The organism is Glutamicibacter sp. FR1, assembly GCF_047300825.1.
Lineage (GTDB): Bacteria > Actinomycetota > Actinomycetes > Actinomycetales > Micrococcaceae > Glutamicibacter > Glutamicibacter nicotianae.
The window spans coordinates 1247026-1298329 of sequence record NZ_CP178602.1 but is presented as its reverse complement, the minus strand read 5'-3'; the positions used below and the strand labels follow the sequence as shown (position 1 = coordinate 1298329).

Genomic DNA, 51304 nt, shown 5'->3' with positions numbered 1-51304 from the left:
CTCTGCCCACGGTGATCTGTGGCGCTTTGGCTACCTGGTGCGGCATTGCCCTCGCGGCGAGGCGTGCGGCCCGAACAGCGGGAGGAGCCCGGTAGTGCTCTCCCCCGGCTTGTTTTTCACAGTTGCGCTCTGCGGCGGCCTTGGCGCCTGCCTGCGTTTCGTGCTTGATGCCCTGATCAGGCGGTGGCTTCCCGCCCCTCTGCCTTGGGGGACGATCCTGGTCAACCTTTCAGGCTCCTTCGCCCTTGGCGTGCTGACCGGGCTGCTGGCCCAGCAGCTGCTGTCTGCGCAATGGCTGGCGGCCATCGGTACGGGACTGCTCGGCGGCTACACGACGTTTTCCACGGCCAGCTTCGAAACGGTCCGGCTGCTGCAGTCAGGCCGCATCGCGGCGAGCCTGGCCAACGCCCTGGGCACGCTGGTTGGAGCCGTGCTTGCCGCATGGCTCGGCTTCCAGCTGGCTGGGCTCTTCTAGCCGGAAACAGCACATGCCAAGCCGGAAGGCTTGGCATGTGCTGTTCGCTAGCGTGCTGCGCGGCGTCCCTTGGGGGCGCCGGTTCGTGCTCGGTTCGGAAGCGGCTTCTCCGGCTTCTTGGTCCGGTCGTGCGGGACCACGTAGCCGCCGGTAGCGAGCACCAGGATGGCGCTGATGCCGGTCAGTGAGAGCATGCCGATCGCCCAGATCTGGGACTGGTCATAGAAGGAATGGTCGACGCTCAGCCAAAGCACGTAGGCGCCGATGAGGTAGATGATATGGATCAAGAGCAGGCGCGTCCGCAGCCGCAGCTTGATGACTGCCTTCGGTGAGAAGAAGATCGACCACAGGATAAGCAGCGGAATGACCACGACGAGGATTGCTGGAATGGTCGGCCATGGGATGAAAGCGATAGCGGCGAGTGCCGCTGCGAAGAGCAATCCTACTTCCAAGAGGAATGCCACTGCTGCATAGGTTGCTGAGAGGAAAGGCGATACCCGTTGGGAACTTTTTTTACCCATCGACTTCAATCTCACTCCGTTTCTGCGCACGTGGCCATTCAAAGCCTTCGACTTTCATCTCAAGTCTATGTGCAAATTCTCCATCCCGCGAACAGGCTCGCGATGCGGCAGCTGACTTCAAGGCAAGCAAAAAGCTCCGGATCCAATCTTGTGGGCTTGGATCCGGAGCTGGAATTTGTGGAGATGGGGAGAATTGAACTCCCGTCCGATGTGGTGTTGCCAGGTCTTCTCCGGGCGCAGTTTGCTGTGGATTTTCTCTGCCCCAACCATCACGCAAACATGTGGTTGATCCGGGCACAGTTGCCTGAATGTGTATCCGGCAGCGGCAACAACTGCTGAATACATTGGCTATCTAAATGACGTTAGGAACAGGGGCGATAGCGTCCCCTGGCTAACGGACCGTCTGGCTGCTTAGGCAGCGAGAGCGAAGTCAGTGCGCTTTGATTCGGCACTTATTGGTTTGCAAAGAGCGTTTACGAGATAACTTTGCGTCCTCGGCCCGCTTCATCTGTCGCGACTCACACCGTCGAAACCGATCATCCCCGTATTTTGTTGTCAGTCCCGGCTTCCCGGATACAACCACACCCTAGGGCGTGTTCATCAATCATAGCGCATCACGCCGGGTTGCCCCAATGCGAAATGCGCCACAACCTCTGCTTACGCGTTGCCGCGGTTGCGTTCGCGCATGGCACGCAATGCTTCGCGGTTATCCTGCTTTTCACGCAGGGTCTGCCGCTTGTCGTACTCGCGCTTACCGCGGGCGACACCGATTTCCAGCTTCGCCCGACCGGATTTGAAGTACAAGCTCAGCGGCACGACAGTCAGGCCGGCTTCACCGATCTTGCGCTCGATCTTCAGAAGTTCCTGGCGGTGCAGCAAGAGCTTTCGCCGACGACGAGCGGCATGATTAGTCCACGATCCATTGAGGTACTCGGGGATGTAGATGTTCTCGATGTACAGCTCATCGCGGTAGAACTGGCCGAAACCGTCAACGAGCGAGGCTTTGCCTTCGCGCAGCGACTTCACTTCGGTACCGGTGAGCACCATGCCAGCTTCGAAGGTGTCGAGGATTTCAAAATCGTGGCGCGCCTTGCGGTTGCTCGCGATGACTCGATCTTCTTGGTTCTTCTTAGCCACTTTACTCCTTGCATGTCGCGGGCGGATTCCCGCGCACAGACTACAAGTCTAGCGCTAGAGAAGTCCCAATGGGTTCACCTGTGATCCATTGATGATCGTTTCGAAGTGCAGATGGCAGCCGGTCGAATTGCCGGTGGTACCAACGTAGCCGATGACCTGGCCCTGCTTCACATACTGGCCGACACTGACCGCGATGCGGGACATATGGTGGTAGTTGGTGGCCAAGGCCTTGCCCTTGATGACTCCATGCGAGAGGGTGACCTTGTTGCCCGCGGATCCACCCCAGCCGGCCATCCAGACTTCGCCGGATGCTGCCGCCATGACTGGCGAGCCGCACTGGCCGCCGAAGCCCCAGTCGATACCCGCGTGGACATAGCCGCCGCGGCCACCGTAATCGATGGTTCCGGCTGGCGTTGGGCGCCATCCGAAGGTCGAGGTCATACGGTTGCTGGTGGTCGGCTTAATTAATCCCCAGCTGCTTGGCTCGGCGTAGTCCGAAGACTTCGGCTCGGACTTCGGTGCAACGTAGGACTTCTTCTTGTAGGTCTTTTTCTCCGCACGGGCTTCGGCAGCCTTGCGTTCCTGCTCAGCCTCGTAGGCGGCCTTTTCCTTGGCAATGCGCTTTCGCTCGGCCGCTGCTTCGCGACGCGCCTTTTCTTCTGCCTTGCGCTTGCGCTCGGCGGCCTCCCGGATCAGGCGCTCCTGGCGTTCCTTGATCTCCTGATTGACCGCAGCGTATTCCTTCTGCTGCGATTCCAGCTTCGCCTGGATGCGCGGCTTCTGCGCTTCGAGTTCGGCGCTGAGCGCTTCGGTGCTGGCTACCAGTGCATCCAGCTCGTTCTTGGCGTTCTGCGCAGCATCTCGCGCTGCCTGTTCCTGCGCCAAGGCTTCCTCCGCCTGGGCTTTTAGGGAGGAGATTTCCTTCTCCACGGCAACCAGGCGAAGCTTGTTGCTTTCGTTGTTGGCCTGTTCCTGGGCCAAATCGTTGTATGCGGCATTCTGGGATTCCATGGCACGATTGGCCATGTCCAGGCCGTCGGCCATCTTGGTTGCCGAATCCATGTTGAGGATCATGTCCAGCCCGCCCGAGACACCGCCGCGCTTATAGGCTTCCGAGGCAATCTGCGCCATCGCGTCTTCTGCTTCGGACAACTTCGCAGTGTTCTCTTCGATCTGCTGGGCCACTTCATCCCGAGTCGCCTGCGCGCTGATCAAGCGGTTGTTCAGATCGGAGAGGGTTGCCTGCGCATTGGCTACGCGGCTTTGCGCGTCAGCCAATGCCTGCTGGGCAATGGGTACCTGCGCCTGCTGGTCACGCAATTTCTTGTCGGTTTCCTGGATGTCGGCATCCAGGAATTCCATGTCGGTCTCGAGGTTTTCGATGTTCTTCTCGACCTGAGCTTTCCTGTCGTCCAGCTCGTCAGCGACCACAAGGCCCGCTGGCAGAGTGAGCGCAAGAGCCATAGCTCCACCGATAGAGGCGCGTAAGAATTTACGTCGCACGGCGTTCGACAGCATAAAGCTCCTTTAAGAAATTGCGTACTTCAGTTCAAGCCTAGATAACGTTTCGGCTAAACCTTAAGGTAACGCTTCAACGTTACCACTGATGAAATTGTGGCCAAAACGATACCAATAATCAAGAGTATCGGAGCAACTAGCCATATTTCGGTGGTGGAGATGAACGCGACACCGACGTTTTCGTTGGCCAACTTGTCCTCAACGAGGAACTTCAGCAGCAACCACAGCGTGCCCGAAGCCAGCAGGCCGCCAATCAGCGACGCGATCACGCCTTCGATGATGAATGGCAATTGAATCGTTGCTTTCGAAGCGCCGACCAGCCGCATGATGGTCGTTTCGAGCCGACGGTGCATGGCCGAGAGCTGAATGGTCGTCCCGGTGAGCAACACCGCGCAAACAATCATCACGATTGCCACGACGGCGGCGGCAGCGGAAGCCACGCGCACCAACTGGAATACCTTTTCAAGCAGTTCGCGTTGGTCAATTACCGAGTCAACGCCCTCAACGGTGGAGAACGCTTCGTTGATCACCGGATACTTTTCCGGATCAACCAGTGCGACGCGGAAGGATTCGGGAAGTTGTTCTGCAGTAACCTGGTCGACCAACGCGGAGTTCTCATATTGGTCAAGGAAGTTCTCGTACGCCTGTTCTTTGGATTCGTAGGCGAATTCCTTGATGTATGGGGCGAGCTGCTCGGACTTGAGCATCTCCTCGATGTTCTGCCGCTGTTCCTCGGTAACCGCACTGCCGGCACAGTTCGGCGAGGTGCTCGTGTCATCGCAGAGGTACACCGCGACTTCCATGCGGTCGTACCAGTAGCCCTTCATCTGGTTGATCTGGAGCTGAAGCAACACCGAAGCGCCAACGAAGGTCAACGATACGAAGGTCACCAGCACCACGGAAACAACCATGACGACGTTTTGCCGCAGGCCCTTCGCCGCTTCGCGGAGAATAAATCCTAGTCTCACTGGTCCTCGTCTTTCTTATCCTCGGCAACCTGCGATTCTTCGTCGTACTCCACGGCCGAATTGCCGACGAGCAGTTCGCGCGAGCCGTCCTGGTTCACCACAGTGGTCATCGGCGTGTACTGGCCATCAATTTCATCGCGGATGACTCGTCCGCGTTTCAGTTCAATAACGCGGTGGCGGTATTCGCTCACCAGCTCGTGCGCGTGCGTAGCCATCAGGACGGTCGTGCCGTTCTGGTTGATGCGATTGAGCACGTTCATCACTTCGATGCTGTTCTTGCGGTCAAGGTTGCCAGTAGGCTCATCGGCCAGCAGAATCGACGGCCTGTTCACAATGGCGCGGGCAATGCCAACGCGTTGCTGCTCGCCACCGGAAAGCTCGGTTGGCTTGCGGCGTGCTTTGTCTTCAAGGCCGACCATTTTCAATGCGTCCGGCACTCGCTCGCGGATCTGGGCACGGGAAGCACCGATGACTTCCATGGCGAACGCGACGTTGTCGAAGACCGTACGCTCACGCAAGAGGCGGAAGTCCTGGAAAACGAACCCGATGTCGCGGCGCAGCTTGGGCACACGACGGCTCGGTATGCGGTTGAGGTTCTGTCCGGCTACGTAGACGGATCCGTCGGTGGAGCGCTTTTCGCGCAGCACCAAGCTGAGGAAGGTCGACTTACCCGAACCGGATTCACCAACCAGGAAGGCGAATTCGCCACGGTCTATCTCGATGCTTACCTCGTCCAAAGCCGCATTCTGCTGCTTCGGCTCGTAAACCATCGAGACGTTTTCGAATTTAATCATGTCTTCAATCGCTAGTCTTCGTCGGGGCGCGACCCACGAACACCAATCTCGAGATCAAACGTCTATTGATGCGCCAGTCTTCCAAAGACTATCGGTGCAAAGTTGCGAACCAGCCGAAATATAAGGCGTGTTGCAAGATTCGTGCCGTACGTCCAGCTAACGCGAAGTGCGCTGCTTCGGCATGACTAGCTGTAATTGGCGCAGCAGGCTCCGCAACGGTGATGATACTTACACCTTACATGACAGAAGAATCCACCGCGGTCAGTGTTAGCGAGACCGCCTACTTGCTTGGTCGACGTTGTCCTGCACGCCAGCGAATGCCTGCATCGATGAAATCGTCGATTTCACCGTCAAGCACCGCCTGGGTATTGCCCACTTCATGTTCCGTTCGCAGGTCCTTGACCATTTGATACGGGTTAAGCACGTAGGAGCGCATTTGGTCACCCCAGGATGCCTTCACATCGCCGGCAAGTTCCTTCTTCTGCGCGTCCTCCTGCTCCTTCTTCAAGAGCAGCAAGCGCGACTGCAGAACTCGAAGCGCGGCAGCACGGTTCTGGATCTGCGATTTCTCGTTCTGCATCGAGACGACGACGCCGGTAGGAATATGCGTCATGCGTACCGCGGAGTCGGTGGTGTTGACGCTCTGGCCACCAGGCCCCGAGGAGCGGAACACGTCCACGCGGATTTCAGATTCCGGGATTTCGATAGTGTCGGTCTGCTCAATCAGCGGCACGACTTCCACGGCCGCAAACGAAGTCTGGCGACGACCCTGATTATCGAATGGCGAGATGCGCACCAGGCGGTGGGTACCGGCTTCTACAGAGAGCGTGCCGAAGGCATACGGGGCATCAATTTCAAAGGTTGCCGATTTGAGGCCGGCTTCTTCGGCGTACGAGGTGTCCATGACAGTGGCCTTGTATCCACGGCGTTCAGCCCAACGTAGGTACATGCGCAGGAGCATCTCCGCGAAGTCCGCGGCGTCAACACCACCGGCACCAGAGCGAATCGTGACAACTGCACCTCGGGCATCGAATTCGCCGTTGAGGAGGGTAACTATCTCGAGTTCAGCAAGGGCCTTTTGGATGCTGGTGAGCTCCTTGTCCGCTTCATCCAGCGTATCGTCGTCTTCTTCGAGCTCGGCAAGCTCAACCAGGACTTCCAAATCATCGATTCGCGTCTGCAGCCGAGTCAGCCGTTCCAGCTCGGACTGGCGATGAGATAGCTTGCTGGTGACGATTTGCGCAGCGGCCGGATCATCCCAGAGGTTGGGAGCGCCCGCTTCTTCCGAGAGGACTGCGATGTCAGCTTTGATCTGCTCGACATCGCTCACGTCTTCAATTGCGGCGAATGTAGAACGCAGTGAGCGGATTTCAGCGGAGAAGTCAGTTTTTGCCATGGTCTTCTAAGACTACGTCATTTGGCCTCTGATCATTGAGTCCGGCGGCCGACGCGGTGATTACCTGCTCAATACGGTTCGAGCGGATGATTCGACTGATATCGGCACTCCATCGGGAACAAGCCACCCTACTATCGGCGGTTGCACCGAACCGCTCAACTGGAGATTGGCACCTTGGCCATCGGCTATGATCTGAACCCGGCCGATTCGCAGATCCTCGACCCGGCCGGCCGCACCAACATCTGAAAGGTACTGCTGCACTGCTTGCTGCACGCGTTGCTGGTTCAGCTGGATCCTTGGGTTGCCGTTGTCCGCAACGAACTCGAATTCATCTACGGCAGCCACGACCGCTCCGTCGGCAATTGACAACAGCTGGCGCGCTTTGAGGTTGACGGCGCTGGCTGCCAGCACCACGGAAATGGTCAGCAATGTGATGGCGCACAGGCCGATTGCCATCACCAAGGATTGCCCATCCTCATTCCGCAGATTCCGGACGACACGCTGCGGCCTAGCCAAATCGATCAGTCCTTTGCGACGCGGAGGAATCCACGGTGAATGCGGACGCCTCGACCCATTCGGATACGAAAGGAAGCGGGACATCCAAGGCTACAGTCACGGTGACGACACTGCCCGGGCTCAAGCATTCCTTTTCGCAACGAATTGAAGTGCGGGCGTTGCGATACCCAAAATTGTTCATGGTTCTTCGCACCACAGCGTGTGCTTCGTTCCTCGCCTGCGCAGGGTCTTCGGCGGCGGCAAAGACCTTGGCGGCATGATCTGCAGCACCAACCACGGCATAGCTGCCTCCTTGAAGCTGGCCGGCGGCCAGTATCAGGTACACCAGGGGAATCAGCAAGACGGTTGAAGCGAAAACGAACTCCACTACCGCACTTCCACGATCTTCATTCCGGATTCTGCGATGCATGGCGGTAGCCAGATTCTTGGCTCTACCCATAACGCACTGCTTCTCCTTTCACGTGCAAGTCCCACCCATTGGGCAAGAGTCCGATCAATGGCACTCGGGTGCTGACCGATACGGTAACCAACTGGCTGTCCCCTACTGGAGTGGTGCTCACGGCAATGTCACGGGCGAATCCACCATGCAGGCTTTCGGTGATCAATGTCCGCGTTCTGCCTTGGGCGTCTGCCGCTGAACGATTGGCCAGGGCACCGTAGTGGGCGCCGTTGGAAGCCGCGTCAATCAGCGTATTGCGCACATGCAGAACCAGCGCGAGCTGGACAAGCGTCATCGCGATCACCACAAGCAACGTTGTCACCATGACAAATTCCGCTACAGCAGACCCGCGCTCGCTGCGCGTGGACTCCGACGAACTCGGAGATCCAGATAACCGCGCGCCGGAGCTCATGAACGGTTATCCCAATCCGGAAACTCGATCGATGGCCTGGTTGAACAGGTCCTGCAGCCTAGGTCCTGCGATGGCCAGCAACGCGGCGACCAGCAAAGCAGACATGAGTATGAGTCGTGCCTAATTGCTACTTATGCACGATTTATTGCTGACGATTCCCGTTATCAGTGTATTGCCTGTAAATTTGCTCTCAATAGGTAGCGCGCACTCGGAGGGTTCGTTGGAAGTGGTTTCGCATAACAGGCAATGGCGCTGGTACACGCCGCTTCATGACCAACAGCCCATCACGAAAAAGGAACTTGCAAGCCTTCCCAAGGATGCTCAAGGTCACTTGCTGCTCGCGATGAAGAAATACGCAACGAACACCCACCAGCGCAGACACTTGAAACACGTTGACGGTCCAATCTATGAAATCCGCACTAGCTTGGGCAACAACCAGTATCGAGTCCTATTTTATAACCCCACTCCAGTGCACTCCATCGTCTTGCGGGTCTTCTACAAAGATACAAACAGAATCCCGAAGCAAGACATTGATATCGCCAAGGATCGAATGGCCGAGTGGGACCTACATAACAAGAATCACGGCAAGCACAACAAGTGAACCAGCCTGCCACGTTACATAAGCGTGGTCACAAAATACTTGCATCGCGCGATATTTCAGATACATTATCAATATCGGTTGTAACCGATAAATGATTGTTCGCACTCAAACGCGACATGAATTGGAGCCACAACATGAGCAACCAGGCACAGCAGTCGTTGGACACCCCAGTCGATTTCAACGAACTTCTTTCTGATCCCAGAATCGCCGACGCCGTAGAAGACGCTGAACTCCGCGAAGACTTGATCGATGCGTTGATCGCATTGCGCAAGAAAGCAAAACTGCGCCAGTCGGATATCGCCAAGCATATGGAATGCACGCAGTCGACCATTTCGGATTTCGAGAACGAATCCACGGATCCGCATCTGTCGACTCTTCAGCGTTACGCCCGCGCCACCGGTCACAAATTGCATGTCTCTGTCGAAGACGTCCAAGAGGCGACCATCGCGCATTATTCCAAGTCGTCGATCAAGGTCACGCAGGCCTCGATCGTTGACGTCGTATTGAACAACGCCAGCGCCTTCGCAGAAAACTACGCAGCCTATGAATCCCGCCGTTCGGATTTCGCAAAAGCCGCCTAGGTAAATGCAAATACACTAATTAGAATATGGAACATCAATGACAGATGAACGCCAAGTCGCCGCAAGACTTGCCGCGCATGCCGAAATGATAGATGTTCGGATGGTCAAGTCGTCATTTGAACATCAAGGATTCCCCGAGCCGGGGACTATCGATTACGACCTGCACATTTCCCCCGAAGCAAGGCTGGACGAGGCGTCCTCAGCGCTCGTTACTTCCGCAAAGTTCATAGTCGATATGAATCAGGATTCTGACGGCGAGACCATAAACATCGCACATATCGAGTTTGTATTTGCCGGGATGTACAAGATAGTCGACGAGGTCCGTTTTGAAGAAGAAGAAGTAAAAGCGTTTGCCAATACCACTGGCATTTTCGCCCTGTACCCCTATGCCAGGGAGTACGTCCAAGACGTCACTAGTCGCCTTGGCTTGCCATCGCTGACTCTCGGGCTGTACAAGATCCCAACTGATGGGCAGGAGTAACGGCCTCCCGTTACTTCGACAATCAGGTTGGCAATCAATTGCGCTTCCTTAAATTACCAGCGAAAATCGCCCCACCCTCACGACGAGGATGGGGCGATTTTTTGCCTAAAATGCTCCAGCCTAGTCTCCATCATGTTTCGCCATAGTTCCTATTTCATTCGTTCTGGTCGCTCAATAGTCTAAAAATATCTACCCGCTCCACTTGCATATTGCAGACTGAGCGGGTATTATTATTTATAGAAAGGAAGTGATCATGGAAGAAGTTGGAAAACTGATTGACAGCATCTCAGGGCTGATAACATCAATCACCGCGTTACTGATAGCAATCCACGTGATGCGGAAGAAAAAGAAGAAGAAACGCAAAAAATAAAGAGTGTCCCGCCTATCCCTACTAGGCGGGGCACTCCCCCTCCAACTTACTCCATGAAAACCAGATGAAAAAGACACCAATAGCACTACTGATCGCATGCCTAGCCACCGCCATCATCCCAATACCATGGTGGATACGCTTCCCGATCAGCCTGATCCTGCTGACCACAGCCATCGCCTACATCGTCACCGACAACAAGAAGGAGCGCAAACAATGACCGTCCACTATCTTTCGTTGAACGGTGTTGCGAACCACCTCGGCATTTCCCCGCACACCGCGAAGAAATATGCCGACGAAGGACGCTTACCGCTGCACGATGCCGAAGTTGGCGACCCACCCCGCAACATTCGTGGCTGGCTTCCAGAAACCATCGATACCTGGAACGCCTCACGTCCTGGGCGCGGTGGACGTCCGAAGAAAACCAGTTCATAATGCCACCGGTTGAGGTTAGACTCGTATCAAACATCACTTGGAGGAATTGTGTCGCGCTCAGCTAAGCGAATTCTAGGGAACATCTCCGTGCTAGTCGTCCTAATCGCGCTCGTGGCCGTTCTCGTCGTTTCAGCGACCAGCCCAACTCTCCTAAAGAACGATGCAAAACTAACGGCTGAAGCCAACGCCGGAACGCCAATTGTTCAAGCTATAAGCACTCCGAGTCCAACCCCTGAAGTCACGGCATATACGCAAAGCACTCCAAAGACGATGAGTGAACGAAACCAGGAGTGGGCAGACGAAAAGATACGTCAGTATCTCAGTGGGAATGGCGCTCATAGTTTCAACGCTTTCCCAGAAAGCGTCCACGGTGACACTTTACGCTGGAGCTCGCCGGTGGATGGTGAGCTTGTAATTACCGTGAAGAACGGTTGGTCTTCGGCCGACTTGGACGCCTACGCAAACTTAGTCCTCGTTACCGTCGGGCACGAATCCCCTGAGCTAACCAGCGTCACCGTCAAGACTGAAGACAGTTCAGTGACGGAAACCGAAACCGACAAGACCCCTTGGGAATAAATTTTGAAAAAAACACTTATGCTTCTCCCCGTGCTGGCCGCCCTCGCTCTCACAGGCTGCTCTGCAGGCAATCAGTCATCCGACACCACGCCGAGCGGCGCAGCAACGCCCGGCGCTACCGTATCGACAGAAATCTCCGATACCGAAGCGGCGAAAGCTGCCGCTATTGAGTCGGGGCGTCCTGAGTCGGCTTGGGATAAGAAATGTATCGCCTGGGAAACGCCCTCAGGAAATGGCGACAATCAAGATTGGGCTAATGAGCTTGGTAGCAAATGGCTCGATTCGCATAATGGCGCCGGGTGTCCAGATGCGATTGCTTGGCCTAGTTATTACGTAGAGTCTTGGGGAAGCTCTCAGGACGGTGAACTGATTTTCTATGCTGAAGACACCGAGTCAACTGAATGGGTAAGTATCGCTCAGGATGCCATGTGCAAACTGTCCGACGAAGAGAGCCTGGAAAGCGTTCGTGTGCTGACTTTGAGTGGAGAAGCTAAGGCGCACTGGGGCCGAAGTGAGATGGAGAAAACATCTGTCTGTTAAATGCGAAGAGTCCCGGTAGTCACGTAGATTGACTACCGGGATTCTTCGCTTATGAGCTACAGGTAAATCCTGCCACTCCATTTAGTGTCAGGCATTCTTATCTAGAGCACCTTGCCGCCGTATACGGCAGTCTTGTAGAACCAGGCGCCGTCGCTGTAACGATAGCCGATGCGCGACCAGTTCAGGAACTTCTGCATTGCTTGGTAGCGGCCTGCGGTCACAGGCAGTGCTGGCACTGGCGTGATCTTCGCTTCACGGGCAATAACTTTCATGGCTTCAGACCATGTTGAGCTACCAGCATCTCCATCAATTACGAACTTAGAAGCCGGGTAAAACCCGCGATCACGAATCCAATACTGCATGGCAGTTTGCGATTGCTTGCCCCAATCTCCGTCGATGACGCCCTTGTACCGCCCTACAAGTTTCAGATAGCGCTGAAACTGCTTTTTGGTTTCACGTCCAAATGCTCCATCGTTCGAGAGGATAATGCCGTCATATGTCCAGATAAGAGTACGAGCCATTTTCATGCTCACTTTCTGCCCGATTTTGGGCATTGAAAAAGCCCCGCGCCGATTGACGCGAGGCATGGGATAGCCCGCCAGAATCGTTTTTGGCGGGCTAAATCTATGAGGGGTTACTTGTCGCCGTCGTAGCGAGCAGGATCGTCCACGGTAGGCTCGTGGGGATCCGAAATCGGGTAAGCGGTCTTGGCCTTGCGGACACGCTCGTAAAGCCCCTGGCTGATCTTGCTGACATCCGAGTCAGTCATCATCACGTTCAGCTCGCGCACGCCGACCGGCTTCGAAACGTCCGTGTTGCCGGCGGCCACGAAACCGAACGCGGCGCCGATGACACCAAGCACCGCGCCACCACCTACAGCCCAGACAGGCGCGGGGGCCTGCACGGCTGCGCTGTAGGCGAGGATCGAGGACTGCGCCAGCGACAGCACGCCAAAGCCGATGTACAGCGCGTTGCGGATCTGCGCAGGAATGAGTTGAGTCCAGTTCTTCATTGGGAAATCCAATCTGTTTGTGGGTATGGAAACGCCGCCCGTGAATGGCCACGGGCGGCGGAGGAAGGGCAGAGCGACCTACTGGCCGTTCTGCTGGTTCAAATAGCGCTGGAACGCTTCGACCGTGGCCGGTCCAAACTTGCCGTCAATCAGCCACTTCGAAGCCGGGTAAAGCCCCTTCTTGCGGAGGAACTGCTGCAGGGCAAGATAGGTGTAGTAACCCGGCTTGCCGTCGATGGCACGCTTGTAATAGCCATGACCGTGGAGCCAGGTCTGCACGGCCTTCCAGGTCATTGGACCGGCCTTGCCGTCCACGATGCCGGGGTAGGTGCCAATGGCGCGCATGACGATTTGCACGGCTTCAATGGTTCGCTTGCCCATGACGCCATCCAGTGCCAAGTCTTTGTAATCGGTTGGCTGCTTGGTGTGCACTGGCTTGGAATTCGAGCCGGTAGGCTTCACGTCGCCGTAGCCCCACGCGTGGCCGGATTCGGCTGCGTTGGTGTGCTTGATAGAAACGTGAATATGATGCCGGTGCATGTTCGAACCGGTGTACTTGCGCCAGCGGGTGCCGCCCCAGATCTGGCCTTCGTAGATCACATAGGAAACGCGGGGGTCCTTGGTGACGATGGCCAGCAGTACCGCGGTGTCGATGCCGTCTTCGTCAATGTCGATAGCGCGGACCACTCCCCCATCTGCATAATCGGGGTTGTGGTCGGACACGCGGGCGTTGTGCGCGGCATCGCCGATCCAGCCATCGCTGGACTTGTCGCGATTCGGGTAAGCATCGTTGATTTCATCGCGCAGCTGCTTTAAAGATGGTGCCAAGTAATACGACACTTTGAACTCGCTTTCCGCCCAGTTTTGGGCATAGAAAAAGCCCCGGCGCGATTGCGTCAGGGCATGAAAAAACCGCCTCGCGGGCGGTCTAGTTATTCTTGGTTTTGGTTCCCCAAGTTTGGCCTAGCTGCTCAACTATGGGTTGAATTGCGTTGACCTTGTCGGAAAGCGTTGCGACCCGGTAGGCGGTTTCATCGCCTTCTTTGTCCTTGGCTTTTGAAATGGCCACATGATCTTTGAAGTCATTCGTCAATTGCTCGACGCTCGCAACGAGTTTGTCCTGGGTGGCGATCATTTTGTCTTGCTCTTCGCGCATGTTTGTGGTGTGGTCGTTCTCCACCTGGTGCCGGACTCGTTCCAACACCTTGGCTTGTCCGTCCAGCACCATGGCTTGACCGTCCAGCTTTTTCGTTTGCTCCTCCTGCCACCTTTTCAAGCCGGGTTTCTCATCGGTGCCAACCAAGGTATTCACCAACGAAACGAACTTGCTGATAAATGGAAAGATCTTGAAGCACGCCAGGATGATCAGCCAGAAGATGAAGAGAATTATGGCTACGGGTAGCAAGATCGCCGGTTGCGCTAGTTGTTCAATCCATCCAGGCATCATGCCGCCTATCAATTTTCCGTAGATTCTGCATTGGATACCTTTCATATTTGTGGAAATCATTCATCGAGCCGCCTGGTAGACGCCGGCAGATGGCCACCCTCGAACGCTTCCCAAATCCTCAGGTCCTCCTGGCCAAGCGACCACATGGCGATCCCTGCCAGGTTCCAATCGAAGTGCGCCCTGGATCTCCAATGCGTGATCGTCGTTGCATCCGTCAGGTAAACGATCGAAGCGCCGTCGCGGTCCAGGACATGGACGCGGCCGAGCCACAAGTCGTGATCCAGGATCCTCACGCGCACCGGCGTTTCAACTCCCGAATTGACCGGGATGTCTATCCAGTGGGTGTAGACCCAGTCCAAGCTGATACCCGTTTCCCGGGTCTCTGGTTCGTCCACATCAGCGTTGGGCCGGAATTGGTTCTTGTCGTTCCAGGTAACTCCCGTGCGTTCGATGCGGCCGAATATTTCGGTCTGCCCGTTGATTTCCACTTCGAGGGCTTCGCGAGGCATGTACCACCAGGCGTCGCCAAGGTAGACGTGATCAACCCAGGCTGTTCCCGTACTGCCATACTCTGTGGGCCCACCCGGTGGAGTAGTGAGCGCTTCTAGCTGCAGCGGGACCGTGGTCTCCGCATTGGAGAAGTAGACCCTGGCAGATCCGTCCCGGACGCGCAGCGCGAGCACACAGCGTCCGACCTGGGGCGCTCCCCCCACTCGCTGCGCCCCGACTTGCTTGCTGGCTAGCACGGTGCTTCCACGCATGAGCCGCAGCTGCCCGGTGTTAGTCAAGTCCGCGGTAATTCCCTGCGAAGTTATACTGAACCGGCCGGCCGTGGCGAATTGGAATCTGGCCATGGCATACAGGCGTTGGGTCCCGAAGTCGTGGTTGAACCGCAACGTTCCGTTTCCGCGGTACTGCTTGTATGATTCGGTAATCTGTGAGAACTGCCAGGCCCCCGACGGTTGGGTGTAGATCGCATTCAGCTGCTGCTGACTGGTGGCATAGTCATCGATGATGGTTGCAGCCACGGGATCGCGTTGAATCACTTCCATGGTCAGCGAGTAGCCTCGCTTCGGCGAAACAAGCTCGCCGTTAGAGGCGGTTACCGGATCTGGTCGCATCAGATATTCGGCATAGGTGGATCCGACCGAGTTATCCGCGATGCTCCACTGAGGAGTGCCGGCGGGCTGGCCGTAGCGGACCGCGTAGTTGCGGTTGGCGAAGACTCCGGAGAAGACGCCCTGGGATGCATCCCACTGCGTCGGTTCTTTCCAGTCGTAAACGTCGAGAAATCCCCAGAGCGTTTGGCTTGATTCGTCTCGGTAGCAGATCCAGCCGATGGGATGATGGGTGCCGGTATCGGACCAGGGGCGGGCGCCGGTGAAGTATTGCCACGCGCTGTAGTAGGTTCCAGAGACACCGCGTCGTGCTGCACCCCAGCTTGCCGGGTAGTTATGGATCGACCAGAAGTAAGCGTAAAGAGGCAAGCCCATGCTGATCTTGGCAGGGTCTACTTGCGATGACGCCCAGTCGTAGACATCTTCCAGCCAGAACCCGGGAGACACCGGGCCGGGCGCACTGCCTGACCAAGCGAAGTCGTACGACATGATGCTCATGTGATCCAAGATCTCGCCAAGCTGCTTGTACCGCACCCAGTTCTCGCCGCCGACGGAACCCGTTGCCGTGAGAGCCGGCAACGCTCCGGAGGCTTTCTTGCCCAGCGAATGCGCCCGGTTCGCAACGACCCGGAAAACTTCCTCCGACTCGGCCGAACGGAAGTCGCCACCAGACTCCATATCAAGATCCACCCCATACAGCCAGGGATAGGCCTCGAACATCTTGGACTGAACTTCATCGGCCAAGTGATTGCGCGCCGTGGCGCTATTGCGCAGCGCCTCGAAGATCGCAAACGGGCCGTCCACCAGATCATCCATATTCCTGAAGCATCCCCACCAGCGGATATGCGGCCACTTCTCCCGGTACACATCCAGCAGCACCGGATCAAACGACTGGGTGAGAGTCCCCTCTGCGTTGACACGCCAACCGAAAATGCTGATATCGGTTATGCGGTCCCCGTAGTTGTCCAGGGCCATGCGGATTCGTTCAGTCCAGGACAAGCCGACCCATGCCCAAACGTGTTGGCTCATTACTCCCTCTCCGTCCAGCCGAGACGCAAGTGCGCCCGGGAAGTGATGTCCGTATCCAGGTTCAAGTCCTGCCGTTCGGTGACGATTGGCACGAGCCCGTATCCATGGCTGGCGGTGTGTCGCTCGCCATCGGCGAGCGCTGGTCCGTTGAGTGTTCCGAATCGGTAGGAGCCGATGCGTACTGGGCCTTGGCCTCTGACGTGCATGGTGAGCGGTGTGGCTTTTCCGGCGTTGGATAGGGCGACGATTTTTAGGCCGGGGTTGATGACGCCGTTTCGGTATTGTTCGCGTGTTGGTGTTGTACCGGTTTCGGCGGGGTTTGGCACGACGCCGGTTGGTTGTTCGCCGGCTTGCAGTTGGATGTCTGTGATGAGCACTGCTGCGGAGAGGGGAACGTCTGTTGCGCTGATTCGGAGTTTGATGGATGCGACTGGCTTTTCAACGTAGATCGGCTGCTGTAGACGCAACATGGCCTCCTAGGCTGGTGTGCCTCGCGGGGTTACGCCAGCAACCACGAGCTCGCCTTTTCGGTCCCAGCCGCCAATTACGGCCAGGGCAGGGCTGTTGATGGTGATGCGGCCGACGTTCCGATACACCATGCAGTAAGTTGACCCCTTCGGTGTGATGATGGGGATCGGGATGTCTTGCGGTGTTCGTATTTCGTTCGGCAACCCGTCGATGAAATTGTATGAGGTTGCGTCATCGCCGATCAGCCGGATTGACCAGATCAACAGGTTTGGGAGTACTGACACCCCGCACGTTTGGGAACCGACAGACCGCCACCCGTTGACCAGCAACGGCCGCAGGTCAAACCACGGGTTGGTGTCCGGGTATGCCGTGTTCAGTGTTCCTAGCTCGGTCATTGTTGCTCCTAGCTGATGGGTCCGCGCCGGGTCACGCCGTAGACCGTGAGTTCGCCGGAACCATCCCAGCCGTTCAGCGGCAGGCGCGCCATGCTGCTGATCGAGATGATCCCCGATGAATAGGGCAGGCAGAAGCTTGCACCGTTCGGGGTGACGATTGGGATCGGCATGTTGGCAGTCAGCCCGAGCTCCTGCGCGGGTAGCCCTTCCATGAAGTTCCAGCTCGTCATTTTGTCGCCGTTGAGCCGCATGGAAAAGACCAGCGTGTTCGGTGTGACCATGACGCCGCAGAAGTTCGCGGCCAAAGCTACCCACCCGTTCGCCAGGTATGGGCGAAGGTCAAGCCACGGGTCAACATCGGGGTACGGCGACGGGATCACGCGAAGCTCAGTCATGATGCCCTCCGAACATATGTTGCTTGGCAGACGATGTTCTTGTTTGTGCCGTCCGCGATGCCGCCGCCCCAATACGGAAGGTGCAGAGTGCCGTCCGAGTGGAGCTCAAGGACTACAGCGCCAATGTCCTTTTGGAAAGCTGGCAGTGTCCAGTACCGCACAGCTGATCCCCCTGTCTCAGGCAATAGCTCGTCCGGTAGCGGTGAGGTGATTTGCCGTGCTGTTCCCCCACGCGTGTGAAGCTGAATCGTCACCTCGTTGGCAGTGACTCTAGCCAGGAAGTTGAATGACGAATTCGCGCCGAGCATGTACCAGTTGTTGATCCCATACTCATGAAGATCTAGCCACGGTTCCCGTTCAGGATAAGGCTGTGGGATGGTGTCAAGGCTCATGCTGGTTTCCTCACCCATTCGACTTTGCCGATGATCCAATCGCCTGCGACGAGCTTTCGTGGTGAAGCGGAATCGACGGCGAGCGAACCTGAAGGGCCGATCACCGCGAACACCGGCTCTCCGGACAAGGCGCAGAGGCCACGCTCAGCGCTGGCCGGGGCATCCTCCGGGGCGATTGTTCCAGTCGGCAAAAGGAGCGTCGTGGATACGGGTGAAACAGCGTCAGCCGCGAAATGCAGCGTCGCCTTGTTCGCTTCCACGTAGAGAAACGTGCGGATGCCGGGGCCACGCGCTGCTATGCCTGAAACGTACTTATCGGCTAGCGGGTCTAGGCGCGCCTTATCGGGGTACCTGACAAGACTCATGCTGCCCTCCGTGGTGCTGTGAACATGCAAGATACTTCGGACCGGTCAGATAGAACCCATCCTGCGTTGCCAGGGAGGAAGATTCGCCCGTCCGATGTTAGAAATAAGCTCTGCAACGCTATGTCCTGCGTGTTGCTCGATGCCGACAACTCGACCGGCAAGCCGACAACGAGGTTCGTTGCCGGAAACTCCGCAGTATCCGTATACGCACGGATGCCAATCGTCACCGTGTTCCGATCAATTCGCGCCCAGCACGAACCAGGATTGCGGCGACGCACCCCAGGGCCGAGCAACCCGCTAATGTCGTACAGCGGGTCAGCCTCGGGGTAAGGGGAATCAAGTATCGGGAGATTGAGCATTACCCGGCCTTCCTTGCCACGATGAACACGGCGTTGAACTCGGTCTTATCGCGCAAGCTGCCTGCTGAGGTTCGGAACCAGATTCGCCCATCGGTCATCATGAACACCTGCTGTTGAGCCACATCAGGCGTGTTCGCCATCGGACGGAACTCGGCTGGTAACCCAATGAAGATATTCCCGTCATCAGTTACCACCTGCGACGGATTCACGCGCATGTTGATCGTCACTGTGTTCTCAGTCGCCTGAGCCCAACACGCCCCGTAGCCGATTTCCTGCACACCAGGCGCAAGCAACGACCGAAGCTGATACACCGGCTTCGCATCGGGATAAGGAACCGGCATCAGCGGAAGGTTGATAGCCATTAGCCTCTTCTCCATCCGGTCAGCATGAAACCAATTTCGGTTTCATTCGCTGGATTCTGCCCGGTGCGCGTTGGGATGACGATGCGCCCAGCCGTGTCAGCTACAACCTGCGTCAGGGTGATGTTGTACGCGCCGATGCCTACTACGGCCGCGCCAACTCTTAGTTCGGGCGGTAAACCCTGCATGATGACCCATCCACCACCAGCCGAAACCGGCGCAAATCCAGCAGGAATTAGAATGCGCACAGCGTAGTTGATCGTGTTGCCGTCCACTTGGGCGGCGCAAGCTCCCGCGAAACGAGGCACGAGACCCGGCGCTAAGAATGCCTGGATATCAAACCATGGCTTATCCTCCGGGTAGCGGGTCGGCAAAGCAACGAGTTCAGTCACAATCACACCGCCTTCCGCGTGTAGGAATACTGGAACGACAAGTCTTCAACAGACCCATCGGCCAAGCTCCTGCCCGGAGTGTAGAGGCGCAGCGTTCCATCCGTGCGCAAATGCATTCCGATACTGAAGTCATGCCAGGGCGAAAACGCCTGCAGCATCTTGTTTCCCTCCGGCACGAACACCTCAGGCAAGTTCAGTGCAACAATCGAGTTCGTTCCCCGGCGTGTCCGCAAATGCAAGTGCGCCGTGTTGCCCTCGATCAGCCCGTTGAAATGAAACGACGAAGTATTCATTCCAGCTAGCCAAGACGGTTCAATGTAGGCCATCAAATCGACCCACGGCTTGTTATCCGGATACGGCTGCGCGAGCCGCGGAAGTTCAGTCACTACTGGCTCCGTTCGCTCTTCGTGCCCAGCTTCGGACGCGTGAGGCCAATACGACCAGACGCGCCCGCCGTCCTGCCAACCAGCACGAACGCCGGCCGTGCTGCCTGGGACGCTGGAAGGATGAAGTCATGCTCCACGTTGTAGGACCAGTCAGGCCACGCGGTCAGCGACAACTCGGCGTTGGATCCGGCAACCGTCGAACCGCTCATGTAGTCCACACGCGGCCTGAGCGAGGCCACCCCGGACAGATCCTGGAGCAGCACGTCAACCTTCCACCCGTATGGCCGGCTGGAGGCTTGCGTCGTTGCATCATATGGGAACCAGAAGCCGATGTCGCCGGTTCCCGGCAGCGCAGCCACATCGATCCACGAGATCCACCCGTAGTCCGGATCCCACATGGTGCTAACGAACGCATTGTTGCCCGAAGAGTCACCGCGCCACACCTGCGCCGGCGCCATGATCTTGTTCAAGTAGGCCTGCTGCTGATTGATCTGGTTCTGCAGCTCGTCAATGCGATCATTCACTTGATCACTCCCCTCCGGAGGAACAACTCCAGCGGACCAAGGCAACTCCGTGGTGTGCGGAAGCCAGCCAGAGACCGCGCCGCCAGGCTGCAGCATGAGGTCAGTGACATCAACTTCCGCACCACTCGGGAGCCCCTTCACCGTTGCCCTGAGCTTGATCAACGCAGGCTTCTTGCTGAGCCGCAGGATGCCTTGCATGGGACCTCCTAGGACAGTTCAAGATCAATGGTTTCGCTGGTGCCATCCTCATAGGTGACCACAGCTTGCACCGCGACGTTAGGAGACCACCCGGCCGGGCCCTGCGACACCAGGTTCATCGAGAACGCGTACGCGTCCCGATTATCCGGCGACACCGTCTGCTCGATCCAGCGTTCACCAGGACCGCTGAACCGCACAGCCTTATCCCCCGTTCCGTGCCCTGGCACCAGCTCCACACCGAATCGCGCCCAGTGCGCCAGATCGTTGTCGAACCTGGCATTGAGCAAGAGGTTGAACGGCACCAGGTCGAACGTTCCGGCCCCCGCGCCGGTGTCCAGGACACCGGAATCAGTGGTCTCGGATGACCCCAGTTCGCGCAGCTTCGCGGACAAGGTGATCTTGGACGACCACGGGCGGATGACATCATATTCAAGCTTGATGATCCGCTGCCGGCTGGAAATCCCCACCTCTTCATCAACGACTGTCACATAGTCGCCTGAATCGAAACGATCCAGATCTGAGTCGGTCTGGACGCTGAAATCGCTGACCGTCACCTCATAGGAGCGTTCCGGCCGGGATCTCTTCGCCAATGTCGCCTGAGCCATCGACAGCATCGTGTACGGCGAGGTCCCCGACTTGAAGTCGTAGACCGCTTCCTTGACCTCAGTCGTGAAAGAGAAGTCCTCCACGTAAGGCTTGCCGCCGTTGATCGCAGCAATGGTCAGGCCGTCGGCATTCTTCGCGTAGATCCTGGTCACCAAGCTCGTCGTGTCCACAACGCTCTTGCTGTCAGTCAGCCCCCTGCCCTGGAAGAACCCGACGCCCTGATCGCGCCCGCTGGAAGCCACCAGGGAAACCCGGCGGTTCTTGTTGTCAAACAGCAAATCTCCGCCATGGTTCTTCTGCACCTGGCGCAGCAGCTCCAACGGGTTCGTATTCTCAGTGCTCCACGTCCGCAACGACGTCACGTTCGCAATGCCCACCGTCCAGCCAGTACCGGCGAGCGCGATGGTCATGACGTCGCCGGCGGTGACTTGCTGGAAGTCGCGGGCGTCGATTTGGCCTTTGGTGGCCAGTTCGTAGAATCTGGCTTCGGCGTAGACGTCCAGGAGGATGCGTCGGCCGGCGCGGGCTTTGGTGATGCGGCGGATCCAGTAGGTTTCGGCGGCGACGGTGATGCGTCGTTCGGCTTCGAGCGTGGCGGCGTGCTTGTGGTTTGCCGGAATTTGCATCTCGAATTTGTGTTCGCCGTTGACTTCGTTGGTGACGATGGCTGAGAGGGCGTCGATGATGCCTGCTTCTGGTTCGTTGTCGTTCCAGAGGATCACTGGGGCGTGCGGGTATTTCGGTGGTGGTGTGTCCTCCCATTGGCGTGCGTTGACGGTGATGGTGAATGTTCGGGTGGTTTGGCGCCCTATTTCGTCGGTGAGCGTGATGCTGGCTTCGCCGGTTCCGACTTCGAATCCTGCTGCCAGTGTGAGGGTGCTTCCGTCGATCGTTGCCACGGCGATTTTTGGGGCGGCGATGGTCCAGGTTGGTGCGCCTTGGTTGCTGAATACCAGCGGGATGTTGACGATGCCGCCCTGTTCCAGTGTTTGGTTCGGGATGACTGCCAGGGTTGGTGCTGGTTCGGTTGGTTCTTCGACGTTGAATCCGGAGAAGGTTTGCCCGCTGGTGACGGGCACGGTCCATCGCAGCAGTCCGGTGAACGCTGTGGGGAGCTGCGCGCCGGTTTGCCAGGATGCTCCGTTGTCGCTGGACCAGTAGGGGGTTGAGCCTGCTGGCGCGCCGTCTACGACGGGCAGGGTGGCCCATGAGACGCGTTCGGCTCCGGTGGACAGTTCGCGGTCTCCGTTGGCGGTGATGCCGATTTCGGTGAGGGTGAAGTTTGTCCGGTTGGCGTTCAGTTGCCCGTCGGCCCACAGTCCGAGCGACATGGCGTCGACGAATGCGGCCAGGTCGAAGGTCGCGCCTGGGTGGGCGACGATTGCTTCATCGAATACGCCGGTGGTCCACATGGCTCCGGAGGGCAGCGCGTAGATGTCCAGGTCGGCGGTGCTTGCTGGGTTCGGGGTTCCGGTGAAGGAGCGCACGGGGCCCAACCAGGTTGCTTTGGTGGCCTGGTTGACGGAGAACAGCTGCGAGGTCTTGGCGTCCATGTCCAGCAGCTGGCCGACGAACTGCCAGTCGAGGGTCTGGACCCATGGGGTGTCTTCGGCTTGGTCGAGGATTGCGGTGCCGGAGGCGTTGTAGACCTGGTGCCGCAATCGGCCTGACGCGTAGGTGGCCAGGTAGACGAGTGGGTTGCCGCCGCGGGTGGACATGAGCGGGCTGTGCGCCATGACGTAGTTCTGGCGGGTCCAGAGCCCCACCAGCAGCTTCCCTGCGCTTGGCCACAGGCCCGCGAAGTTCGCCAGCTTGAAGCCGCCCTGGTCTGTGGCTGGATTGACCGTGTTCAAGCCCATCTGGTAGCCCCACTGGCCCTGAACGTATCCATCGTTGGCGCCGCCAACCACTCGCTGCCAATTGCGTGATGGGGTGACCGCGTCAGTATAGTTCAGCCCGGACCCCGGGGTGATGCGCTGCAGCGCCACCGGGTTCAGGCCGGGGAACGAGGTAGGGATTTCCCCAGACCATCCGAAACGGTCATCCCACATGCAGGCCTCCTAGATTCGTCGTGCGTTCGGGTACAGCCTGCGCGTTCCGGCAGGTGCTCCGGTGACGCTGACTGCGACGGCCGTGCCTTTGCGTAGCTGGGCGCGGCCGTAATGCGACATCTGGGCGAGGAGGTTTCCGACCTTCACGCCACTGCTGTTCTTTCGGTAGAACTCGAAGTCCTGGTAATTCAGCACGTTCGTAAACCCGGCCGGCGTGGCCGCCACAACCACTTGGAAAGATCCGATGGTGACTGTGGCTTGGGCGCCGGAAGGGAATTCGATCGTTGGATAGGACGCCGTATTGCCCAGAGTCAGCGTGTAACTCAATGAACTGCTGAACGGCACCACTTCGGGTGCCATTTGCTGGGCTTCTGGCGCTCCCACGGTTTCGAAGGACACATCGGCCCGCAGCACGAACCCGGTTCCGCGCTCCCACACCATGCGCCCCCATTGGATCCCGGCGGAGACCATCACCTCCGCATACTTCCAGGCGGTGTCGATCTCCACCACGAGATCCCGCGGGCCTCGCTCCGGATCCAGCAGCTCAATGAACTGGTCGCGGCGTTGGGCCACTTCCGTCGTCGTTGCGCCCTCAATGATCACGTCGAAAACGAACGTGCTGTGCGATCGGGTTGCCATGGCGAAATACCTGCCGCCGGTGGGCTTGTCTATCGTCTCCAAAGACATGCCCGCCAGCGACGGCCACTCGTTCAGAGTGGCCGTCACACCGGCCAGCGTGTCTGTCGACGTTCCTCCGTAGATGAAACTCAACTGCTCGTCACACCTTCCAGATTCTTTTTGCCCTGTGCACGGTTGGCATGATGGGCGCTAGTCCACAGCTCCTGGGCCACCAGCGTGGTGTCTTCCTCGTCGCGGACTTCCTGATGCTCAACATTCACCAATGGGCCATTGACGATCATCGTTGCCTTGTTTTCGCCCTGGCTGGTGGTGAACTCGATTGCCTTGATCGTTGCATCCCATTGGGAGGGATTGAGGATCGCTTCCGGCTTTCGAGTCTTGTTCTCGATCAGGGACAGCCCGGTGCCGAGCCAGCCACCCTCATCGTGCAGGTAGGACATGAAGTTGAACGGGTTTCCGTTCTTCCACAGTTCCGCATGCAGGTGAGGCCCGGTGCTGCGCCCGGTGTTGCCGGATCGTGCGATCACTTGGCCGGCAGAAACTTGGTCTCCCGGCTTCGCGATCCATCCGGACAGGTGCCCGTAGTAGGAGCTCATGCCATCGGCGTGGTCAACAACCATGCCGCGGCCAGTACGGCCAGCCACGATTCCCTCGCCGATCTTGCGCACCACGCCGTTGAGCATCGAATGCACTGCGGACCCAATGGCCACGGCGAAGTCGATGCCCGCGTGCGGGTACGCTCCGCGAGCGGTGCCGAATCCCGAAGTGATCGGCCCGGCCGCTGGTTTCGCGAACGATCCCAGTGGCCCGTCGAAGAACAGCGCGCCATCGCTTCCGACGGCCGCTTCGTCCTTCTTCGTGGCCCAACCGGTCAGGCCGTCCAGCATCTTGAATCCAGCTCCGCGAATCAGTTCGTTGAACCCATCGCCTGGGATCAACGCGCTGATGGAGCTCTTCAGGGGTTCGGTCACGGCCCGGACTCCGGCGGCAAGCATGCCTACCGCCCAGTCCTTCACCTTGCCGATCGTCCCCGTGACGCCGCCCCACACATCAGACCAGAATCCGCCGATTGGCATCTTCGAATTCTTCTCGTCATGCCCACCGGTCAAAGTCGGCAGCGACGCCAAAGGAGCTTGCTGCTGGCCAGCTAGCATCGTCTGCGTTTCGGTCGCCGTGTAGACGAATCCAGGCCCGGTGTTGATCAGCTCCGGGCCTTCTTCGCCAACGAGCTTCCAACCACGCTGCATCTGCCCGCCCTTGGCGAAGGCAGGCAGATCGACTTTCGGAAGATCCCAGTCCAGCCCCAGCTTGCCTGACATGGTGTTGACCATGTCCCGCAATCCGTTGTTGTAAACCGTATTGACCACGAAATCAATGGGCTTGTACGCGATCGACTTGATCGTGTCCCAGATCTTCTTGATCCCGTCAACACCGCGCTGGAAGGCAGGCTTCACATTCGTTTCAATGAAGCTTCCCAGCGCCTGGAAAATCGGCTTGATGTTGTTGTTCCAAACATCACGGATCTTCCCTGAAATGGTATTCCAGGTGTCGATGGTCCATTTCTTGATCTTGTCCCAGTTGGCGATCACGATCGCTGCGATACCGACAATGGCCGCGATAGCCCACCCGATCGGCCCCATGGCTATCAGCCATGCGGCGGCCATGCGAGCTGCCTGCAGCAGCGACTGGGCACCCATGAGCACCCAGCCGGCAACAACCTTGGCTGCCTGCATGCCCATTGCGATCGCAGCTTTCCCTGCCGGAACGATGACGCCAACACTCCATGAAATAGCCATCTTGAGTGCTTGCACCATCGACCGTGTAGCCATCAGAGCCCAGCTGCCAATGACGCGTCCAGCTTGGATACCGAACTGGACGGCACCCACGACGGCTTGCTTGATGACCGTGCCAGTCCATACGGCCGCGGTCTTGATGCCGGAAGCAACAGCGGCGGCCGACATGGCCACCCACTGGGCAACGATCTTGATCTTCGTCGCGATCATCGCGGCAACTGCCTTGGCCGCCTCGATCTTGTACAAAGCCCAAACGTAAACGGTTTGCGCCGCAGACTTGAGCGCGGCGGCGCCCATCGCGACCCATTGGCCAATCATCTTGTACGACTGGGCGACGAAGATCGCGGCAGTCTTGATCGCTTCCGCTTTAACCAGCAGGAACGCGGCAACGTTCTTGGCGCCGGCGATAGTTGCCTGGATGCCCCAACGGACCAGCATCGGGACCATCAGCGCACCAATGACACCTGCAGCGATCGTTACCGCCGTGCTGTTGTCCTGGATCCAGCCCGTAGCGCCCTGCAGAACAGGGCCAAGGGTCTGGCCGATACCATCTGCAGTTGTGCCCACCCAACCGCTGAATGCTTCCAGCGCAGGTAGAGCGGTGCTGTTGATGAATTTGAAAGCGTTGGTAAGCACCGGCAAGAAGGCGGTGCCGATGGATTCCTTCAGATTCGCCCAGGTAGTCAAAGCCACCTGGCGCTGATGCTCGAAGGTTCCTTCCTCGCGCATGAAGTTGCCCTGGGCATCCGCGGACTGCGCATAGAGCGCCGACTGGACAGCCAGCGCTTTCGACGTCGCGTCCATCTGCGGAACTTTGCCAGCGGTCGCTTTCTCATAAGCATTCTCAGCGGAAGTCAAAGCCAGCTGGGCGCGTTTCGCCTCGTCCGAGTCCTTGCCGTGCTTCTTGATGACCTCGTTGTACTTGCTCTGAGCCAAGGTCATCTTGGTTGCGGCAGTTTCTACCTTTTCGGAATCCACGACTGGCTTGATGATGTTCTTCGACAGCGCTTCGGCTTCCAGGGCCGCGGCGCTCAACGTGATGCCATAGCGCTCGATGGGATCCATTTCGCCCTTGAGGGCTGACGAGATCGCTTCGATTGCTTCCTTGGTGGTGCCACCGAACATGGACGCCATATCCGCGCCCATGCCGATCAGCCCATTGGATTTGTCAGCAATCGCATCCATGGGCGTGCCCATGTTCTTCAGCTGGGATCCCAGCAGCGTGCCGAACTCCCGGTACTCATTCGAGGACAGACCGACGGTCTCAGAGGCCGTCTTGGCCCAGTCGTGCATCTGCTGCGCGTTTTCCTTGAACACCGTGTCGATGGCACCGATCGACTGTTCCGCCTGGCCAGCGAGGTTCACCATGTCGCCGACGCCGCGAACCATGGCATCAACGGAGAAGTACGTGGCTACACCGGCGAGCGCGCCCTTGAAGGCTTGGCTGAATCCGCCGCCGGCACGCCGTCCGCCGCCTTCTGCTTTTTCTTGTGCAGCGTCGGTGGCGGTCTTCATGCCGCGGGAGAGTTCGGCTTTGAGGCGTTGGCCTACGCCCTTCCAGCCTTTGGCGTAGGTGGTCGAGGCTGTCGAGGAGGTCTTGGTTGCGTCTTTGAGAGCCTTCTCGGATTGGTCCAGTTCGGTCTGCAGGCGGTTCTGTGCATCGGCGGCCGCCTTGGTTTCCATCTCGAGTTTTTGCTCTGCGGTGGCCAGTCGGTCCACTGCGGAGAGTGCTTGGGAGGATTTGGTGCCGAATTTCTCGGTGGTCTCGTTGACCTTGGCCTGCGCGATTTCTACTTTGCGCTTGGCGGCTTCTTGCTTTCGTGCCGATGCTTCGGCCTGAGCGGCGAGGCGCTTCTCTGCGACTTCTACTGCCGCGGCGAACTTCTCGACGTCGGGCTTGTTCTGTTCGAAGCCTTTCGAGATGGCTTTGCCCATGGCGATGCCGGTCTTGGAAGCGTCGGATTCGGCGCCCTTGAAGATTCCGCCGATCTGCTTTCCGAGCTGGGAGGATTCGGCAGCGAGAGTCAGATATCCGACGCCTAATTCGACAGCAGCCACGCGGACCTCCTGGCGGTTAAATGGGGAGAGGGCACTAACCTGTTGGCTAGTGCCCTCTTCGTTGTTGTCAGTCCCAACGAAGCATCTTGCGCAACGTGCCGAGCGGTGATGGCTTGACTTTGAGGACTTCTTTTTCTTTCGTTGTATCCCAGGGCCTGAGTGTTGGCTTGGGAAGTTGGCTCTTCTTGACGTTTGGCCGCTGGCTGATGATCGTTGCGATCACGCCTAGTGAGTCGAAGATGCCAACGATGTGGTCCACTACGGGGTGGTACCACCACCAGTCCTTGCCGTTGATCGCCTTGTTGATCGGCGAATCGAAGGGCTGGTTGGACATGAGCGCGTAGCAGTCGGACCAGGTGAACTGCATGGTGGCGACGTCGCGCCACCGTAGCCCGTGTGCGATCAGTGTCGCTTCGAACGCTGCTGGGTATTTCTTGTGCAGTTCAACCAGTTCGATTATTTTGGGACGCTGGCCAGCTGTCCGCTCTCCCATGCCGTGATGAAGTCAATCAGCTCTTCACGGTCGAGGTCCCGGTAGGCTTCGATCGCTTCGGGGTCTGCGCCCGCGTCTTCGAGCCACTTGGAGACTTTCTGGACTTCGCCAGTGTTCAGCGCTTCGACGACGCGCAGCGGCGCCATATCGAGTTTGGGGAATTCGAATTCCGCGTCGAAGATTTCGAACTCGAATTTGACGAATTCGTATCGCTTGGCGATCTTGCGTTCAAACTTGCGCTTCTTTGATTCGGGCATGTCAGCTCCTATTGTTTTGCGGGATTTGTGGGGTGTTGCCTGCCGGCTAGTTGCCGGTGAGGTCTTGGTGGATTTGCTCGCCGAGTTCATCGACGAACTGGTGCAGCCGTGCGATGAACTGGGCCCGGTCCACGTTGATGGGGACCGAGACTCCGGTTTCGCTGCGGACGACTTTGCCTCCGGCGACTGGGACGGCGATTGATCCGATGTGCTGGATATCGCCGGCTTCTACTCCGGCATAGAGATTGATTTCGATTTCGCCCAGCAATGTGGACATTGTCAGCTCCTAGGGAGAGGCGTCAGCTCCGAAAAGTGGTGATCCTGCGCCCGGCGGAGCTGACTACTGGGCCGGGCGCAGGAAGCTTGGGTTAGGCGGCGAGCATCGGGGTTCCGATCAGGGAAACCGCCTTGACGCCCTGTGCGTCAGGGAATGCTTCGACGCTCACTTCGTAGCGGATGACGTCCGAGTGCACGAACACTGCATCGCCGGAGGTGGTGATCTGTCCGTCCTTGATCAGTTCTCGCAGGCTGGTTTCGTCATCGCGCATGTCCAGGCAGAAGGCCTTGCGTGGCGGGATCTTCGCGGTCTGCTTGATCTCGATCTTTCCCCGGACGGTGGAAGTCGGTGCCGTGATGATGACGTTCTCTTCGCCGTGGATCAGCTTCAGCACATCACCATTGGCGGACTCGAGGAACTGCCAGGTGTAGGTGATGGAGTGCTCGGTACGGACGATCTTTACGGCGTCGCCGCCCCAAGCACGGATCTTCTCATCCGATGCATCGGTAGTTCGGGTGACGCCGTCTTCACCGATGTATCCGCCCCGGATCCACGCGGGATCGAGTGCAGTGTCGGCATCGTCTGGGAACGCAACGGACTGATCGGCGAAGCACAGGCCACCTGTTGCGGTGAGCGGTGCGCCAGTCATGATGGCAGAGATTGCCATGGTGGCCTCCTAAAGGCTGTTAAATTCGAATGGAGCTGCTTTGAATAGCAGCTCCACGGTGAAGAAGAAGCCCGGCGTGCCACTGGCATCTTCCGGACGGTAGGTTGGTCTGGTCAGCGTCGTGAGGAATCGGACGCCGTTTTCTTGCGTGTGCCAAGCGCGGATCAGGCCATGCAGTTTCCGTGCCACCTCGCTGGCTCGTTCCGAGTCCTCGTGGTACACGTCCAGGGTGATCCGGGCCTGGTCCAGCACCACGTCTTTCTCACCTGGCCCGCCGGTGTCGGTCACGGTGACCAGCAACGGCCCCCACGTCCATTTCGGCGGAATATCCAGGTGGGGGCCGGCCGATGCTGGCACCCACTGGGAAAGGTAAGAAATCGCTCTGGCGATCGGGTCTTGGAAAAGAAGTATCTCCGGCATCAACCCCGCCCCGCGTCCAGTGCTCTGATCAGCGAATGATGCTTCTGGTTATGTGCCCTCGCGGCTCCAGTGGCCATGATCGACACAGCGCCACGGGGATCTTCGAGCACCAGCTCGGTCACCTTGTAGCCCTTGCTTTCACCGCCTGCAGCTTCGGCGATCTTCTCGGCCCTGCGTTTCAAGTCGGCACGTACCTCCGGCGACTTGCGGATCCGCTCAAGTGCGTCCTTATTCCACTTGATGCCTCTGCGTGCCATTAGCCAGCCACCTCCTTGAGCCGCACTTCCGAGCCGGGCGCCCACCCGTTGAAGGGGTTCACCCATTCACCGGACACTGCGCCGTCGACCTGGCAACGGACCCCGCGCACTGTCACCTCGTCCAAAGGACTAATGCCAGCGCCTGGTGACAGGTAGATACTGAACCGCGTGGTTATTTGCTCGCGGCCGCCATCCGACGGCTCAGCGACCTGGTAAGGAGCCACCGCAACACGCTGCACCGTTTCGTCAGTGAAAGTCTTGGTGACCTTGCCATGCGCATTTCTCTGCTCACCGGTATGCCGGTGCACGGTGATCTGCTCGCCGAACGGAAACCTCATCGATATCACCTCGGAACGATGTTGAAGAACTCGCCGCCGTCGCCTCGTGGCTGAGGCTCCAGCAGCTCCTTATCGGACTTGCCCAGGTACAAAGCGCCATCCGTATTCCGGAACGTCGCAGACTGGGAGAACGGCCCCGCGGTAAAGCTCATCTGCGTGGCGTTCTCCGGCACATCCTCCGGAGTATCCAAAGCTCGGCGCACCATACGGCACACCACGTAGGTCACTACGTCCCTGTCCAGCTCTCCGCTGGCAATGCGCTGGTCGATGTCCGGGTACTTGGCCCGGATCACCAGCGACGCCTCAATGAGTTTCTGCTCAGCTTCTGGCACGTCCTCCGCAGGGAGGGCCGGCCAATGCTTTTTCAGATCCTCGATCGTTGCAAACGGTTCAGCCACAATCCGGCCTTACTCTTCTTCCTTCACCGGGTTGTCTCCGGTAAAGGAAAGCTCGGCATTGCTCCCGTCGGAACCCGACTCCTCGTCGTCCTCGTCGACCTCCTCGGCGCCCTCCGGGTCGTTCTCCGACCCGTCGTCCTCGGTCTTCTTCGGTTCCGGTTTCTGCTCTGCCTTTTTGCCCTGTTGGGCTGGACGCGGGGCGGCCTTACCACCGAATGGCTTGTCCAGAACGTGGTTGCCAACGTGGTTTTTCACCCAGGCAGGCGCTACGTCGCCGGGAGCGAAGGAGCAGAGCTTTCCGGATTCATCGTGCAAATGCACGTGCGCAAGAAACTTCGGCATGATTCTCCTATTCAAATAAGCGATGGCCAGCCCCGTATCGGGACTGGCCATCGGTACTTGGCAGCAGGTTCTAGAGAACCTTGCCGGCCAGAGTGAGGTTGGTGTTCGGAGCGATCGGCAGCATGATCGCGCTGGCCTTGGTCCACTGGGCCACCGGGTCGTTGTCCGAGTAGGAACCTACGACGAGACCCGGGCGGATTTCCTCGGTCAGGTTGTAGGACGGGTCCAACGCCTCGGCAGTGATGCCCCAGGTGGTTTCACCGATCTTGGTGCCGGCCGGAGGCAGGAACAAGACCTTGGTCGGGTCCAAGATGTCCACTGCAGCACCGTCCGCGCCCTGTACCTGCGCTTCGTAGACCTCCACGCGGGGAAGCCCGAAGCTGGACAGAAGCGCCTGGATCGCGTCGATGGTCACGATCTGGGTGGTGGAACCGGCTGGCAGGGACAGCGAGCGGATCTGCTCGTTGCGCATCAAGACGGAAACGATCTGCTGGGCCACCAGCATGACGCCCGGCTTCACGCCGTTGGTAGCGCGGTAGACCTCGACCCACGCGAGCAGGTCGTCAATTGGAGTCGAGCCAGCCACGTTCCACAGGGTCGCAGCGGTTGGGCTGTGCGTGGCTTTGCGTCCGAAGTCCGCTTCGATGCCCAAGCCGTTTTCGGCGATGGTCACCTTGCCGGTCATCAGCAGCTCACCGCGGCCGACCTCGGCACGAGCCAGGATCTTCTTGGCCTGGTTGACGCCGTCATCAAGGATCGAATTCTTGATGCCCTCAACCGAGTTGCGCAGCTTCAAGCGGTCGTACTCACCCAAGCGGATCTTCTCGGAAATCGGAGGGAGCGCACCGGAGACGCTGGTCAGTCCGTCCCGCTTCCCGATTGGCGATTCCGCATCGAAGCTGCGGAACTGGGCTACCTGCGACAGCCCGTTGCCTCCGGTCTGTGCACGGAAGTCGATGTCATCGACCGGGTTGTCCGGCAGGTACTGCGTGAGTCCGAACGTGTTCTGAGGCAGGTCGGCCAGGGCTTCGCGGACGTATCCGGTCAGCTCCTGCGGGGCGACATACTTGTCGTCAAGTTGTAGAGCCATTTGAAATGGTCCTTTCTAAGCGAAGATGATTCGGCCAGCGGCAGTTGCCTGCACGGCCGGGTCGAGGGCTACGGGCAGGTTGGCCACCTTAACGCGACCGTGCTCGTACAGGGCCGCACCGATTGGCGTAGCGCTGGACTCCGGTGCGCGAACGGTAGTGAACAGGAACCCTGCAAGCTCCGGGGTCGGAGCCGGGTCGACGCCCGGGCCGGTGTGCAGGCCGTACTTGCCGTTGCCCAGGTCCATGAGCGGCAGGCCCGACTTGAGGTAGCCATCCGGGTAGTGGGTTGCCTTGGTGAAGGTCGTCATGTCCAGGGTGATGGTCTGGGCGGCGTTCGTGCCGTGTGCCGACCCCAACCAGGACTGGTCTTCATTACCGACCGAAGTGCGCTTGATGCTGATATCCACGGGGTTCTCCTAATCTTTCTTGTGTCGCGATTTGTACAGCTCCTGGCCAGCCTGGAAGCTCTTCGAATCCGAATCGCCCTTGCCGGTCCCGGAGCCTGGAACGGGGACGCCACCGGGCTTGTCGCCCTGTCCGTCACCCTCGTTGTCGTTCTTGGGAGCACCAGCCACCAGCTCGGCAATCAATGCCGCACTGGCTTCCAGTTCCTCCTTCGTGTCGCCCTTGACCAGAGCCTGGTACTTCGCAGGCACTGGGTTTTCGGCGAGCGCTTGGAGTCGGAGATTGTCCTTGCGGAGCTGTTCGAGTTCGGCGTCTCGTTCCTTGGCGTTTTTCGCTTCGCGTTCGGCTTCGGTGAGTTTCGCGTCCTCGGCTGCCTTGGTTTTGGCTTGTTCGGCCTTGAGCAGCTTGTCGAGTTCGTCGGCTCGTTTGCGTTCTGCTTCCAGGGCCTTTTTGCCGGGCTCTTGAAGCTGCTCGTCCTTGTTGCCTTCTGGCGGGGTTCCGGGTTGGACGCCCTGTTCGCCGGTGTTGCCGCCGTCGTTGGTTCCGGCGCCGGTTCCGGTGTTGCCTTCGAGGAATCGTGCTCCCTGCATGCCCATCGCGGTCATGTAGTAGGGCAGCGGTTCGCAGAAGGCTGCTGGGGTGCGCTTTCGCATGGTGGTGCTCCTTTGTTGGTTGGTGTCACATCGCGTGACGTGTAGCCGGTCAGGCATCGCGCCTGGCTGGCTCAGTGGTGTTCGTGCACTCCGTCGGTGAGGATGTCCGGATACATGCGGCGCAGGGCCGCGGTGATCTGGTCTGTTGACGGGAATCTGTCGCCGACTGATTGACGGGCCTGGGTGTATGCCACGTAGGCTCCCTGGTGGTCGAATTCCGAGTCGGGCACGTCGTCTGCGCTGCGGACCAGGACCGGTTCGCAGTCGCATTCTCCGTGGTATTTGTCGCTGTCGCCTTCTGCTGGCCGCAGTGCGCTTTCCTGGCTGTTGTAGAGCCAGGCTGCTGACCGGCTGGCGAGCATCAGGCAGAATGCGCAGGTCGTGGTGCCTGAGGGTTGCCGCATCCAGCCGACTTTGTCGCGGTTGGCGTTGATCTGGATGGTGTCCCGGCCGGGTTGCCGGGTCCATTTCCCCAGGGCTGAGGTCAGCTTGTTCAGGGTGGAGAACGGGTCGTCTTGGAACAGCCCCGCAGCTGCCCATCGGACCTTTCTTTCCACTTGCTCCGGGCTGGTTCGTGAACCGATGACTTCCGGTGTGGATCCGGGCATCATGGTTCGGTACCATTCGGCGGATACTTGGCCGGCTAGCGGCCCGTATTTGTCGATGAGCAGCGGGAGTATCTCGATCATCGAGTCCCTGACCTGTTCTGGCCTTTGCAGGTTCAGCGCCAGGAATACGCCTTCGAGCTCTTCGGTAACGAGGGCTGCGAGTTCCTGGTTGGCTTGGCGCAGCCGGGCTGCGTCTTCGTTGCTGACCATTACGCCTCGTCACTGCGGATCGCCGCTGGTACGTCTGGCGTGAACTCAAGCCCTTCCAGGCCGGCGCTCTTGGCCGCTGATTCGGCGGTGACTCCAGCTTGACGGAGGGAACCGAGCATCTCTGCGCGCAGCTTCTGCTCTTCGAGCGGATGGAGCACCTTGCCGGCGCTGGCACCCTGGACTGGGCGGGCCGCACTGGACTCCAGTACCTGTTGCAGCATGCTCTTCGAATCCTTCGAATCCAGGTACTGCCGCGCCTGCGCGATCTCCTCGGAGTCCAAGCCGAAGCGCTCCAACGCGAGATCAGAGCCAGCAAGCTCTTGGAACGCGTTCACGAACTTCGATCCAGCGTCTGCCTGCGCGCCCGGGGTGGGTGTCGCCGGGTTCGCATACTTCGGACGGATCTTGGCCATGTCCTTTCCGATCGCAACCATCTCTTCATCCGTTGCTGCCAGGGACATCAGATTCATTGCCGCGTCCTTGGAGCTGTAGGAGAACTCGTCGGTTTGCTTCACACAGACGGCGATCAGGCCATCTTCCGCGGCGCGTAACGCGTCCGCGCTGGATGGATTGTCCTGGACGACGCCGAGTTGGCCCAACGGGATATCGGTGTCGGCGTGGAAGTTCATTGCGATGGACTTCAGCAGTTCCGAGTGCGGCTGGAAACTGGCCTGCGACAGCTGCTGGAATTCTGGCTTCCGCATGTCGCCGGTTTCCTTGTCGCGGTAGGCCGGCACGCCCCAGATCGCTCCGATGGCTCGCAGCGGGTCGATCCGTTTGCCGCTCTTGTCGTAGAACGCGTTCTTGTGAGCGTCGAGCAGGACGCCGCGGGGCGAGCTGTAGAACTCGGCGTTGACTTCCTGGCGGAGGATTGTGCGCACGGCTCTGTCGATGTGCCCCATGACGGCACGGTTGATGCGTGCTGAGCCGAAGGGGCGGCGAAGTTCCGGGCGCCACACTTTGCGCGTGCAGCGCACGCGGTTCGTTCCGGTCGGATATTCCTCGGAAACGACCCACCGGTTGCCTACGCGATTCAAATCCAAGGTATTGCCCGGCAGGTACAGCAGGTGCCGGTTGCGGTCCACGATTTCCAGGGCGGCCATGACTCGACTGGTTCGTGGATCCACTCGGGCGGAGGCCTGGGTGGAGTCCTTCACGCTGATGATCTGCTCTGGTTCTCCCGCGCTGGTGTCGCCCGGGGTGAAGAACATGAAGCTGCAGGAAGTCTGCGCCGCTGAATGCTGGGCCAATGCCTCCGCCCGGCGGAACAGAGCCGATTCGTCGAGGGCCTTGAGCGCTTCCAGGGTGGCGTTGCCCTTGGGGCCGGTGAAGCCCGTTCGGCGGATACGGTCCGATGGGACGTTGACAGCTTTCGCAGCCCACCCGATCACCGACTCCAGATCCTTCATGTCATCAGGGATCGAGAAGCCAATAAAATCCAGGCGGTGCTTCATGTCGTAGTAGTCCAGCTTCAGCTTGTTTCGCCGATACTTTTCCTGGACCAGCGCCCGAAGCTCGCTGTGTTCCTTGAGCTCATCGTCAGTCAGTGAACGAACCACGAGCGCCTCCTTCCTTATCCGAAGCCATGGACAGCTTCTTGCTCTGCGCCCTCGCCAATGCGGCGGCGAACGAATTTGACTGACCCGTAATGAGCGCATAGACCACTCATGAACGGGTGGAATGGCTTGGTCATGTCCATGGGGACGAACTTCCACTGCGCGCCGGTCTTGTCAATGGGCAACTTGCCCAGGCCTTCCAGTGACGAATCCATGCGGGGCTCAGCGAAATGCATCACCGTCTTGTCCCGCATCACCGAGTCATAGAAGCCCATGGACGCTTCGACGAACTCGCCACCAGTGAGCACGCGCACCTTCATCTTCTTTTTCTTCAGGTAGGGCACCAGCGAAACCGCCGGCGAGCGCCCATCGATGATGACTGGATGGATGCGCTTTGCCCGGTCCCAGAGGTACTGGACGAGTTTCGCGGTGCCTCCGTCGTCGTAGTCCGCGGCAGCGATCAGTTCCAAGGCCAGCGTTTCCTCGTCCTCCGGAATGTAGGAGGTGACGGAGATGGCTACCTTGTTGCGTTCGCGGTTCATATCGACGCCAAACGCACCAGTTTGCCAACGGTCGGACGCAGCTCTCGGCGGGGTCTCGACGGCCAACGCGTTCCAGCGCTCCTGGGAGATGACCGAGACGTGTTCCAAGCTCTTGGGCCATTTGTTCAAGCGTTCTCGCGCGAATGATTCGGGGCTGAACTGGCTTAGCTCGCCCTCGACGGTGGAAGGCATGATGCGCACGTTGTAGGCCGGGTTGGATGCGGCGTGGTTCTTTGGGTCCTCGACGTATTCCAGCAGCTCTTCGGGGGTCATGTCCTCGACGAAGCCTGGCGACCCGAACTCGACCCATGCGACCTTCTGCAGCCCTTTGAGTGCGTTGGTGCGGACGCGCAGGAACGGCCGGCCATTGCCTTTGGCCAGCTCTTCGACGGATGGCGGGGTTCCCATGTAGATGGTGAATGGGTTCTGCGCCGGGCCGGCCGAGATGGTGGGCAGCAGCGCCTGCAGCTGCTCTTCGTTGATGTCCTGGGCTTCATCGAGCACCAGCACGTCAACGGTGAAGCCACGGCCCGAACCCTTGGAACGGGCCACGAACTCGATGGAGCCACCATTTTTGAGGATGATCGCTTCCTGGCCGTTCACGCTGCGGACCTTGTGAACCATTTGGTTCAGCACCGGGTACTTCGCGTTCGGGTCATCAGGTTTTTCGCCGAAGAAGTGCTTGAGCCGGGCAAAAGCCTTCTGCGCCGTCTTCACCTCGTGAGCGGTATGCAAGATCCTCATGCCGAGAACGGCCATGAAGTACAGCTCGACGATTTCCAGAGCGCCGTTCTTGCCGTTCTGGCGGGCGACGGTCACAGCTCCGACGGAGCACGCCCACTTTTCTTCGGCAGTTTGCCGCAACCAGGAGCGCACGGTGGTGTCCTGCCACGGGTCGGCCACGAGGCCGAACTTTTCCGCGTACCAGACAGCGTCTTCGCCGTGGTCGTCGTTGAAGGTGTCGCCCTCAGGCGTGGTGTTGTGCAGCGGAACCTGGCTACCAAGCAGCACTTGGCATCACCACCTATCCGCTCTTGCGCGCCTCCCGCGCCTTGCGGCGGCGATCCAGTTCGCTTTCCACCGAGCTGTCTTCCTTCGGTGTTTCAGCGGGCTGCGGAGTTTTGTCCTCCTTGGCTGCCGTCGACGCTTTGAGCCTGGAGACCTCGGCCAGCAGCTTTCGGAAGTTGTCCTGCTGCTGCCGCCCCTCCATGAGCACCCCGGAGAAGGACAATTTGATTTCTATCTTCTCTGGGAACTTCTCCATGTCTTCGATGGTGGCCCGCATCAAATCGAGTACGCCCTGGCCTTGAATCGCCCGGTCCAGATCGTCGAGCCGGTCAGCGGCGCGGGCTGCTTCAATCACGGTCTGGATGACCAGCGGGTTCTTCTCGCCCTTGGTGAGCTCCCGGAACAGCTTGGAACCGCGCTCGCCTAGGCCAGCCGGTTCGCTGTTCATGGCTGGGCGCTGAGGTCGCCCAAGCGGATTAGCATCGGGTTCTTGCTGGTGAAGTTCGCGGGGAGAATTTCGTTCATCTGTTCCTCCGAGAACTGGCTTGAAGCGATGAGCACGTCGCAGGAGTATCCCCGGATGGTGCGCGCCGGGGCGAAGAATCGAATTTCTCCGCCGTTGTGGAAGGTGATTCCTTCCAATCCGTTCACCCGTCGGATCAACTTGACGCGCAACGGGTTGGACAAGGCCACGAGCTCATCCAGGAACCGCCGTACCTGACCGGCACGCTTCGGCAGCACAATGGCCACCTTGTGCCCCAGTCCATCGGCTTGTCGGATGGCCTCGATCATTTGCTGTTTCTCAGGATAATTTCCAGCAGTCATAAGGTCTGCGCTCCTTTACGGCGAGCGCAGCGATTGAACTGCGCTAGATGGGTATAACGAGTGGTTTGAGCGTGTTTGCGGTGCCGCGGCGTGGTGTTCCGAGTGCCATGTACCGGCCCATTGAGTAAACTTCGATGTTTCGGCCGTCTCGGAGTCGCTGGCCGCGGCGCGGGGCCATGTAGCCCCAGATGTGGATGCCGTTTCCGGACTGGGATATCTCGGTGAAGGTGCCGGGGTTCTGGTCCAGCACTTCTGCAGCCCAGGGGTGCAGTTTGCCGGCGGCGTCGAAAGCGTGATCCAGGTCGATGACTCCGATGCCTGATCCGTCGAGCACGAAGCCCAAGCCGACGCCTGCGGTTGAAGCCTTGGCGTCCTTGTAGGTAGTCCAGCCGTTCGAAACGCTGACCGATGCAAGCTTGCCGGAGGCCATCAGTGGACGCTTCTTCGCATCGCGGCGGACCCAGCAGTTGCGCGAGGTCAGATCCTTGGGCAGTTGGCGGTTGGCGCGGTGTCTGGAAACGCGGCAGCGGACTGAGCAGAAGCGCGCCCGACGGCTGCGCCAGCTGGCCAGGTCCTTATCGCAATGCTCGCATTTCCTCATGCTCCAATTCTACCAAACTGTAACGCTAAAAACCGCATGATTCCGGGGTTCTTCACCACAAAACGCCTAGTCAACAACCTTGGAACCAGCACGGCGCGCGACTCATTCACATAACGCCTAGTCAGCGTCGAATGAATTTCAAAACATCAGGTCAGAGGACCGGGGGGATATATCGCTATGCCCGGGGGTGCGAGGAAAACGGAGCCCCGGGAGGGGCCCCTCCCCAGGCGCTCCGAACAACACACCGCCGACTACCAGGCAAGCTCAGAAGCGCCCGGAATTCCTCAACGGCGCATGATGCTGAACCCGCTTCGGCGCCAGCCCGGAACCCTTCGAGCCATTGCAACGCCGGCAAATGACCCAAGCGTTCTCCTCGGTATCCTCGCCGCCACGGGCATGAGGGACGATATGGTCAACCTCTGCCGAGTTCGGCTGCTTCGACACCTGCCAGTTCAACGTCACCGAGCACAACGGGCACTCAGTCTGGCCTTCAACCACTCTGCAACGCCACCGAACGCGGACAACCACGCGCTTCCATGTCGCCGTGCCGGTGCGAGACGTCGCCACACCCACCTCCACGCACAAGTCATTAACGAACGAGAGGGCCAGCCATCTAAGGCCAGCCCTCTCATGTCAACGTGCTTTGGACACACGTGTAGCAAGTGCCTTCAGCTTACACCACGCGCAGCCCAGCTCGGAAACCAGGCACGCGGGGGCTATTCCTCGCGTGCCCGGGTCGCCTCCTCCAACTCATGGATGCTCTCACCGGACCACCCGGCACCGCACACCTTGCACTGGATCGACACGCTAGGGGTGGCCTCTCTTCGGATCGTGGCCACCAGGGCACGATTCTGCACCTGGTCGCCATTGACCTCCTCAAGCACATGGGACGAATGGCACGCCGGGCACACACGACGCAACCGCACCACCGTTGGCGGATCGAACAGCTCCTCAATCGATCGCACCCACGACCCAAGGATCTTGTGGCACTCATCGATCAAGTGCGGATGCTCATCCAAGGCGTCAACCCAGAACCGAATCCGCTCCCCCAACTTCTCAGGCCGATCCAGAGCATCAGGCAGCAACCAGATCCGCTCATTCATCTCCCGCTCAATGTCCTGCATCAACGACAACGCATCAGCAGCCACCGGCAGGCCAGGCTCAACACTGCCACCACCGCCAGCACCGACCTCACCCGAAGGCCTGATCTGTTCCTGCAGCTCCAACAGCAACGGCTTCTGCATACCGATGCGAGGCCCCTGACCCTCAACCCACAAAGTCTCAGGCGACCACGACAACAGCCGATCACGCAAACGCCACGTCCTGGCACGCTTCAACTGCTGACTCGGACTAACCACAATTTCCTGCGTCAAAGCATTCTCCCCTACAGATTTCTGCACACATCCCCAACATCCACAGTTTTCAACGTCCTCATGCTCGGGCACTGGAACTTCCCTCCTTGTCTCGATCACGCACGGCCAACTTCCGCCGCGTCCTGGCACTTTCTGCATGGCAACTGCAACCCGTGGATCTCACACAACGTATTCGGCTCGTCCACCTTCTGACCCTTGACCCCGTAGTACCTCGACCCAAACCTGCCACCAGCAAGAACCTCAGGAGCTTCCCCCGCATCATGAGAGATAGCTACAGGTTCTGGATTAGGCAGAGCGGCAGAGGTCTGGTTTCCAACGGCAGGGCTCTTCTTGCCCCGTCTACGTCTGGATCTAGATCGTCGGGGCTTAGCAGGATCGGTGGGCACCTCAGGCTGACCCAGGGCTGACCCTGAGCCTGACCCCTCCATACCCTGCCCTGCCCTGCCAGCCCGTGCACGCGTATGCGCGCGCCCGTAGATAGCTTTTTGCTCTTCGACCATTGATGGTGCGCTTACCTGACCATCGATGGTCGCTAATTTGGTCATTGCCGCCGGAATATCAGGGTTCTCCTCAGCTGCCCAGGCTGGCATGTCGGCCTCTTCGCCTTCGAACACATCTACTTCTACAGCTGGTTCCGGAGCGACGTTCTGCGAACCCGAAGGTGCGATCGTCAAGCTCGACGGAGATGATGCTGGAGCTGATGCCGTGGAGAGGCTGAGACCGAATCGAACGGCTGGATCCTGCTGCACCGGCTCGACAGCCGGTGATTCCGCTTCGGTCTCCGGAGCGACGTTCTGCGAACCCGAAGGTGCGATCGTCAAGCTCGACGGAGCCGAAGCGGTTTCACGGACTGGAGCTGGGCGCAAGGCCTTGCCGGCCTGCTCTGGAGTGCGTCTACCCTTTTCCCTGTTGCACTGGGCACAGGAAAGGACAATATTCCTAACGCCGACCGCCAACGTCGGGTCAACATGATCCATTTCAGGGCGCTTATCGCCCTTGCTGGTCTTCTTGAAAACCATATCGCCGCAATAGCGGCATCTTCCCCTGGAACACTTCGAGTCTTCGGCGTCGCGAGCCCACACCGCAGCTTTGATCTGCGGATCGTTGAGCTCTTTGCGCTTGGCTCTGGCCAGGCGCACTTCAACGCCTTTGTCATACCCGAACTGGAACCAGTCGTGGAAAAGATAATGCCCTTCCTTGACCTTCGGGCACTGCTCACAGGAATGCCCGGCCGTGTGCCACAGCCCCACCTCAACCAACCGTGCGGCCAAGAGATCAACTGCATCGCTATTGAGCAGAATCTTCATCAGCTGCACGTGGGAGACGAGGCCATCTGTCAACGCGGCCTGCGTGACGCTTCCTGCCATAGTCCAGAGCCCTAACGCTGCCATGCCCACCAGATCGTCCTGCAACGCCGCTTCGGCGAGCGCTGAGGCTTTCGGGTTGACGTGGAGCTGGTCGTCTACTTGGAAGAATGGCAATTCTTTTCCCTCCTTTCACAATGGATCAAATCTGAGTTGTACGGTGCTGGGCTGGCCGGCGGCGACCTGGCAGTAACGAGTATCCGCATCACGCTGTGGTCTCGATCCTGATCACTTGCTCGGGATCGCTGCGGTGCTTAATCTGGACCCCGTTCCAGGTGAGTTCCACGATGGTGGCGTGGAGCTGGTGGGTGATGTAGGTGATGCGCCCGTAGAGTCGCGGTTCGCCTGGGATGTTGATGCAAGCGTGAAGTCCCAGATGCTCAAGGTTGTTGAGTCCGCCGGTTTGGATCTCGTCCATGTCCCGCAGCGGGTCGAGATGTGGAACCGGGCTATCTCTCCTGGGGCGTTTTTGCTTCGCTGACTCGGTCACGCGTCCACCTCCGGGCGGTGCAAGACACGTAGCCGTCTGGCTACGTGAGCGATCTCTGCGGATGTCCACCACTGTCGACCATTTTGCGTACCAGTGGTGAGCGCTGCCCAATCCCGGTTGAGGGCTTTGCACAGCACAACGGGCGCGTCGCCGCGATCGTCGTAGAGGTCTGCGATAACGCTTCCGACCGGCAACGCGTCGAGTTCTTCCGCCCTGTTCACTGCCGGCTGGGCGACGGCGACGTAGGCACGGGCAAGCTTCTCGGCCTTGGACAGCTCAGCTTCCTTGGTCATGATCACCAGTTCATCTTCTGGGTATCGTTCGATCACGCTCCATGCAGGTGGATTCATTACGCGAGACATGGCTTCGAGCGCGTCCGGGTTTAGCGGGGTATCAGGCATTGGTGTTTCCTCTCTCGTAGTCCCATGTGCAGTAATCGCCTTCCCAGCTGATCCGCACGCCCCTTCCGGGGTAGATAGTGACTGGCGCGCCGGGTCCGCTATAGGTTTCATCGAGCATCGTGCTGTTCACCCATGGAAGCTTCCAGCAGTCATGCCCGCCGATTACGGGATGGGATGGGTCGTGAGCCGTGCAATAGAACTCGTCCCACCGTTCGGTGTCGCAGTCTGGCCGCATCCGGCAATCCGCATTGCCCGGTGCGTGGCATTCGATGCTCAGTCCGTCGGCGCTGATCTTGTGATCACTCATCGTCTCCACCGTCTTCTTTCTGCAAGTTCATGAGGGCATGAAGCGTGGACATGTCCGACCGGTCGATCATCTGCTGGTAGAACTGGTTCACCTGAGCGGGTAGCAGCTCAAGAGCCTTGACCGCATAGAACCCGTGGTCCTTTGGATATTCGATGGTGATGCTCATGGGAACCTGGATTCCGCTATTCGCAGTTGCGGTCATTTCGAATTCGAGCGTGTCAGTTTCTCTGGTCTGGTCGGTCATGGCTACTGCTTTCCCGTCTGGAGTTCCGGCCCGTTCTCGCGGATCAGCAGGCGCACACGCTTTCCAAGGCTGAGTGCTTTCAGGACCCAGGCAGTCTCGAAAATGGCCAGGCCGACGTTGATCTTGCCCTTCTCATCGCTGAAAGTGATCTCGTTGACGCTGGCCATGATCGTCTCGTCGGCCAGCTTCTTGGTTTCCTCCTCGTCCGGTTCGCTCATGATGGGGAGGATCGCTTCGATCTGGTGCATGGTGTAGGGGTCGTCAGATCCATTCATTTCGCGTGGCAGAGCGACGAATCCGCATTTCACGCAGCGCCAGCCGTCCTTGTAGGTGCGTGGCTGGTGCTCGGCCAGTTCCCGATAAGCCAAAACTGTGCGCTCACTGAAACCGGCCTCTGTTTCCTTGCTGCTGCTCATCGGGTTCCTCCCTGCGATCCGGAGCCGGGACCAACCAGCGCGAAATCGCTCTGGCGATACAGAACGGCCTGCGCGGCGGGGCTCAGCGCGTCGATGCCGAACGCGGCCGCGATCTCATTGAGGATCTGCCGAATGTTCCGCATCAGGACGTTGATCGCGCCCTGGACGGTGCGAGCCAAGCGCTCTGCTGCAACTTCCCTGCGTGCGTCAGCGATGGCCTGCACCATGTTCGCCTCGTACAAGGCCGCGAGGTTCGGCTGTCCCGTCTTTTCCGCGTTGGCGATCTTGCCGGCCAGCTCGATAGCTCTGTCAATGTTGTGATTGCTCATGCCTTCACCAGGAATCCCGAGAAAGGACCGATGACTGCCGCCATGTCCGGAAGCATCAGGTCAAACTTCGGATAGACCAAGGCGGCTTCATCCAGTGGGTTCTCCGGATCTCCGCCAGGCAGCCAATACCAGTCCTTGCGGAAGGTGATGGTGAACTCCACCAGATCGTCCGCGTCCAGGAACGCTTCGATGGTCTGCTCCATGGTTTTCTCGCACCACTGGCGCACCGCTTCCTCTGCGCTGTGCGCGTCCGTGGTTCCGGTGACAATCCACAGGTCGCTGTCTTCGCCCATTTCCTGGACAGTAATGTTCTCGGTCATCTCTTTCCCTTCCAGAGTTCTTCAAAATCGGCCGTATCGACCAGGTACTGCACTGCCTTCCCGAAACCCCGCAGCAGACCCACCAGCAGGACAACCGGCCATGCCCAGGCGAGCAGGAACATTCTCGAGGCCCACTTCGAGGCCAGCCGTCTCGCGCCGGCCGTTTGCACAACGGTGGTCGTCGCCATCAACAGCGCCGCCAAAGCCAAGCCCATCCAGATCAGCAATCCAACCGCGTAGACCTGGCAGGCCAAGCCCAGCTGCTCCCACGTCATCCCACACTGCTTTCGACTGCAGGACTTTCCTCGACCAGGGTTTGGATCCTGTCCGGCTGGAAACCGAACCAACCGTGGATGTCCTCCGTGTCCCGGTCCAGCACCAAGACGTACGGCATCGTCTCCGGCTCCCCCAGCTGCTTCGCAATACGGCTGAGCTCATCGTTGGACTGCTGATCCGATGGGTTCACGACGATCTCCTGGAACGGGATCCCTGCGGCGTTCAACGCACGCACCGTGTCAGCGCACTGCTCGGAAGCTGCAGGCTTCGTGTACAGGGTCACTAGTCGGTTCATTAGAAGTCCCAATCCGGTTGCTTGGCGGAGCGTTCCAGCTCTTCGGCTTCTTGCTTGAGCATTTGGGCCTTGGCGCGCAGCTTCTCGGCCTTCTCCAGATCCTTCGCCTGCTGTCGGTTCCGCTTGGCGGTCTCCACCTCGACGAACTCACCGACTTCGGCTTCCAGCACGATCGCCTGGCCGCCCCAGCGCCGGACAGCCCAGGCCTTGGACTCCGCGGCCTGCTTCGTCTGGTAGGTGCGCTTCTCGGACGGCCAGAAGAACGGGTATCCCTCCTCGCGGCAACGCCTCGCCCACACGTAGCCAAGCTCGGCCACCTCATCTACCCATTCCTTCCAGCCGACAGGTTTCCACGAGGGGTCAAAGTCCGAGAACGTCTCGCCGGATTCAGGATCCTTGTACGGCTTCCCGAACGCTTCGGCGGGGTAATTGGTGATCTGCATCTTGTAGAGTCGCATCAGGCTGCGTCCTTTCCTTTGGCCAGCGGCTGGCCAGCTCGTAATCTTCTGACTGCTTCCTCCCACACCCGGGCGTAACCCCGCGGTGTGAGCCTGGAATACCGTTTGGTCGCGAAGGCACCCTCGGACTTTTCGTAGGTGTGCTCGTGCGGGCGCACCCAGCCCGCCTCAATACCGCGCGCCGTAGGCTGGTTATTACGGACAGTGTTGCCCCGGATGATCAGCCCCAACTCCCCGGCCAGGTCGAAAACGTCATCCCGGTAGACCTTCACTCCCGGCTGATTCGCCGCAGCGTGCACCTTCAAGTCGTTGGCCAGATCCATCAATGTGCGCAGTCCCTCGGACTCGCTGACCATGTCCGCGTAATCCGCCTTCGGCTCCAGCGCTGCAATGTGCTGGTCCTTCGCGGCAATCATCGCCTGCGCCTCGATCACAGCCATGGCCAGCAGCTCAGCGCCGGACGGCTTGGCCGGCGCTGCCTGCACTGCACGCTTCTCCACGGCGATGAAGTACTGCCGGGCCTGCTTGCCCCGCTCGGTGCGCTGGATCATGGACAGCTCCTTGGCCATATCCAAGGTGATCGCCCAGTTACGTGCGGGGCGGCCGCCGAGAGGGTTCTGCTCATTTTTGAGCGAAACCTCGACGTAGTCCTGCCCCTCGACGAACCCGTAATCGAACATGCGCGGGGCCCAGTCCTTGAGCTTTGTCGAAACTTCCAAGAATTCGTGCAGGTCCCGCAGGCTGACGGCGGTCTTGCCGTCATACTCCGTGATCGGGATCAGCTCATCGGCCTTTTGTGCCTCTCCTGGGAATTGCAGCTTGTCTTGCATCTCAACTCCTAAACAAGTTTTTTCGTTTGTTTTTCACGAAACAAGGTTTCACCGGTTACTCGCCCGGATTCGGAAGACGGACCGGCATGATCATCTGCTCAGTCACTAGCTGCTCCAGCGGTTCGGCGCCGTTGGTGACTCGGACGGGTTTTCCCATCTCGGAGAAGGACAGGCGGATCTTGTCTCCGGCGACAGCTTTCAGCGCGGCCTTGTAGAATTCCGGATTGAACGCTGTTCTGATGCCCTCTTCTGTGATTCCTTCGGCAGGGACCAGGGGTGATCTGGCCTGGGCTTCAAAGGCTTGTCCGGTAATTTGCAGGGCTGCGTGATTTGTAGCGGATTCCAGCGTCAATGGGGTGTTGCGTTCGGTGACGGTGCTGATGATCCGGGCTGCGCGCATCATAGTTGCGGCCGAGATGGTCACGTGTTGCTTCCAGGCCACGTCGTACAGCGTGCCAACTTTCGGATAGTGGCCGTCGTAGGCCATGGTGGAGGCTTCGAATCCCTCACCCTTCAGCCGGAGCCGCTTAAAGCCTCCGGCTTCACCCTTCCCGGCGAGGAACAGGTGCATGTCCCCTGGCTTGTCGAGAAGGACGCGGATCCGCGCCCAGTCCTTGGCCAGCATCAGGACTCTCCCGCTGAAGTTGACCCGTGATGGGATCCAGGACTTCGCTACCCGGTATCGGTCGGTCGCTGCCGCAGTGATACGGTCCGTGGAGAATTCGATGCTGATCGCGGTGAGCGCCGGCAGCGTGACATCCTTGCTCGCCGCGTGCGCTACCTGGTCGATCAGTGCGCGGAACGCCTGGACATCGACCAGCGCCGTCCCATTCGGGTCCTTGATCGATTCTGGGGCCGGCCAGCCATGGATTGTGGTGAAGTAACCCTCGTGGGACGAGCTGCCCAGAGCGGACGGAACGCCGAGCTCGAACCCGTCGGTTACCAACTGCAGTCGGCTGATCTTTTCCTTCTCATCCCACGTCCACTGGAGCGTGACCTCCAAGTCCTTGACGGCGCCGCGCACCACCTCGGTCAGGACGTTGATCAGCACGTTGCCAAGGACTAGGCGTTCGTGGATCATCCCGCCTCTCATCGTTCCGAGTTCGGCACCAAGGCCTATCTCAAAGTCGAACGTTCTTGCACTGACCCATCCGGTTTCTTCGAACCGCAGGGCGGTCAAGGTGGTTGCCGGCGCTGGCGGCCGGACGCTGGCGCGGACCTTCTTCAGCACGGCCAGGATCTCCCGTGCCGAAACAGTCACGGCCACGGAGTCGGTGATCTTCCCGACCGGCGCTGCATTCACCTTTTCAAGCGTGGTGCTCATTTGCTGGCCTTCCTTTTCTCTTGTCTTCTCCGGCTCGCTTCGACGCGCTGCTTGAGCTTGTACCGGGTGCGTCGTTCTTCCTGGCTGAGACCGCCGAAAGTGCCGTACTGCCGGCTGTTCGGATTGCTCTGCCCGTGCTCGTAGCAAATGCTGACGACCGGGCATCCCGCGCAGATCGACTTTCCCGGCTGCGCGGCGAACGGTGCCGAGCTGATCGGGTAGAACGGGTCCCCGTCTTTGCGGAAGTCCCATGTCTTGGCCATGTCCGCGCACGCAGCCTGATCCATCCAGGCATTCGGGTCAGTGGACTTATCCGGAGCCTGCTGGATCATCGACGGGATGCGCCGGGTCACCATTGCGGCGCCCATCGCATGCGGTCGCTGCCGAGCTGGCCCGTGGTGAAGAAGTCGCTGATGCTCTTGAACTCCTCCACGGTGCGCTGCGCCCACCAGAACAACTCGTCCCTGTTCGATGACGTGCGCGAGACCTGCACGCCGTTGACCAGGACCGGCTTGCCCGGGATGAACCAGAGCGTCGCAACCCACAAGGTTTCTCCCTCGGCCATGCCTGGCACCGGCCTGATCGTGACTCGCGGATAGTCCATCCAGTACTTCCACCCGGGCTGAATCTGCTCGTAACCACGCTTCAGATCCACCATCCGGATCACCGGTGCCGTGCCGGCCGTCGACGGGTGCGCAGCTTGGCACTTGAGCCGGACAACCCGCTCCGCGGTCTCCTGCTCAACCTGGCGGGCCATCGCCTCATCGTCGCTCGTCATGAACCACGGCATCAGTTATCACCGCCATCGCAGGTAGGGCACGGGGTGGACGCGTCGGCCGCGATCACCTGGTGCTGGCCACAGCCCGCGCAAGTCACCTCGGCTCCCACCGGTAGTTCAACGTCCAATCCTTGGTTGCCCTGCTGGTCTTGGCTTGCAGCCAGACGCATCGCGTCGACCTCGTCGCGGTCCGGGATGTACCCGAAGAGGCTGATCAGCCTCCGATACCAGGTAGCCATCGGCTTCCACCGAGCAGCTTTCTCCCAAGAATCCCGCTGATACAGGTTGAATTTGTGAGACATGTCCTCGGCATCTGCGGCCTGCAGCCACGCGTACAGGCGCACTTGCTGGCCCAAGGTCATCTTGTATACGAGTTCAAAGGCTTGCTCTTCCCAGACCGAGCGACGCCTTCTCACCGGTTCCGAGTACTCGCTCTCGTCACCCTCTGGCTCTGGGTACGGCAAATTAATGGCCTGCGCGATTAACCGTTTACGCGCTTCAGTCAGCGAGTCATTGGCGAATACGACGTCAGCGAACAACTCACGATCATCGGCGTCCGTGAGCGCCTTCTTGTCCCGGATCTTCGAGACCACGAACTGCTGGCGAGCAGCCTTCGAAGTTGGCAACGTGCCATTCAGCCGGCGGACCAATTCCAGTTCGGCCTTGCGCTCCGGAGAGACCTGCTTGGTCTTTGCCTTGGTCTTGGCCCACCAGTTGACCGACTCCGGGGTACTCACGTCGAACTGGTGGCCTGCAGCGATGTGCTCATCGATGGACAGGACTGCATCGGTCTTGGACCAGCGGCCGCTGTACCGGTTCTCGGAATCGATTTCCACAGCGCCTTGGCCGGTCAGCTCGGTGCGGAGCACATCGCGCTTTGCGTTCGCCTTCTTCTGCTCGATCAGTCGGGTGACGTCCTGCTGGCGCTGCTTCCACCGGGTGTCTTCCAATTCCTCCACGACGCTGTCGAACAGCGAACCGTCGCCAGTCTCGCTCTCCACATCGAGGATGTCCGCGGCGGTAAGCAGGTCAATGGTTCCGCGTTCGTGCAGCTTGGCGACCTTCGGCTGGCTGGCCAGGCGAGCGCGCGGCTTCACCTCGGCCTTGTCGATCTGGAAGTTCTTCGCCACCCAGGCCTCAGTCTTGCCTTCGGTGAGCATGCCCTGGATCGCCTGCGACTGCCCCAGGTGGTCGAGGGTCAAGTGGTTGGTGCCCGTGGACATGGCGTCCAGGTACAGGGCCAGTCTCGGGTTTTGCGGAACCTCGACGACCTGGCAATTCAGTTCGGTCAGGCCTGCGCGCAGCGCGGCCGCATGGCGGCGGTGGCCGCCCAGGATCTTCCAGTCGCCTTCCCGCTCCGGGTGAGGGTAGACCTTGATCGGTTCCATCTGGCCCACGGACTTCAGCTCGTGGGCAAGCTGGTCAATACCGCCCAGATCGGTACGAGGATTGTCCGGATCCGGATGGATCGCAGTAATCGGCAGCATCTTCAGCTGCCCTGGTTTTTGAGACACGAGTCCCCTCCAAAGAATGTGCAAGTCAGAAAATTTAGTGGCTGGCCGGCAGCAGCTCGGCCTCAGCACGCATGATCCGGTGCGCCCGAATTTCGGCGTTCACCCAATCGACCACCGCGAAGAAGGCGACGATGCCGGTGATCATCAGCAGCACCGTGGCCAGCCCGTTCGGCTGGTAGCTCGCCACGACCACCGCGGCCACCAGGACAGCCACCATGGGGATCCATAGGATCCACATGCGGCGATGGGCCAGCTGGTACACCTTGTCCGCGGTCATCGTGCACCGCCATCGAACAGCGAGGCCACGTCCACCGGCTTCGGGACGTACACGAAGCTGGTGACCTTCGCGTACTCGATGCCGTTCACGAACAGCACGCCGGCGCCATCGTCGCCTTCCTTGGCAATGGATGACGTATCGACATACACGGCATTTCCCCGGTACTTATTCCGTGCCCAAGCCGTCGCGGCCTTCTTGACCTGGCGGGCGCGGTCCGCCTTCGAATCGCTATCCCAGAACGCGGTCAGCTTCGCCGAGTGCTCATGCTGCCCACGCGGGATGATCAGCACTCTGCCTTCGACCTTAGACATCTCCGCCACCTGCTTCTGAGCTAAATTTGATGTGTGGAATTAACGTCATTATTAATCTCATCCCTCTCGCTGCTCATAGCGCTGAGCTCGGCCATCTGGGCAGTCAGCGCCAGCAGGAGCGCCGATAAGCATGCGAAGAAAGCTGGCGAGAAGGCTGATACTGCGAATCAGCTGAGTGCGGATGCCAACCTCATCGCCGAGGACAGCAAGCGCATCGCAATAGAGTCCCGCGAAATAGGCGAAGAAGCATTGACGATTGCTCGCCGAACCGATTCGCGCGAACGCGACACAAGCAACATCCATTGGGAAAGCTACTGGCAAGAGCCAGGCATTTATACCTTCACCAACAGGGGTGACGACGAAGCTTTCAATGTGCGAATTATTCTGACCATTGACGACGTGGAGATTCGTAAAGCTATTGAATCTGTCCCCGGCGGCGGCAGCGTCCAAATCGAATGCCCTCAGGCCCGAGCCACCTACCTCGACGAAGTACGAGCTTTCGAGGAAGAAAAACGCGCTTACGCTCGGCGGCAAGATCGAAGCCCCTACGGACTCGCTGGATTGCCGCCCATGGCAATTCAATACGGATACCACTGGTTCAGAGAACGAATCGATTGGGAAACCGGAACTGGCAAGCCTGGCAACCACGATGTCGAAGATCGCATGAGCCTCGGAGACTTCGACTGAAGCAGTATTCTGCTTGCTCACGCCGCCACCGCCTGAACGCTGGACTCTGCACGCCAGCTCGCGTAGACGCCAGCAGCCTCGCGCAGGCACTGTTCCCGCGATGGCCGTGCCTCGGCCTGCGGGGTCTCAACGGTGTTCGATACACTGGACATTGAAATCACTCCTTACTTACCGTTTGAATGTTTGGTTTCATCGCACCCAGCAGCTGCAACTGCTGGGTGCTCTTTCATTTCCGGGACACCCGGAGTTAGGCCCCTCTCGGTAGACTCGGAAGTTCCACCAACCGCGCCACGCGGCGCACCACCTACCGAGAGGGAAAAATGAAAATCTGGCTCCGAATCGACGGGCATGCCGCCCTGGCTGCCGCCCCCGAAGTCGTTACCGCGCTCGTTGAAGGAATCGACGTGTGGCGGTCTCATGGAGCCCATCGCGACATTCAACTTGAGATCAGCACCGGTAGTTCTCACGGCGTCATGTTCCACATCAATGCGAAGACGTCCGTCGATGCTTACAGCTCCGAGCGTTTCGAGTCGGATGCTAAGCTTCTGAGGACTTTCAGGGAAGATGTCGGAGCTCGCAATGCCCGGCGTATCTACTGGGACGGCAAGTCGATCACCTT

76 protein-coding genes and 1 other RNA gene (2 of these 77 running past the window's edge) are annotated in these 51304 nt (G+C 59.2%); 10 read left to right on the top strand and 67 right to left on the bottom strand.

What is annotated here, in order from left to right; genetic code table 11:
* Together ACLQ8T_RS06405 and crcB are read left to right on the top strand one after the other, a co-directional pair.
* Positions 1-95: the final stretch of a fluoride efflux transporter FluC gene (locus ACLQ8T_RS06405; protein WP_073707666.1), read on the top strand. 367 nt of this gene lie to the left of the window's left edge; the window shows 95 of its 462 coding nt (coding positions 368-462); its start codon lies beyond the left edge, outside the window; its stop codon occupies positions 93-95.
* The gene (gene crcB, locus ACLQ8T_RS06400; protein WP_141358571.1) at positions 95-475 is read left to right on the top strand and encodes a fluoride efflux transporter CrcB; all 381 of its coding nucleotides are present in this window, start codon (positions 95-97) and stop codon (positions 473-475) included. Before ACLQ8T_RS06405 ends, crcB begins: the two co-directional genes overlap by 1 nt.
* 47 nt (positions 476-522) lie before the next feature.
* Here the strand turns inward: crcB and ACLQ8T_RS06395 are convergent, their stop codons facing one another.
* From ACLQ8T_RS06395 to ACLQ8T_RS06350, 10 genes are all read right to left on the bottom strand, one after another.
* Positions 523-996 carry a DUF2568 domain-containing protein gene (locus tag ACLQ8T_RS06395; protein ID WP_413456098.1) on the bottom strand — a complete coding sequence of 158 codons (474 nt, stop codon included), beginning with the start codon at positions 994-996 and terminating at the stop codon, positions 523-525.
* A 175-nt stretch (positions 997-1171) separates the two neighbouring features.
* Positions 1172-1540: a transfer-messenger RNA gene (ssrA, locus tag ACLQ8T_RS06390) on the bottom strand.
* Between the two features lie 113 nt (positions 1541-1653).
* Positions 1654-2133 (bottom strand): SsrA-binding protein SmpB, encoded by a 480-nt coding sequence (gene smpB, locus ACLQ8T_RS06385; protein WP_204721550.1) that lies wholly within the window; start codon positions 2131-2133, stop codon positions 1654-1656.
* A 54-nt stretch (positions 2134-2187) separates the two neighbouring features.
* The gene (locus ACLQ8T_RS06380; RefSeq protein WP_413456097.1) at positions 2188-3597 is read right to left on the bottom strand and encodes a peptidoglycan DD-metalloendopeptidase family protein; all 1410 of its coding nucleotides are present in this window, start codon (positions 3595-3597) and stop codon (positions 2188-2190) included.
* A gap of 107 nt (positions 3598-3704) precedes the next feature.
* Positions 3705-4619, bottom strand: a complete 915-nt coding sequence (gene ftsX / locus ACLQ8T_RS06375) for a permease-like cell division protein FtsX (RefSeq protein ID WP_128470639.1) — start codon at positions 4617-4619, stop codon at positions 3705-3707.
* Entirely contained in the window at positions 4616-5413 is a 798-nt protein-coding gene (gene ftsE / locus ACLQ8T_RS06370) for a cell division ATP-binding protein FtsE (RefSeq protein WP_413456096.1), read from the bottom strand. The genes ftsX and ftsE overlap by 4 nt, the downstream gene beginning before the upstream one ends.
* A gap of 280 nt (positions 5414-5693) precedes the next feature.
* On the bottom strand, positions 5694-6809 hold the full coding sequence (gene prfB / locus ACLQ8T_RS06365; protein WP_204721544.1) for a peptide chain release factor 2: 1116 nt from the start codon (positions 6807-6809) through the stop codon (positions 5694-5696).
* Between the two features lie 60 nt (positions 6810-6869).
* Entirely contained in the window at positions 6870-7271 is a 402-nt protein-coding gene (locus ACLQ8T_RS06360) for a hypothetical protein (RefSeq protein ID WP_204721542.1), read from the bottom strand.
* Between the two features lie 46 nt (positions 7272-7317).
* Entirely contained in the window at positions 7318-7764 is a 447-nt protein-coding gene (locus ACLQ8T_RS06355; protein WP_239543257.1) for a hypothetical protein, read from the bottom strand.
* Positions 7757-8176 (bottom strand): TadE family protein, encoded by a 420-nt coding sequence (locus ACLQ8T_RS06350; RefSeq protein ID WP_204721540.1) that lies wholly within the window; start codon positions 8174-8176, stop codon positions 7757-7759. Before ACLQ8T_RS06350 ends, ACLQ8T_RS06355 begins: the two co-directional genes overlap by 8 nt.
* 226 nt (positions 8177-8402) lie before the next feature.
* Here ACLQ8T_RS06350 and ACLQ8T_RS06345 point away from each other — a divergent pair, with 226 nt between their 5' ends.
* From ACLQ8T_RS06345 to ACLQ8T_RS06315, 7 genes are all read left to right on the top strand, one after another.
* Positions 8403-8777, top strand: a complete 375-nt coding sequence (locus tag ACLQ8T_RS06345; RefSeq protein ID WP_413456378.1) for a type II toxin-antitoxin system RelE/ParE family toxin — start codon at positions 8403-8405, stop codon at positions 8775-8777.
* A gap of 134 nt (positions 8778-8911) precedes the next feature.
* The gene (locus ACLQ8T_RS06340; protein ID WP_413456095.1) at positions 8912-9358 is read left to right on the top strand and encodes a helix-turn-helix domain-containing protein; all 447 of its coding nucleotides are present in this window, start codon (positions 8912-8914) and stop codon (positions 9356-9358) included.
* A gap of 37 nt (positions 9359-9395) precedes the next feature.
* Entirely contained in the window at positions 9396-9839 is a 444-nt protein-coding gene (locus tag ACLQ8T_RS06335) for a protein-export chaperone SecB (RefSeq protein WP_413456094.1), read from the top strand.
* Between the two features lie 434 nt (positions 9840-10273).
* On the top strand, positions 10274-10426 hold the full coding sequence (locus tag ACLQ8T_RS06330; protein ID WP_413456093.1) for a hypothetical protein: 153 nt from the start codon (positions 10274-10276) through the stop codon (positions 10424-10426).
* Complete coding sequence (locus tag ACLQ8T_RS06325; protein WP_413456092.1) at positions 10423-10641, top strand: transcriptional regulator; 219 nt, start codon at positions 10423-10425, stop codon at positions 10639-10641. The genes ACLQ8T_RS06330 and ACLQ8T_RS06325 overlap by 4 nt, the downstream gene beginning before the upstream one ends.
* A 270-nt stretch (positions 10642-10911) precedes the next feature.
* Positions 10912-11217: a hypothetical protein gene (locus ACLQ8T_RS06320; RefSeq protein WP_413456091.1), complete on the top strand. Its 306-nt coding sequence runs from the start codon at positions 10912-10914 to the stop codon at positions 11215-11217.
* A 3-nt stretch (positions 11218-11220) separates the two neighbouring features.
* The gene (locus ACLQ8T_RS06315; RefSeq protein WP_413456090.1) at positions 11221-11757 is read left to right on the top strand and encodes a hypothetical protein; all 537 of its coding nucleotides are present in this window, start codon (positions 11221-11223) and stop codon (positions 11755-11757) included.
* A gap of 101 nt (positions 11758-11858) precedes the next feature.
* Here the strand turns inward: ACLQ8T_RS06315 and ACLQ8T_RS06310 are convergent, their stop codons facing one another.
* The 55 genes from ACLQ8T_RS06310 to ACLQ8T_RS06040 all read right to left on the bottom strand — a co-directional run bounded on the left by ACLQ8T_RS06310 (position 11859) and on the right by ACLQ8T_RS06040 (position 49998).
* Positions 11859-12344, bottom strand: coding sequence for a hypothetical protein (locus ACLQ8T_RS06310; RefSeq protein WP_413456089.1), 486 nt, complete (start codon positions 12342-12344; stop codon positions 11859-11861).
* A gap of 47 nt (positions 12345-12391) precedes the next feature.
* Complete coding sequence (locus ACLQ8T_RS06305) at positions 12392-12769, bottom strand: hypothetical protein (RefSeq protein ID WP_413456088.1); 378 nt, start codon at positions 12767-12769, stop codon at positions 12392-12394.
* A gap of 78 nt (positions 12770-12847) precedes the next feature.
* Positions 12848-13597, bottom strand: a complete 750-nt coding sequence (locus tag ACLQ8T_RS06300; protein WP_413456087.1) for a peptidoglycan-binding domain-containing protein — start codon at positions 13595-13597, stop codon at positions 12848-12850.
* A gap of 100 nt (positions 13598-13697) precedes the next feature.
* Positions 13698-14276, bottom strand: coding sequence for a hypothetical protein (locus ACLQ8T_RS06295; RefSeq protein WP_413456086.1), 579 nt, complete (start codon positions 14274-14276; stop codon positions 13698-13700).
* Positions 14273-16363: a glycosyl hydrolase family 18 protein gene (locus tag ACLQ8T_RS06290; protein ID WP_413456085.1), complete on the bottom strand. Its 2091-nt coding sequence runs from the start codon at positions 16361-16363 to the stop codon at positions 14273-14275. The genes ACLQ8T_RS06295 and ACLQ8T_RS06290 overlap by 4 nt, the downstream gene beginning before the upstream one ends.
* On the bottom strand, positions 16363-16833 hold the full coding sequence (locus ACLQ8T_RS06285) for a hypothetical protein (protein WP_413456084.1): 471 nt from the start codon (positions 16831-16833) through the stop codon (positions 16363-16365). Before ACLQ8T_RS06285 ends, ACLQ8T_RS06290 begins: the two co-directional genes overlap by 1 nt.
* Before the next feature lie 6 nt (positions 16834-16839).
* Positions 16840-17226, bottom strand: a complete 387-nt coding sequence (locus ACLQ8T_RS06280) for a hypothetical protein (protein WP_413456083.1) — start codon at positions 17224-17226, stop codon at positions 16840-16842.
* An 8-nt stretch (positions 17227-17234) separates the two neighbouring features.
* Positions 17235-17621 carry a hypothetical protein gene (locus ACLQ8T_RS06275; protein WP_413456082.1) on the bottom strand — a complete coding sequence of 129 codons (387 nt, stop codon included), beginning with the start codon at positions 17619-17621 and terminating at the stop codon, positions 17235-17237.
* Positions 17618-18013, bottom strand: coding sequence for a hypothetical protein (locus ACLQ8T_RS06270; protein ID WP_413456081.1), 396 nt, complete (start codon positions 18011-18013; stop codon positions 17618-17620). Before ACLQ8T_RS06270 ends, ACLQ8T_RS06275 begins: the two co-directional genes overlap by 4 nt.
* Positions 18010-18378, bottom strand: a complete 369-nt coding sequence (locus ACLQ8T_RS06265; RefSeq protein ID WP_413456080.1) for a hypothetical protein — start codon at positions 18376-18378, stop codon at positions 18010-18012. Before ACLQ8T_RS06265 ends, ACLQ8T_RS06270 begins: the two co-directional genes overlap by 4 nt.
* 358 nt (positions 18379-18736) lie before the next feature.
* Complete coding sequence (locus ACLQ8T_RS06260; protein ID WP_413456079.1) at positions 18737-19099, bottom strand: hypothetical protein; 363 nt, start codon at positions 19097-19099, stop codon at positions 18737-18739.
* On the bottom strand, positions 19099-19488 hold the full coding sequence (locus ACLQ8T_RS06255; protein WP_413456078.1) for a hypothetical protein: 390 nt from the start codon (positions 19486-19488) through the stop codon (positions 19099-19101). The genes ACLQ8T_RS06260 and ACLQ8T_RS06255 overlap by 1 nt, the downstream gene beginning before the upstream one ends.
* A gap of 2 nt (positions 19489-19490) precedes the next feature.
* Positions 19491-19874, bottom strand: a complete 384-nt coding sequence (locus ACLQ8T_RS06250) for a hypothetical protein (protein WP_413456077.1) — start codon at positions 19872-19874, stop codon at positions 19491-19493.
* Positions 19874-20596, bottom strand: coding sequence for a hypothetical protein (locus ACLQ8T_RS06245; protein WP_413456076.1), 723 nt, complete (start codon positions 20594-20596; stop codon positions 19874-19876). Before ACLQ8T_RS06245 ends, ACLQ8T_RS06250 begins: the two co-directional genes overlap by 1 nt.
* A gap of 8 nt (positions 20597-20604) precedes the next feature.
* Positions 20605-23253 carry a phage tail spike protein gene (locus tag ACLQ8T_RS06240; protein ID WP_413456075.1) on the bottom strand — a complete coding sequence of 883 codons (2649 nt, stop codon included), beginning with the start codon at positions 23251-23253 and terminating at the stop codon, positions 20605-20607.
* A gap of 9 nt (positions 23254-23262) precedes the next feature.
* Entirely contained in the window at positions 23263-24024 is a 762-nt protein-coding gene (locus ACLQ8T_RS06235) for a hypothetical protein (protein WP_413456074.1), read from the bottom strand.
* Entirely contained in the window at positions 24021-27743 is a 3723-nt protein-coding gene (locus ACLQ8T_RS06230) for a peptidoglycan DD-metalloendopeptidase family protein (RefSeq protein WP_413456073.1), read from the bottom strand. Before ACLQ8T_RS06230 ends, ACLQ8T_RS06235 begins: the two co-directional genes overlap by 4 nt.
* Before the next feature lie 67 nt (positions 27744-27810).
* Positions 27811-28236: a hypothetical protein gene (locus ACLQ8T_RS06225; RefSeq protein ID WP_413456072.1), complete on the bottom strand. Its 426-nt coding sequence runs from the start codon at positions 28234-28236 to the stop codon at positions 27811-27813.
* Positions 28200-28493 carry a hypothetical protein gene (locus ACLQ8T_RS06220; RefSeq protein ID WP_413456071.1) on the bottom strand — a complete coding sequence of 98 codons (294 nt, stop codon included), beginning with the start codon at positions 28491-28493 and terminating at the stop codon, positions 28200-28202. The genes ACLQ8T_RS06225 and ACLQ8T_RS06220 overlap by 37 nt, the downstream gene beginning before the upstream one ends.
* 46 nt (positions 28494-28539) lie before the next feature.
* The gene (locus tag ACLQ8T_RS06215; RefSeq protein WP_413456070.1) at positions 28540-28770 is read right to left on the bottom strand and encodes a hypothetical protein; all 231 of its coding nucleotides are present in this window, start codon (positions 28768-28770) and stop codon (positions 28540-28542) included.
* Positions 28771-28861: 91 nt separating this feature from the next.
* Positions 28862-29437, bottom strand: coding sequence for a hypothetical protein (locus tag ACLQ8T_RS06210; protein ID WP_413456069.1), 576 nt, complete (start codon positions 29435-29437; stop codon positions 28862-28864).
* A 9-nt stretch (positions 29438-29446) separates the two neighbouring features.
* A complete protein-coding gene (locus ACLQ8T_RS06205) occupies positions 29447-29857 on the bottom strand; it encodes a hypothetical protein (protein WP_413456068.1) in 411 nt (136 codons plus the stop codon).
* Positions 29857-30114, bottom strand: a complete 258-nt coding sequence (locus tag ACLQ8T_RS06200) for a hypothetical protein (protein ID WP_413456067.1) — start codon at positions 30112-30114, stop codon at positions 29857-29859. Before ACLQ8T_RS06200 ends, ACLQ8T_RS06205 begins: the two co-directional genes overlap by 1 nt.
* Positions 30114-30452, bottom strand: coding sequence for a hypothetical protein (locus tag ACLQ8T_RS06195; protein ID WP_413456066.1), 339 nt, complete (start codon positions 30450-30452; stop codon positions 30114-30116). The genes ACLQ8T_RS06200 and ACLQ8T_RS06195 overlap by 1 nt, the downstream gene beginning before the upstream one ends.
* A gap of 5 nt (positions 30453-30457) precedes the next feature.
* Positions 30458-30850, bottom strand: a complete 393-nt coding sequence (locus tag ACLQ8T_RS06190) for a Gp19/Gp15/Gp42 family protein (RefSeq protein ID WP_413456065.1) — start codon at positions 30848-30850, stop codon at positions 30458-30460.
* 9 nt (positions 30851-30859) lie between these two features.
* Complete coding sequence (locus ACLQ8T_RS06185) at positions 30860-31192, bottom strand: hypothetical protein (RefSeq protein ID WP_413456064.1); 333 nt, start codon at positions 31190-31192, stop codon at positions 30860-30862.
* A 70-nt stretch (positions 31193-31262) separates the two neighbouring features.
* Positions 31263-32282, bottom strand: coding sequence for a major capsid protein (locus ACLQ8T_RS06180; protein ID WP_413456063.1), 1020 nt, complete (start codon positions 32280-32282; stop codon positions 31263-31265).
* A gap of 15 nt (positions 32283-32297) precedes the next feature.
* The gene (locus tag ACLQ8T_RS06175; RefSeq protein WP_413456062.1) at positions 32298-32690 is read right to left on the bottom strand and encodes a head decoration protein; all 393 of its coding nucleotides are present in this window, start codon (positions 32688-32690) and stop codon (positions 32298-32300) included.
* A gap of 9 nt (positions 32691-32699) precedes the next feature.
* A complete protein-coding gene (locus tag ACLQ8T_RS06170; RefSeq protein WP_413456061.1) occupies positions 32700-33341 on the bottom strand; it encodes a cell envelope integrity protein TolA in 642 nt (213 codons plus the stop codon).
* A 71-nt stretch (positions 33342-33412) separates the two neighbouring features.
* Positions 33413-34159 (bottom strand): hypothetical protein, encoded by a 747-nt coding sequence (locus tag ACLQ8T_RS06165; RefSeq protein WP_413456060.1) that lies wholly within the window; start codon positions 34157-34159, stop codon positions 33413-33415.
* Entirely contained in the window at positions 34159-35718 is a 1560-nt protein-coding gene (locus ACLQ8T_RS06160; RefSeq protein WP_413456059.1) for a hypothetical protein, read from the bottom strand. The genes ACLQ8T_RS06165 and ACLQ8T_RS06160 overlap by 1 nt, the downstream gene beginning before the upstream one ends.
* Positions 35719-35732: 14 nt before the next feature.
* On the bottom strand, positions 35733-37268 hold the full coding sequence (locus ACLQ8T_RS06155; protein WP_413456058.1) for a hypothetical protein: 1536 nt from the start codon (positions 37266-37268) through the stop codon (positions 35733-35735).
* Between the two features lie 13 nt (positions 37269-37281).
* On the bottom strand, positions 37282-37713 hold the full coding sequence (locus ACLQ8T_RS06150) for a hypothetical protein (RefSeq protein ID WP_413456057.1): 432 nt from the start codon (positions 37711-37713) through the stop codon (positions 37282-37284).
* Positions 37710-38090: a hypothetical protein gene (locus ACLQ8T_RS06145; RefSeq protein WP_413456056.1), complete on the bottom strand. Its 381-nt coding sequence runs from the start codon at positions 38088-38090 to the stop codon at positions 37710-37712. The genes ACLQ8T_RS06150 and ACLQ8T_RS06145 overlap by 4 nt, the downstream gene beginning before the upstream one ends.
* A 43-nt stretch (positions 38091-38133) precedes the next feature.
* A complete protein-coding gene (locus ACLQ8T_RS06140; protein ID WP_413456055.1) occupies positions 38134-38691 on the bottom strand; it encodes a hypothetical protein in 558 nt (185 codons plus the stop codon).
* Positions 38692-38955: 264 nt separating this feature from the next.
* Complete coding sequence (locus tag ACLQ8T_RS06135) at positions 38956-39135, bottom strand: HNH endonuclease (protein ID WP_413456377.1); 180 nt, start codon at positions 39133-39135, stop codon at positions 38956-38958.
* A gap of 272 nt (positions 39136-39407) precedes the next feature.
* On the bottom strand, positions 39408-40136 hold the full coding sequence (locus ACLQ8T_RS06130; protein ID WP_413456054.1) for a hypothetical protein: 729 nt from the start codon (positions 40134-40136) through the stop codon (positions 39408-39410).
* Positions 40137-40159: 23 nt separating this feature from the next.
* The gene (locus ACLQ8T_RS06125) at positions 40160-41545 is read right to left on the bottom strand and encodes an HNH endonuclease (RefSeq protein ID WP_413456053.1); all 1386 of its coding nucleotides are present in this window, start codon (positions 41543-41545) and stop codon (positions 40160-40162) included.
* 88 nt (positions 41546-41633) lie between these two features.
* Positions 41634-41918 (bottom strand): hypothetical protein, encoded by a 285-nt coding sequence (locus tag ACLQ8T_RS06120; protein ID WP_413456052.1) that lies wholly within the window; start codon positions 41916-41918, stop codon positions 41634-41636.
* A complete protein-coding gene (locus tag ACLQ8T_RS06115) occupies positions 41915-42247 on the bottom strand; it encodes a hypothetical protein (protein ID WP_413456051.1) in 333 nt (110 codons plus the stop codon). The genes ACLQ8T_RS06120 and ACLQ8T_RS06115 overlap by 4 nt, the downstream gene beginning before the upstream one ends.
* 64 nt (positions 42248-42311) lie before the next feature.
* Positions 42312-42626 (bottom strand): hypothetical protein, encoded by a 315-nt coding sequence (locus ACLQ8T_RS06110; RefSeq protein WP_413456050.1) that lies wholly within the window; start codon positions 42624-42626, stop codon positions 42312-42314.
* A complete protein-coding gene (locus tag ACLQ8T_RS06105) occupies positions 42619-42870 on the bottom strand; it encodes a hypothetical protein (protein WP_413456049.1) in 252 nt (83 codons plus the stop codon). The genes ACLQ8T_RS06110 and ACLQ8T_RS06105 overlap by 8 nt, the downstream gene beginning before the upstream one ends.
* 2 nt (positions 42871-42872) lie before the next feature.
* Entirely contained in the window at positions 42873-43286 is a 414-nt protein-coding gene (locus ACLQ8T_RS06100; protein WP_413456048.1) for a hypothetical protein, read from the bottom strand.
* Positions 43283-43615 (bottom strand): hypothetical protein, encoded by a 333-nt coding sequence (locus tag ACLQ8T_RS06095; protein ID WP_413456047.1) that lies wholly within the window; start codon positions 43613-43615, stop codon positions 43283-43285. The genes ACLQ8T_RS06100 and ACLQ8T_RS06095 overlap by 4 nt, the downstream gene beginning before the upstream one ends.
* Positions 43612-43935 carry a hypothetical protein gene (locus ACLQ8T_RS06090; RefSeq protein WP_413456046.1) on the bottom strand — a complete coding sequence of 108 codons (324 nt, stop codon included), beginning with the start codon at positions 43933-43935 and terminating at the stop codon, positions 43612-43614. The genes ACLQ8T_RS06095 and ACLQ8T_RS06090 overlap by 4 nt, the downstream gene beginning before the upstream one ends.
* Complete coding sequence (locus ACLQ8T_RS06085) at positions 43932-44210, bottom strand: hypothetical protein (RefSeq protein WP_413456045.1); 279 nt, start codon at positions 44208-44210, stop codon at positions 43932-43934. The genes ACLQ8T_RS06090 and ACLQ8T_RS06085 overlap by 4 nt, the downstream gene beginning before the upstream one ends.
* Entirely contained in the window at positions 44207-44506 is a 300-nt protein-coding gene (locus tag ACLQ8T_RS06080) for an NrdH-redoxin (RefSeq protein ID WP_413456044.1), read from the bottom strand. The genes ACLQ8T_RS06085 and ACLQ8T_RS06080 overlap by 4 nt, the downstream gene beginning before the upstream one ends.
* Positions 44506-44964 carry a hypothetical protein gene (locus ACLQ8T_RS06075; RefSeq protein ID WP_413456043.1) on the bottom strand — a complete coding sequence of 153 codons (459 nt, stop codon included), beginning with the start codon at positions 44962-44964 and terminating at the stop codon, positions 44506-44508. The genes ACLQ8T_RS06080 and ACLQ8T_RS06075 overlap by 1 nt, the downstream gene beginning before the upstream one ends.
* Complete coding sequence (locus ACLQ8T_RS06070; protein ID WP_413456042.1) at positions 44964-45794, bottom strand: antA/AntB antirepressor family protein; 831 nt, start codon at positions 45792-45794, stop codon at positions 44964-44966. Before ACLQ8T_RS06070 ends, ACLQ8T_RS06075 begins: the two co-directional genes overlap by 1 nt.
* Positions 45795-45849: 55 nt before the next feature.
* Positions 45850-47118, bottom strand: coding sequence for a hypothetical protein (locus ACLQ8T_RS06065; protein WP_413456041.1), 1269 nt, complete (start codon positions 47116-47118; stop codon positions 45850-45852).
* Positions 47115-47486: a WhiB family transcriptional regulator gene (locus ACLQ8T_RS06060; protein WP_413456040.1), complete on the bottom strand. Its 372-nt coding sequence runs from the start codon at positions 47484-47486 to the stop codon at positions 47115-47117. Before ACLQ8T_RS06060 ends, ACLQ8T_RS06065 begins: the two co-directional genes overlap by 4 nt.
* Positions 47468-47896 carry a hypothetical protein gene (locus ACLQ8T_RS06055; protein WP_413456039.1) on the bottom strand — a complete coding sequence of 143 codons (429 nt, stop codon included), beginning with the start codon at positions 47894-47896 and terminating at the stop codon, positions 47468-47470. The genes ACLQ8T_RS06060 and ACLQ8T_RS06055 overlap by 19 nt, the downstream gene beginning before the upstream one ends.
* A gap of 11 nt (positions 47897-47907) precedes the next feature.
* Complete coding sequence (locus ACLQ8T_RS06050) at positions 47908-49410, bottom strand: ParB/RepB/Spo0J family partition protein (protein ID WP_413456038.1); 1503 nt, start codon at positions 49408-49410, stop codon at positions 47908-47910.
* 34 nt (positions 49411-49444) lie between these two features.
* The gene (locus ACLQ8T_RS06045) at positions 49445-49687 is read right to left on the bottom strand and encodes a hypothetical protein (protein WP_413456037.1); all 243 of its coding nucleotides are present in this window, start codon (positions 49685-49687) and stop codon (positions 49445-49447) included.
* The gene (locus tag ACLQ8T_RS06040) at positions 49684-49998 is read right to left on the bottom strand and encodes a hypothetical protein (protein ID WP_413456036.1); all 315 of its coding nucleotides are present in this window, start codon (positions 49996-49998) and stop codon (positions 49684-49686) included. Before ACLQ8T_RS06040 ends, ACLQ8T_RS06045 begins: the two co-directional genes overlap by 4 nt.
* A gap of 33 nt (positions 49999-50031) precedes the next feature.
* Here ACLQ8T_RS06040 and ACLQ8T_RS06035 point away from each other — a divergent pair, with 33 nt between their 5' ends.
* Positions 50032-50685, top strand: a complete 654-nt coding sequence (locus ACLQ8T_RS06035) for a hypothetical protein (RefSeq protein ID WP_413456035.1) — start codon at positions 50032-50034, stop codon at positions 50683-50685.
* A gap of 17 nt (positions 50686-50702) precedes the next feature.
* On the opposite strand, the gene ACLQ8T_RS06030 is transcribed toward ACLQ8T_RS06035, so the two are convergent.
* Together ACLQ8T_RS06030 and ACLQ8T_RS06025 are read right to left on the bottom strand one after the other, a co-directional pair.
* Positions 50703-50837, bottom strand: a complete 135-nt coding sequence (locus tag ACLQ8T_RS06030) for a hypothetical protein (RefSeq protein WP_413456034.1) — start codon at positions 50835-50837, stop codon at positions 50703-50705.
* A 12-nt stretch (positions 50838-50849) separates the two neighbouring features.
* Positions 50850-51304, bottom strand: the 3' portion of a protein-coding gene (locus ACLQ8T_RS06025; RefSeq protein WP_413456033.1) for a hypothetical protein. 331 nt of this gene lie beyond the right edge of the window; 455 of the gene's 786 nt are visible here — the last part of the coding sequence; its start codon lies off the right edge, out of view; it ends in the stop codon at positions 50850-50852.

What these genes read in the sequence shown, in the direction of transcription:
- ACLQ8T_RS06395 (WP_413456098.1), bottom strand. Translation starts at nt 996, where the DNA reads ATGGGTAAAAAAAGTTCCCAACGGGTATCGCCTTTCCTCTCAGCAACC.
- ACLQ8T_RS06380 (WP_413456097.1), bottom strand. Translation starts at nt 3,597, where the DNA reads ATGGCTCTTGCGCTCACTCTGCCAGCGGGCCTTGTGGTCGCTGACGAG.
- ftsE (WP_413456096.1), bottom strand. Translation starts at nt 5,413, where the DNA reads ATGATTAAATTCGAAAACGTCTCGATGGTTTACGAGCCGAAGCAGCAG.
- prfB (WP_204721544.1), bottom strand. Translation starts at nt 6,809, where the DNA reads ATGGCAAAAACTGACTTCTCCGCTGAAATCCGCTCACTGCGTTCTACA.
- ACLQ8T_RS06355 (WP_239543257.1), bottom strand. Translation starts at nt 7,764, where the DNA reads ATGGGTAGAGCCAAGAATCTGGCTACCGCCATGCATCGCAGAATCCGG.
- ACLQ8T_RS06350 (WP_204721540.1), bottom strand. Translation starts at nt 8,176, where the DNA reads ATGAGCTCCGGCGCGCGGTTATCTGGATCTCCGAGTTCGTCGGAGTCC.
- ACLQ8T_RS06340 (WP_413456095.1), top strand. Translation starts at nt 8,912, where the DNA reads ATGAGCAACCAGGCACAGCAGTCGTTGGACACCCCAGTCGATTTCAAC.
- ACLQ8T_RS06335 (WP_413456094.1), top strand. Translation starts at nt 9,396, where the DNA reads ATGACAGATGAACGCCAAGTCGCCGCAAGACTTGCCGCGCATGCCGAA.
- ACLQ8T_RS06330 (WP_413456093.1), top strand. Translation starts at nt 10,274, where the DNA reads ATGAAAAAGACACCAATAGCACTACTGATCGCATGCCTAGCCACCGCC.
- ACLQ8T_RS06325 (WP_413456092.1), top strand. Translation starts at nt 10,423, where the DNA reads ATGACCGTCCACTATCTTTCGTTGAACGGTGTTGCGAACCACCTCGGC.
- ACLQ8T_RS06320 (WP_413456091.1), top strand. Translation starts at nt 10,912, where the DNA reads ATGAGTGAACGAAACCAGGAGTGGGCAGACGAAAAGATACGTCAGTAT.
- ACLQ8T_RS06310 (WP_413456089.1), bottom strand. Translation starts at nt 12,344, where the DNA reads ATGCCTCGCGTCAATCGGCGCGGGGCTTTTTCAATGCCCAAAATCGGG.
- ACLQ8T_RS06305 (WP_413456088.1), bottom strand. Translation starts at nt 12,769, where the DNA reads ATGAAGAACTGGACTCAACTCATTCCTGCGCAGATCCGCAACGCGCTG.
- ACLQ8T_RS06295 (WP_413456086.1), bottom strand. Translation starts at nt 14,276, where the DNA reads ATGATTTCCACAAATATGAAAGGTATCCAATGCAGAATCTACGGAAAA.
- ACLQ8T_RS06290 (WP_413456085.1), bottom strand. Translation starts at nt 16,363, where the DNA reads ATGAGCCAACACGTTTGGGCATGGGTCGGCTTGTCCTGGACTGAACGA.
- ACLQ8T_RS06285 (WP_413456084.1), bottom strand. Translation starts at nt 16,833, where the DNA reads ATGTTGCGTCTACAGCAGCCGATCTACGTTGAAAAGCCAGTCGCATCC.
- ACLQ8T_RS06280 (WP_413456083.1), bottom strand. Translation starts at nt 17,226, where the DNA reads ATGACCGAGCTAGGAACACTGAACACGGCATACCCGGACACCAACCCG.
- ACLQ8T_RS06275 (WP_413456082.1), bottom strand. Translation starts at nt 17,621, where the DNA reads ATGACTGAGCTTCGCGTGATCCCGTCGCCGTACCCCGATGTTGACCCG.
- ACLQ8T_RS06270 (WP_413456081.1), bottom strand. Translation starts at nt 18,013, where the DNA reads ATGAGCCTTGACACCATCCCACAGCCTTATCCTGAACGGGAACCGTGG.
- ACLQ8T_RS06265 (WP_413456080.1), bottom strand. Translation starts at nt 18,378, where the DNA reads ATGAGTCTTGTCAGGTACCCCGATAAGGCGCGCCTAGACCCGCTAGCC.
- ACLQ8T_RS06260 (WP_413456079.1), bottom strand. Translation starts at nt 19,099, where the DNA reads ATGGCTATCAACCTTCCGCTGATGCCGGTTCCTTATCCCGATGCGAAG.
- ACLQ8T_RS06245 (WP_413456076.1), bottom strand. Translation starts at nt 20,596, where the DNA reads ATGCAAGGCATCCTGCGGCTCAGCAAGAAGCCTGCGTTGATCAAGCTC.
- ACLQ8T_RS06240 (WP_413456075.1), bottom strand. Translation starts at nt 23,253, where the DNA reads ATGTGGGATGACCGTTTCGGATGGTCTGGGGAAATCCCTACCTCGTTC.
- ACLQ8T_RS06225 (WP_413456072.1), bottom strand. Translation starts at nt 28,236, where the DNA reads ATGGGAGAGCGGACAGCTGGCCAGCGTCCCAAAATAATCGAACTGGTT.
- ACLQ8T_RS06220 (WP_413456071.1), bottom strand. Translation starts at nt 28,493, where the DNA reads ATGCCCGAATCAAAGAAGCGCAAGTTTGAACGCAAGATCGCCAAGCGA.
- ACLQ8T_RS06215 (WP_413456070.1), bottom strand. Translation starts at nt 28,770, where the DNA reads ATGTCCACATTGCTGGGCGAAATCGAAATCAATCTCTATGCCGGAGTA.
- ACLQ8T_RS06210 (WP_413456069.1), bottom strand. Translation starts at nt 29,437, where the DNA reads ATGGCAATCTCTGCCATCATGACTGGCGCACCGCTCACCGCAACAGGT.
- ACLQ8T_RS06205 (WP_413456068.1), bottom strand. Translation starts at nt 29,857, where the DNA reads ATGCCGGAGATACTTCTTTTCCAAGACCCGATCGCCAGAGCGATTTCT.
- ACLQ8T_RS06200 (WP_413456067.1), bottom strand. Translation starts at nt 30,114, where the DNA reads ATGGCACGCAGAGGCATCAAGTGGAATAAGGACGCACTTGAGCGGATC.
- ACLQ8T_RS06195 (WP_413456066.1), bottom strand. Translation starts at nt 30,452, where the DNA reads ATGAGGTTTCCGTTCGGCGAGCAGATCACCGTGCACCGGCATACCGGT.
- ACLQ8T_RS06185 (WP_413456064.1), bottom strand. Translation starts at nt 31,192, where the DNA reads ATGCCGAAGTTTCTTGCGCACGTGCATTTGCACGATGAATCCGGAAAG.
- ACLQ8T_RS06180 (WP_413456063.1), bottom strand. Translation starts at nt 32,282, where the DNA reads ATGGCTCTACAACTTGACGACAAGTATGTCGCCCCGCAGGAGCTGACC.
- ACLQ8T_RS06170 (WP_413456061.1), bottom strand. Translation starts at nt 33,341, where the DNA reads ATGCGAAAGCGCACCCCAGCAGCCTTCTGCGAACCGCTGCCCTACTAC.
- ACLQ8T_RS06165 (WP_413456060.1), bottom strand. Translation starts at nt 34,159, where the DNA reads ATGGTCAGCAACGAAGACGCAGCCCGGCTGCGCCAAGCCAACCAGGAA.
- ACLQ8T_RS06150 (WP_413456057.1), bottom strand. Translation starts at nt 37,713, where the DNA reads ATGAACAGCGAACCGGCTGGCCTAGGCGAGCGCGGTTCCAAGCTGTTC.
- ACLQ8T_RS06145 (WP_413456056.1), bottom strand. Translation starts at nt 38,090, where the DNA reads ATGACTGCTGGAAATTATCCTGAGAAACAGCAAATGATCGAGGCCATC.
- ACLQ8T_RS06140 (WP_413456055.1), bottom strand. Translation starts at nt 38,691, where the DNA reads ATGAGGAAATGCGAGCATTGCGATAAGGACCTGGCCAGCTGGCGCAGC.
- ACLQ8T_RS06110 (WP_413456050.1), bottom strand. Translation starts at nt 42,626, where the DNA reads ATGAGTGATCACAAGATCAGCGCCGACGGACTGAGCATCGAATGCCAC.
- ACLQ8T_RS06105 (WP_413456049.1), bottom strand. Translation starts at nt 42,870, where the DNA reads ATGACCGACCAGACCAGAGAAACTGACACGCTCGAATTCGAAATGACC.
- ACLQ8T_RS06100 (WP_413456048.1), bottom strand. Translation starts at nt 43,286, where the DNA reads ATGAGCAGCAGCAAGGAAACAGAGGCCGGTTTCAGTGAGCGCACAGTT.
- ACLQ8T_RS06095 (WP_413456047.1), bottom strand. Translation starts at nt 43,615, where the DNA reads ATGAGCAATCACAACATTGACAGAGCTATCGAGCTGGCCGGCAAGATC.
- ACLQ8T_RS06090 (WP_413456046.1), bottom strand. Translation starts at nt 43,935, where the DNA reads ATGACCGAGAACATTACTGTCCAGGAAATGGGCGAAGACAGCGACCTG.
- ACLQ8T_RS06085 (WP_413456045.1), bottom strand. Translation starts at nt 44,210, where the DNA reads ATGACGTGGGAGCAGCTGGGCTTGGCCTGCCAGGTCTACGCGGTTGGA.
- ACLQ8T_RS06080 (WP_413456044.1), bottom strand. Translation starts at nt 44,506, where the DNA reads ATGAACCGACTAGTGACCCTGTACACGAAGCCTGCAGCTTCCGAGCAG.
- ACLQ8T_RS06075 (WP_413456043.1), bottom strand. Translation starts at nt 44,964, where the DNA reads ATGCGACTCTACAAGATGCAGATCACCAATTACCCCGCCGAAGCGTTC.
- ACLQ8T_RS06070 (WP_413456042.1), bottom strand. Translation starts at nt 45,794, where the DNA reads ATGCAAGACAAGCTGCAATTCCCAGGAGAGGCACAAAAGGCCGATGAG.
- ACLQ8T_RS06065 (WP_413456041.1), bottom strand. Translation starts at nt 47,118, where the DNA reads ATGAGCACCACGCTTGAAAAGGTGAATGCAGCGCCGGTCGGGAAGATC.
- ACLQ8T_RS06060 (WP_413456040.1), bottom strand. Translation starts at nt 47,486, where the DNA reads ATGGGCGCCGCAATGGTGACCCGGCGCATCCCGTCGATGATCCAGCAG.
- ACLQ8T_RS06055 (WP_413456039.1), bottom strand. Translation starts at nt 47,896, where the DNA reads ATGACGAGCGACGATGAGGCGATGGCCCGCCAGGTTGAGCAGGAGACC.
- ACLQ8T_RS06045 (WP_413456037.1), bottom strand. Translation starts at nt 49,687, where the DNA reads ATGACCGCGGACAAGGTGTACCAGCTGGCCCATCGCCGCATGTGGATC.
- ACLQ8T_RS06040 (WP_413456036.1), bottom strand. Translation starts at nt 49,998, where the DNA reads ATGTCTAAGGTCGAAGGCAGAGTGCTGATCATCCCGCGTGGGCAGCAT.
- ACLQ8T_RS06030 (WP_413456034.1), bottom strand. Translation starts at nt 50,837, where the DNA reads ATGTCCAGTGTATCGAACACCGTTGAGACCCCGCAGGCCGAGGCACGG.